General features: G+C 60.6%; 54 protein-coding genes and 1 pseudogene (1 of these 55 cut by a window edge). 32 read left to right on the forward strand and 23 right to left on the reverse strand.

All coding sequences use genetic code 11. The annotated features are described in order from the left end of the window. Positions 1 to 133 precede the first annotated feature (133 nt). Entirely contained in the window at positions 134 to 1,354 is a 1,221-nt protein-coding gene (locus tag CIB54_RS20735; protein ID WP_101220810.1) for a CaiB/BaiF CoA transferase family protein, read from the reverse strand. 13 nt (positions 1,355 to 1,367) lie between these two features. After that, complete coding sequence (locus CIB54_RS20740) at positions 1,368 to 2,549, reverse strand: acyl-CoA dehydrogenase (RefSeq protein ID WP_065953426.1); 1,182 nt, start codon at positions 2,547 to 2,549, stop codon at positions 1,368 to 1,370. 158 nt (positions 2,550 to 2,707) lie between these two features. On the opposite strand from CIB54_RS20740, the gene CIB54_RS20745 reads away from it, so the two are divergent. The 19 genes from CIB54_RS20745 to CIB54_RS20835 all read left to right on the forward strand — a co-directional run bounded on the left by CIB54_RS20745 (position 2,708) and on the right by CIB54_RS20835 (position 22,944). Then, positions 2,708 to 3,607 carry a LysR family transcriptional regulator gene (locus CIB54_RS20745; RefSeq protein WP_065953435.1) on the forward strand — a complete coding sequence of 300 codons (900 nt, stop codon included), beginning with the start codon at positions 2,708 to 2,710 and terminating at the stop codon, positions 3,605 to 3,607. A gap of 451 nt (positions 3,608 to 4,058) precedes the next feature. Further along, a complete protein-coding gene (locus CIB54_RS20750; protein ID WP_101220812.1) occupies positions 4,059 to 5,180 on the forward strand; it encodes a Re/Si-specific NAD(P)(+) transhydrogenase subunit alpha in 1,122 nt (373 codons plus the stop codon). Positions 5,181 to 5,195: 15 nt separating this feature from the next. Beyond that, a complete protein-coding gene (locus CIB54_RS20755) occupies positions 5,196 to 5,516 on the forward strand; it encodes an NAD(P) transhydrogenase subunit alpha part 2 (RefSeq protein ID WP_003187417.1) in 321 nt (106 codons plus the stop codon). After that, entirely contained in the window at positions 5,516 to 6,952 is a 1,437-nt protein-coding gene (locus CIB54_RS20760; protein ID WP_065953424.1) for an NAD(P)(+) transhydrogenase (Re/Si-specific) subunit beta, read from the forward strand. Before CIB54_RS20755 ends, CIB54_RS20760 begins: the two co-directional genes overlap by 1 nt. A gap of 178 nt (positions 6,953 to 7,130) precedes the next feature. Further along, positions 7,131 to 8,624 carry an acetyl-CoA hydrolase/transferase family protein gene (locus tag CIB54_RS20765; protein ID WP_065953423.1) on the forward strand — a complete coding sequence of 498 codons (1,494 nt, stop codon included), beginning with the start codon at positions 7,131 to 7,133 and terminating at the stop codon, positions 8,622 to 8,624. Between the two features lie 318 nt (positions 8,625 to 8,942). Next, complete coding sequence (locus CIB54_RS20770; protein WP_003187413.1) at positions 8,943 to 9,158, forward strand: DUF1127 domain-containing protein; 216 nt, start codon at positions 8,943 to 8,945, stop codon at positions 9,156 to 9,158. 332 nt (positions 9,159 to 9,490) lie between these two features. Next, a complete protein-coding gene (locus CIB54_RS20775) occupies positions 9,491 to 9,811 on the forward strand; it encodes a DUF2388 domain-containing protein (protein WP_065953422.1) in 321 nt (106 codons plus the stop codon). A gap of 92 nt (positions 9,812 to 9,903) precedes the next feature. Continuing rightward, the gene (locus CIB54_RS20780) at positions 9,904 to 10,212 is read left to right on the forward strand and encodes a DUF2388 domain-containing protein (RefSeq protein ID WP_101220813.1); all 309 of its coding nucleotides are present in this window, start codon (positions 9,904 to 9,906) and stop codon (positions 10,210 to 10,212) included. Between the two features lie 38 nt (positions 10,213 to 10,250). Continuing rightward, positions 10,251 to 10,571, forward strand: a complete 321-nt coding sequence (locus tag CIB54_RS20785; RefSeq protein WP_065953420.1) for a DUF2388 domain-containing protein — start codon at positions 10,251 to 10,253, stop codon at positions 10,569 to 10,571. Next, positions 10,568 to 12,529 carry a DUF7844 domain-containing protein gene (locus CIB54_RS20790; RefSeq protein ID WP_101220814.1) on the forward strand — a complete coding sequence of 654 codons (1,962 nt, stop codon included), beginning with the start codon at positions 10,568 to 10,570 and terminating at the stop codon, positions 12,527 to 12,529. Before CIB54_RS20785 ends, CIB54_RS20790 begins: the two co-directional genes overlap by 4 nt. A 306-nt stretch (positions 12,530 to 12,835) precedes the next feature. Then, complete coding sequence (locus CIB54_RS20795) at positions 12,836 to 14,143, forward strand: CitMHS family transporter (RefSeq protein ID WP_017530601.1); 1,308 nt, start codon at positions 12,836 to 12,838, stop codon at positions 14,141 to 14,143. Between the two features lie 68 nt (positions 14,144 to 14,211). Next, a complete protein-coding gene (locus CIB54_RS20800) occupies positions 14,212 to 14,979 on the forward strand; it encodes a TerC family protein (protein WP_065953418.1) in 768 nt (255 codons plus the stop codon). 212 nt (positions 14,980 to 15,191) lie between these two features. After that, positions 15,192 to 16,850: a Na/Pi cotransporter family protein gene (locus CIB54_RS20805; RefSeq protein ID WP_101220815.1), complete on the forward strand. Its 1,659-nt coding sequence runs from the start codon at positions 15,192 to 15,194 to the stop codon at positions 16,848 to 16,850. 58 nt (positions 16,851 to 16,908) lie between these two features. Continuing rightward, complete coding sequence (locus tag CIB54_RS20810; protein WP_101220816.1) at positions 16,909 to 18,291, forward strand: M16 family metallopeptidase; 1,383 nt, start codon at positions 16,909 to 16,911, stop codon at positions 18,289 to 18,291. A gap of 70 nt (positions 18,292 to 18,361) precedes the next feature. Further along, complete coding sequence (locus tag CIB54_RS20815) at positions 18,362 to 19,393, forward strand: DUF5924 family protein (RefSeq protein ID WP_065953415.1); 1,032 nt, start codon at positions 18,362 to 18,364, stop codon at positions 19,391 to 19,393. A gap of 54 nt (positions 19,394 to 19,447) precedes the next feature. Further along, complete coding sequence (locus CIB54_RS20820) at positions 19,448 to 20,596, forward strand: ABC transporter permease (protein WP_065953414.1); 1,149 nt, start codon at positions 19,448 to 19,450, stop codon at positions 20,594 to 20,596. Next, positions 20,593 to 21,396 carry an ABC transporter ATP-binding protein gene (locus CIB54_RS20825; protein ID WP_065953413.1) on the forward strand — a complete coding sequence of 268 codons (804 nt, stop codon included), beginning with the start codon at positions 20,593 to 20,595 and terminating at the stop codon, positions 21,394 to 21,396. The genes CIB54_RS20820 and CIB54_RS20825 overlap by 4 nt, the downstream gene beginning before the upstream one ends. 1 nt (position 21,397) lies before the next feature. Continuing rightward, the gene (locus CIB54_RS20830; RefSeq protein WP_101220817.1) at positions 21,398 to 22,336 is read left to right on the forward strand and encodes an MlaD family protein; all 939 of its coding nucleotides are present in this window, start codon (positions 21,398 to 21,400) and stop codon (positions 22,334 to 22,336) included. Further along, complete coding sequence (locus tag CIB54_RS20835) at positions 22,333 to 22,944, forward strand: ABC-type transport auxiliary lipoprotein family protein (protein WP_101220818.1); 612 nt, start codon at positions 22,333 to 22,335, stop codon at positions 22,942 to 22,944. The genes CIB54_RS20830 and CIB54_RS20835 overlap by 4 nt, the downstream gene beginning before the upstream one ends. Before the next feature lie 93 nt (positions 22,945 to 23,037). Here CIB54_RS20835 and CIB54_RS20840 read toward each other — a convergent pair whose 3' ends face one another. The 5 genes from CIB54_RS20840 to CIB54_RS20860 form a co-directional block, all read right to left on the reverse strand. Then, positions 23,038 to 24,267 carry a nucleoside recognition domain-containing protein gene (locus CIB54_RS20840; RefSeq protein WP_048721443.1) on the reverse strand — a complete coding sequence of 410 codons (1,230 nt, stop codon included), beginning with the start codon at positions 24,265 to 24,267 and terminating at the stop codon, positions 23,038 to 23,040. A gap of 98 nt (positions 24,268 to 24,365) precedes the next feature. Next, positions 24,366 to 25,697: a glutamate/aspartate:proton symporter GltP gene (gene gltP, locus CIB54_RS20845; RefSeq protein ID WP_057725679.1), complete on the reverse strand. Its 1,332-nt coding sequence runs from the start codon at positions 25,695 to 25,697 to the stop codon at positions 24,366 to 24,368. Between the two features lie 713 nt (positions 25,698 to 26,410). Continuing rightward, positions 26,411 to 26,878: an inhibitor of vertebrate lysozyme family protein gene (locus CIB54_RS20850; protein WP_101220819.1), complete on the reverse strand. Its 468-nt coding sequence runs from the start codon at positions 26,876 to 26,878 to the stop codon at positions 26,411 to 26,413. 2 nt (positions 26,879 to 26,880) lie between these two features. Next, positions 26,881 to 27,045 (reverse strand): DUF1328 domain-containing protein, encoded by a 165-nt coding sequence (locus tag CIB54_RS20855; RefSeq protein WP_003187386.1) that lies wholly within the window; start codon positions 27,043 to 27,045, stop codon positions 26,881 to 26,883. Positions 27,046 to 27,123: 78 nt separating this feature from the next. Further along, positions 27,124 to 27,408, reverse strand: a complete 285-nt coding sequence (locus CIB54_RS20860; RefSeq protein ID WP_101220820.1) for a hypothetical protein — start codon at positions 27,406 to 27,408, stop codon at positions 27,124 to 27,126. A gap of 401 nt (positions 27,409 to 27,809) precedes the next feature. On the opposite strand from CIB54_RS20860, the gene algB reads away from it, so the two are divergent. Both algB and CIB54_RS20870 read left to right on the forward strand, forming a co-directional pair. Beyond that, positions 27,810 to 29,156, forward strand: a complete 1,347-nt coding sequence (gene algB, locus CIB54_RS20865; protein ID WP_057725682.1) for a sigma-54-dependent response regulator transcription factor AlgB — start codon at positions 27,810 to 27,812, stop codon at positions 29,154 to 29,156. Positions 29,157 to 29,166: 10 nt separating this feature from the next. Continuing rightward, entirely contained in the window at positions 29,167 to 30,954 is a 1,788-nt protein-coding gene (locus tag CIB54_RS20870) for an ATP-binding protein (RefSeq protein ID WP_101220821.1), read from the forward strand. 36 nt (positions 30,955 to 30,990) lie between these two features. Here CIB54_RS20870 and CIB54_RS20875 read toward each other — a convergent pair whose 3' ends face one another. The 6 genes and pseudogenes from CIB54_RS20875 to CIB54_RS27705 all read right to left on the reverse strand — a co-directional run bounded on the left by CIB54_RS20875 (position 30,991) and on the right by CIB54_RS27705 (position 36,474). Continuing rightward, positions 30,991 to 31,767, reverse strand: coding sequence for an N-acetylmuramoyl-L-alanine amidase (locus CIB54_RS20875; RefSeq protein WP_101220822.1), 777 nt, complete (start codon positions 31,765 to 31,767; stop codon positions 30,991 to 30,993). Between the two features lie 89 nt (positions 31,768 to 31,856). Then, positions 31,857 to 33,914, reverse strand: coding sequence for a GGDEF domain-containing protein (locus tag CIB54_RS20880; RefSeq protein ID WP_101220823.1), 2,058 nt, complete (start codon positions 33,912 to 33,914; stop codon positions 31,857 to 31,859). Then, positions 33,911 to 34,789 carry an endonuclease/exonuclease/phosphatase family protein gene (locus CIB54_RS20885; RefSeq protein WP_065953404.1) on the reverse strand — a complete coding sequence of 293 codons (879 nt, stop codon included), beginning with the start codon at positions 34,787 to 34,789 and terminating at the stop codon, positions 33,911 to 33,913. Before CIB54_RS20885 ends, CIB54_RS20880 begins: the two co-directional genes overlap by 4 nt. Before the next feature lie 10 nt (positions 34,790 to 34,799). Next, positions 34,800 to 35,435, reverse strand: a complete 636-nt coding sequence (gene dsbA, locus CIB54_RS20890; RefSeq protein WP_065953403.1) for a thiol:disulfide interchange protein DsbA — start codon at positions 35,433 to 35,435, stop codon at positions 34,800 to 34,802. Between the two features lie 168 nt (positions 35,436 to 35,603). Beyond that, a complete protein-coding gene (locus tag CIB54_RS20895; protein ID WP_065953402.1) occupies positions 35,604 to 36,215 on the reverse strand; it encodes a c-type cytochrome in 612 nt (203 codons plus the stop codon). A gap of 33 nt (positions 36,216 to 36,248) precedes the next feature. Further along, a pseudogene (locus CIB54_RS27705) lies at positions 36,249 to 36,474 on the reverse strand (cytochrome). Between the two features lie 189 nt (positions 36,475 to 36,663). Between CIB54_RS27705 and yihA the strand changes: the two are divergent. After that, on the forward strand, positions 36,664 to 37,305 hold the full coding sequence (gene yihA / locus CIB54_RS20905; protein ID WP_042943980.1) for a ribosome biogenesis GTP-binding protein YihA/YsxC: 642 nt from the start codon (positions 36,664 to 36,666) through the stop codon (positions 37,303 to 37,305). Positions 37,306 to 37,574: 269 nt separating this feature from the next. Here the strand turns inward: yihA and polA are convergent, their stop codons facing one another. Next, positions 37,575 to 40,370: a DNA polymerase I gene (polA, locus tag CIB54_RS20910; protein ID WP_101220824.1), complete on the reverse strand. Its 2,796-nt coding sequence runs from the start codon at positions 40,368 to 40,370 to the stop codon at positions 37,575 to 37,577. A 74-nt stretch (positions 40,371 to 40,444) separates the two neighbouring features. Between polA and CIB54_RS20915 the strand changes: the two genes are divergently transcribed. Together CIB54_RS20915 and CIB54_RS20920 are read left to right on the forward strand one after the other, a co-directional pair. After that, on the forward strand, positions 40,445 to 40,735 hold the full coding sequence (locus tag CIB54_RS20915; RefSeq protein ID WP_057725690.1) for a DUF2782 domain-containing protein: 291 nt from the start codon (positions 40,445 to 40,447) through the stop codon (positions 40,733 to 40,735). Positions 40,736 to 40,791: 56 nt separating this feature from the next. Beyond that, a complete protein-coding gene (locus CIB54_RS20920) occupies positions 40,792 to 41,745 on the forward strand; it encodes a homoserine kinase (protein ID WP_101220825.1) in 954 nt (317 codons plus the stop codon). A 113-nt stretch (positions 41,746 to 41,858) separates the two neighbouring features. Here CIB54_RS20920 and CIB54_RS20925 read toward each other — a convergent pair whose 3' ends face one another. Then, positions 41,859 to 42,788, reverse strand: a complete 930-nt coding sequence (locus CIB54_RS20925) for a zinc ABC transporter substrate-binding protein (RefSeq protein ID WP_101220826.1) — start codon at positions 42,786 to 42,788, stop codon at positions 41,859 to 41,861. Between the two features lie 58 nt (positions 42,789 to 42,846). Here CIB54_RS20925 and CIB54_RS20930 point away from each other — a divergent pair, with 58 nt between their 5' ends. Genes CIB54_RS20930 through CIB54_RS20945 form a run of 4 tightly spaced genes read left to right on the forward strand, consistent with a single transcriptional unit; the run spans position 42,847 to position 45,646 of the window. Further along, a complete protein-coding gene (locus tag CIB54_RS20930) occupies positions 42,847 to 43,329 on the forward strand; it encodes a Fur family transcriptional regulator (RefSeq protein ID WP_101220827.1) in 483 nt (160 codons plus the stop codon). After that, positions 43,329 to 44,108 carry a zinc ABC transporter ATP-binding protein ZnuC gene (gene znuC, locus CIB54_RS20935; RefSeq protein WP_065953397.1) on the forward strand — a complete coding sequence of 260 codons (780 nt, stop codon included), beginning with the start codon at positions 43,329 to 43,331 and terminating at the stop codon, positions 44,106 to 44,108. The genes CIB54_RS20930 and znuC overlap by 1 nt, the downstream gene beginning before the upstream one ends. Beyond that, positions 44,101 to 44,889 carry a zinc ABC transporter permease subunit ZnuB gene (gene znuB / locus CIB54_RS20940; RefSeq protein WP_065953396.1) on the forward strand — a complete coding sequence of 263 codons (789 nt, stop codon included), beginning with the start codon at positions 44,101 to 44,103 and terminating at the stop codon, positions 44,887 to 44,889. The genes znuC and znuB overlap by 8 nt, the downstream gene beginning before the upstream one ends. 37 nt (positions 44,890 to 44,926) lie before the next feature. Further along, entirely contained in the window at positions 44,927 to 45,646 is a 720-nt protein-coding gene (locus tag CIB54_RS20945) for a PA5502 family lipoprotein (protein WP_065953395.1), read from the forward strand. 100 nt (positions 45,647 to 45,746) lie between these two features. Here CIB54_RS20945 and katE read toward each other — a convergent pair whose 3' ends face one another. Beyond that, complete coding sequence (gene katE, locus CIB54_RS20950) at positions 45,747 to 47,888, reverse strand: catalase HPII (RefSeq protein ID WP_101220828.1); 2,142 nt, start codon at positions 47,886 to 47,888, stop codon at positions 45,747 to 45,749. A gap of 265 nt (positions 47,889 to 48,153) precedes the next feature. Between katE and CIB54_RS20955 the strand changes: the two genes are divergently transcribed. From CIB54_RS20955 to CIB54_RS20965, 3 genes are read left to right on the forward strand one after another with little or no spacing between them, the layout of a single operon-like run. Continuing rightward, positions 48,154 to 49,161 carry a methionine ABC transporter ATP-binding protein gene (locus CIB54_RS20955; RefSeq protein WP_101220829.1) on the forward strand — a complete coding sequence of 336 codons (1,008 nt, stop codon included), beginning with the start codon at positions 48,154 to 48,156 and terminating at the stop codon, positions 49,159 to 49,161. Then, complete coding sequence (locus tag CIB54_RS20960; RefSeq protein ID WP_038851116.1) at positions 49,161 to 49,853, forward strand: methionine ABC transporter permease; 693 nt, start codon at positions 49,161 to 49,163, stop codon at positions 49,851 to 49,853. The genes CIB54_RS20955 and CIB54_RS20960 overlap by 1 nt, the downstream gene beginning before the upstream one ends. A gap of 51 nt (positions 49,854 to 49,904) precedes the next feature. Then, on the forward strand, positions 49,905 to 50,675 hold the full coding sequence (locus CIB54_RS20965; RefSeq protein ID WP_065895277.1) for a MetQ/NlpA family ABC transporter substrate-binding protein: 771 nt from the start codon (positions 49,905 to 49,907) through the stop codon (positions 50,673 to 50,675). A 161-nt stretch (positions 50,676 to 50,836) separates the two neighbouring features. Here CIB54_RS20965 and CIB54_RS20970 read toward each other — a convergent pair whose 3' ends face one another. From CIB54_RS20970 to CIB54_RS20990, 5 genes are read right to left on the reverse strand one after another with little or no spacing between them, the layout of a single operon-like run. Then, positions 50,837 to 51,472: an SCO family protein gene (locus CIB54_RS20970; RefSeq protein WP_065953392.1), complete on the reverse strand. Its 636-nt coding sequence runs from the start codon at positions 51,470 to 51,472 to the stop codon at positions 50,837 to 50,839. After that, positions 51,469 to 52,368: a heme o synthase gene (gene cyoE / locus CIB54_RS20975; protein ID WP_101220830.1), complete on the reverse strand. Its 900-nt coding sequence runs from the start codon at positions 52,366 to 52,368 to the stop codon at positions 51,469 to 51,471. Before cyoE ends, CIB54_RS20970 begins: the two co-directional genes overlap by 4 nt. Further along, positions 52,356 to 53,435, reverse strand: a complete 1,080-nt coding sequence (locus tag CIB54_RS20980) for a COX15/CtaA family protein (protein ID WP_101220831.1) — start codon at positions 53,433 to 53,435, stop codon at positions 52,356 to 52,358. The genes cyoE and CIB54_RS20980 overlap by 13 nt, the downstream gene beginning before the upstream one ends. 10 nt (positions 53,436 to 53,445) lie before the next feature. Beyond that, entirely contained in the window at positions 53,446 to 54,030 is a 585-nt protein-coding gene (locus CIB54_RS20985) for a hypothetical protein (protein ID WP_101220832.1), read from the reverse strand. Beyond that, the gene (locus CIB54_RS20990) at positions 53,996 to 54,760 is read right to left on the reverse strand and encodes an SURF1 family protein (protein WP_065953389.1); all 765 of its coding nucleotides are present in this window, start codon (positions 54,758 to 54,760) and stop codon (positions 53,996 to 53,998) included. Before CIB54_RS20990 ends, CIB54_RS20985 begins: the two co-directional genes overlap by 35 nt. A 32-nt stretch (positions 54,761 to 54,792) precedes the next feature. Between CIB54_RS20990 and CIB54_RS20995 the strand changes: the two genes are divergently transcribed. Then, positions 54,793 to 54,996 carry a twin transmembrane helix small protein gene (locus CIB54_RS20995; RefSeq protein ID WP_057725706.1) on the forward strand — a complete coding sequence of 68 codons (204 nt, stop codon included), beginning with the start codon at positions 54,793 to 54,795 and terminating at the stop codon, positions 54,994 to 54,996. A gap of 6 nt (positions 54,997 to 55,002) precedes the next feature. On the opposite strand, the gene CIB54_RS21000 is transcribed toward CIB54_RS20995, so the two are convergent. Continuing rightward, positions 55,003 to 55,890 (reverse strand): cytochrome c oxidase subunit 3, encoded by an 888-nt coding sequence (locus CIB54_RS21000; RefSeq protein ID WP_065953388.1) that lies wholly within the window; start codon positions 55,888 to 55,890, stop codon positions 55,003 to 55,005. Positions 55,891 to 55,925: 35 nt separating this feature from the next. Next, positions 55,926 to 56,380: the 3' portion of a cytochrome c oxidase assembly protein gene (locus CIB54_RS21005; RefSeq protein ID WP_101220833.1), read on the reverse strand. 97 nt of this gene lie beyond the right edge of the window; the window shows 455 of its 552 coding nt (coding positions 98–552); the start codon falls outside the window, past its right edge; it ends in the stop codon at positions 55,926 to 55,928.

Here is a 56,380-nt window from a genome sequence, read left to right on the forward strand (position 1 = left end):
GTTTCGACTGCGCCGGAAGTGGGGCGAATTATAGGCGCACAGAATCTGCCGTCAACGTCTAATTTCGTTTTCTTATCAAATAGTTAGAATTGATCAGAAAACGACCGAAGCTCCTCTATATAGAAGAGAGGTTTCAGATAACTCCAGCCTCTCTTAAAGCAGCCACGCTCGACGGCGCCAGCCCCAGCACACTTTGCAGCACTTGAATCGTATGCTCACCCAACAACGGGGGCGCACTGCGATACTCCACTGGAGTCTTGGAAAGACGAATTGGACTGGCAACCTGAGGCACCATCCCCGCCAAGGCATGAGGCAGCTCTATGGCCAACCCACGCGCCTTGACCTGCGGATCAGCAAACATCTGTGCCAGGTCATTGATCGGCCCACAAGGCACACCTACTTTCTCCAGCTGCGATACCCACTCCGCCGTAGTCTTGAAGACAGTCGCCTGGCGAATCAGCGGAACCAGCGCCGCACGATTGGCAACTCGCATCTTATTGGTAGAGAACCGCAGATCATCCGCCCACTGGGGCTGCCCGGCCACCTCGGCGAACTTGCGAAACTGCCCGTCATTCCCCACGGTCAGAATGAAATCACCATCAGCCGTGGGAAAGTCCTGATAAGGCACGATGTTCGGATGCGCATTGCCCAGGCGTTTTGGCGAAACGCCGGTGGTCAGGTAGTTCATCGCCTGGTTAGCCAGACAAGCTACCTGCACATCCAGCAGCGCCATATCAATATGCTGTCCACCGCCGTCGTGATCCCGGTGAGCCAGCGCCGCCAGGATCGCTACGGTCGAATAGAGCCCGGTGAGAATATCGGTCAATGCCACCCCAACCTTCACCGGCCCCGCACCCTCATCACCCTCAGGCCGACCGGTGAGGCTCATCAACCCACCCAGCCCTTGAATCATGAAGTCATAGCCGGCACGGGTTGCATAAGGGCCGGTCTGGCCAAAGCCGGTGATCGAGCAATAGATCAGCTCCGGATTAATCTCCTTGAGCGACTCGTAATCCAAGCCATAAGCCGCCAAGCCACCCACTTTAAAGTTTTCGATCAGAATGTCCGACTTGGCAGCCAGATCACGCACCAGCTTCTGCCCCTCTGGCTTGGTGAAGTCGATGGTCACCGACTCCTTGTTCCGGTTGGCGGACAGGTAGTAAGCCGCCTCACTGGTGTTCTCACCATAAGCATCCTTGAGAAAAGGCGGCCCCCAGGCGCGCGTGTCGTCACCATTGCCCGGCCTTTCGACCTTGATCACCTCGGCCCCGAGGTCCGCAAGTATCTGCCCGGACCAAGGGCCCGCCAGTACTCGCGATAAATCCAGTACCCGCAGATGCGAAAGCGCGCCCATGTCCGTGCTCCTATTAATAGAAGGCCTGAAGACCGGTTTGTGCGCGCCCCAGGATCAAGGCATGCACGTCATGCGTGCCTTCATAGGTGTTGACCACCTCCAGGTTGACCAGATGACGCGCCACCCCAAACTCGTCGGAGATGCCATTGCCACCCAGCATGTCCCGAGCCATGCGCGCGATATCCAGGGACTTGCCGCAAGAGTTGCGCTTCATGATCGAAGTAATCTCAACCGCCGCCGTGCCTTCATCCTTCATTCGGCCCAGGCGCAGACAACCTTGCAGCGCCAACGTGATCTCGGTCTGCATGTCGGCCAGCTTCTTCTGGATCAACTGCGTGGCCGCCAACGGGCGACCAAACTGCTGACGATCAAGGGTGTACTGGCGCGCGGTGTGCCAGCAGAACTCCGCAGCCCCCAGCGCGCCCCAGGAGATGCCGTACCGTGCCGAATTCAGGCAAGTAAAAGGACCTTTCAAGCCACGCACGTCCGGAAAGATGTTCTCTTCGGGAACAAACACGTTGTCCATGACAATTTCGCCGGTAATGGACGCTCGCAGGCCGACCTTGCCGTGAATCGCCGGAGCACTCAGGCCTTTCCAGCCCTTCTCCAATACAAAACCGCGAATGTCGCCGGCGTCGTCCTTGCCCCACACCACAAAAACGTCGGCAATCGGGCTGTTGGTAATCCACATCTTCGCGCCGGTCAGGCTGTAGCCGCCATCCACTTTGCGCGCACGGGTAATCATCGCACCCGGGTCAGAACCATGGTCGGGCTCGGTGAGACCGAAGCAGCCGATCCATTCGCCGGACGCCAATTTCGGCAGGTACTTTTGCTTTTGCGCTTCGGTACCGAATTCATTGATCGGCACCATGACCAATGAGGACTGCACACTCATCATCGAGCGATAACCGGAATCGACACGCTCGACTTCACGGGCAATCAACCCATAGCTGACGTAGTTCAAGCCACTGCCACCGTATTGCTCGGGAATCATGGCGCCCAGCAAACCGGTTTCGCCCATCTCGCGGAAGATCGCGGGGTCGGTCTTTTCATGACGGAAAGCTTCAAGCACACGGGGAGCCAACTTGTCCCGAGCAAATTGCTCGGCACTGTCACGCACCATGCGCTCTTCTTCGGTGAGCTGTTGATCCAGCAACAGCGGATCGATCCAGTTGAAGCTTGCCTTGCCAGCCATGAATAAGTCCTCACGAAAAGAATCAAAACGTCGTGCAGGCAGACTAGGCCGGGGCGACGCAGAGGGCAAACGAGGTTTCTGCATGAGCTTGTGCTAATTTCTCACTTCGTGATGCCTTGAGAGGCCAAAAACGCGCCTTATCTGTGAGAACAATGTATATGCGCAGGAAAATCCCCAGCACCACCGCACTTGTCAGCTTTGAAGCAGCGGCCCGCCATGAGAGCTTCACCAAGGCGGCGCAGGAGCTTTCCATCACTCAAGGCGCTATCTGCCGACAGATCGCCAGCCTTGAAGAGTTTTTGAGTGTCGAGCTGTTTCGACGCTCGCGGCGCGGGGTAAAACTGACCGAGGCTGGGCTGTCCTATAGCCGCAGGGTGGCTACGCAACTGGATGCAGTCGAACGCGACACGCTGTCAGTCATGGGTCAACAGGGCGCGAATGTCATCGAACTCGCCGTGGTACCGACTTTCGGCACCCAATGGCTGATCCCGCGCCTGAAAGACTTTCAACAGCGGCACCCGGAAGTAACGGTCAACCTGACCAACCGCACGCGCCCCTTTCTTTTTGCCGACACCGAGTTCGACGCTGCGATCTATTTCGGCGATGCCGACTGGTCCGGCACCGAATCCCACAGGCTCATGGGTGAAAACCCTGCTCCCGTGTGCAGCCCACGCTTGCTCGGCGACCGCACACACTTGACCCCTCAGGAAATTGCCGACCAGCCTCTGCTGCAGCAGACAACGCGCCCTTATGCCTGGCGTCAGTGGTTCAACGCCCAACAGATGAGCGTTCCCCGCGACATGACAGGCCCGCGTTACGAGCTATTCTCGATGCTGTCCCAGGCGGCAATGCATGACATGGGCATTGCATTGATCCCGCCCTTCCTGATCCAGCGAGAGTTGAAAGAGCAACACCTGGTGATCGCGAGCCATCAAACCCTGCGCAGCGACAAGGCGTATTACCTGATGATTCCGGAACGAAAGGTCGAATCCGCGTCCTTGCAAGCGTTCCGCGATTGGCTCATCGAGCAATCTCGGCGCTACGACCCCGATATTTAAGGCTAATCCACATTAGTTGACCCTGTAGTCAATTAAATAAAAGCACTACAGATATACGTGGATGTCGCATTTAAACAGACTGTACCTGCTGAACAAAAAAGGGGCGCAAAGCCATGAACGATACGGCTTGTAGCGACTATCACGGTTCAATAACCGACTATTCACATTGACGATGGAAAAACCGAGCATTACTTCATACAAGCCCTTAAATACCTGTATTTAAAGAGGTTATTTCGGCGCATTGCGACAATCAGTCACAGGGTGACTTGTAGTTAATTTTTCGTCACCCGTCATAATCCCTTGAAGGCCGTAAAGTTCGCCTGCAAAATGCCGCGCCCCGCTGTCATTTCAGCGGGATCGTGCTGATCGGCCGCCCCAGCTGCGCCACTCACGGCGCACTGGCCTTTTTACAAAAAGATCAAAAGCAAAAAGATCATGCAGGAGATTTGACGTGCACATTGGTGTTCCTCTCGAAACCCAGACCGGTGAAACGCGGGTGGCTGCCACCCCGGAAACCATCAAGAAGCTGATCGGCCAGGGCCATAAGGTCACTGTACAAAGCGGCGCAGGCATCAAAGCCAGCATCGTCGACAGTGCCTATGAAACAGCAGGCGCAACCATTGGCAGTGCCAACGATGCGTTTGGCGCCGAACTGATCCTCAAGGTGGTTGCTCCCAGCGACAGCGAACTGGCGCTGCTCAAAAGCGGCACCGTATTGGTGGGCATGCTCAACCCGTTCAGCAACGAAACCATTGCCAAGCTCGCAGAGCGCGGCATCACGGCCTTCGCTCTCGAAGCTGCGCCACGTACCTCGCGGGCCCAGAGCCTGGATGTGCTGTCCTCCCAAGCCAACATCGCCGGCTATAAAGCGGTGTTGCTGGCGGCTCATCACTACCCGCGCTTCATGCCGATGTTGATGACCGCCGCAGGCACAGTTAAAGCGGCCCGCGTGCTGATCCTTGGCGCGGGCGTCGCAGGTTTGCAGGCCATCGCCACGGCGAAACGCCTGGGTGCGGTGATCGAAGCCTCTGATGTGCGCCCGGCGGTGAAGGAACAGATCGAATCCCTCGGCGCCAAGTTCGTTGACGTGCCTTACGAAACCGATGAGGAACGTGAATGCGCGGTCGGCGTTGGCGGATACGCGCGCCCGATGCCAAGCAGTTGGATGCAGCGCCAGGCCCTGGCTGTGCATGAGCGCGCCAAACAGGCCGACATCGTCATCACCACCGCCCTGATCCCGGGCCGCAAGGCGCCGACCTTGCTCAGCGCCGACACTGTCGCGCAGATGAAGCCCGGCTCGGTGGTCATCGACCTCGCCGCCGCGCAAGGCGGCAACTGCCCGCTGACCGTCGCCAACCAGGTGGTGGTGGAAAACGGCGTAATCATTTGCGGCCCCACCAACCTGGCCGGCGCCGTGGCAGCCGATGCGTCGGCCTTGTATGCGCGCAACCTGCTGGACTTCCTGAAGCTGGTCTTCACCAAGGAAGGGCAGTTTGAAATCAACCTCGAAGACGACATCGTCGCCGCGTGCCTGATGTGCCGCGACGGCCAAGTCATCCGCAAAAACGCCTAAGCAGGGATTCAGACGATGGAAGAGCTTATCTCCCCCGGTATCTACAACCTGATCATCTTTGTGCTGGCGATTTATGTCGGTTACCACGTGGTCTGGAACGTGACGCCCGCGCTGCACACGCCTTTGATGGCCGTGACCAACGCCATTTCGGCCATCGTGATCGTCGGCGCCATGCTCGCCGCCGCCCTCACAGTTACACCGCTGGGCAAGACCATGGGCACCCTGGCCGTGGCCCTGGCGGCGGTCAACGTATTTGGTGGTTTCCTGGTCACCCGGCGAATGCTTGAGATGTTCAAGAAAAAAGCCCCGAAAGTAAAAGAAGAGGCGCCCAAGTAATGAGCATGAACCTCGTCACGACGCTCTACCTGATTGCGTCGATCTGTTTCATCCAAGCCCTCAAAGGCCTCTCGCACCCGACCACTTCGCGGCGCGGCAACCTGTTCGGCATGCTCGGCATGGCGCTGGCGGTACTCACCACCGTTGGCCTCATCTATAAGCTCGGCGCTGAGCTGGCGACGGCCGGTATCGGCTATGTGATCGTCGGCCTGCTGATCGGTGGCACCGCCGGTTCGGTCATGGCCAAGCGCGTCGAAATGACCAAGATGCCGGAACTGGTGGCGTTCATGCACAGCATGATCGGCCTGGCCGCGGTGTTTATCGCCATCGCGGCTGTCGTCGAGCCGCAATCGCTGGGTATCGTCAAGCACCTGGGCGACGCTATTCCTGCGGGCAACCGCCTGGAACTGTTCCTCGGTGCCGCCATCGGTGCAATCACCTTCTCCGGTTCGGTGATCGCCTTCGGCAAGCTGTCTGGCAAATACAAATTCCGCCTGTTCCAGGGCGCACCGGTGCAGTTCGGTGGCCAGCACAAGCTCAACCTGGTGCTGGGACTGCTGACGCTCGGCCTGGGCCTGGCCTTCATGTTCAGCGGCAACCTCACGGCCTTCGCAGTGATGCTGGCCCTGGCCTTTGTACTGGGCGTGCTGATCATCATTCCAATCGGCGGCGCCGACATGCCAGTCGTTGTGTCGATGCTCAACAGCTACTCCGGCTGGGCAGCGGCGGGGATTGGCTTCTCGCTGAACAACTCGATGCTGATCATCGCCGGCTCCCTGGTGGGCTCCAGCGGCGCGATTCTGTCGTACATCATGTGCAAGGCGATGAACCGCTCTTTCTTTAACGTGCTGCTCGGCGGCTTCGGCAATGCGCCGGACGCCGGCGCTGCGGCAGGCTCCAAGGAAGCACGCCCGGTGAAATCAGGCTCGGCCGACGATGCCACTTTCTTGCTGACCAACGCCGACACCGTGATCATCGTGCCGGGCTACGGTCTGGCCGTGGCCCGGGCGCAGCACGCGCTCAAGGAACTGACCGAAAAGCTGACTCATCGCGGAGTGACGGTAAAGTACGCGATCCACCCTGTGGCGGGCCGCATGCCAGGGCACATGAACGTACTGCTGGCCGAGGCCGAAGTGCCGTACGACCAGGTGTTCGAGATGGAAGACATCAACTCCGAGTTCGGCCAGGCCGACGTGGTACTGGTGCTGGGCGCCAACGACGTGGTCAACCCGGCCGCCAAGAACGATCCGAACTCACCGATTGCCGGCATGCCGATCCTTGAAGCGTTCAAGGCCAAGACCATCATCGTCAACAAGCGCTCGATGGCCAGCGGCTACGCAGGCCTGGACAACGAGTTGTTCTACCTGGACAAGACCATGATGGTCTTCGGTGATGCCAAGAAAGTCATCGAAGACATGGTCAAAGCTGTCGAATAACACTGCGCCAGCGCAATACCCGAAACCCTGGCCTCCGATAGGCTGGGGTTTTTTATGAACGGATGAAACCGACCAAAGGCTCTAAATCGCCACTCGGCATTCGACCATGGTAGCGGGCCGAAACTTTTTGAAATCACTACACTGCCCAACTTGCTTCCGCAGCCTGAGATAACCATTCATGTACCGTGATCGTATCCGCTTGCCTTCGTTGTTGAACAAGGTCATGAGCGCGGCAGATGCCGCTGCACTGATCGAGGACGGCATGACCGTCGGCATGAGCGGCTTCACCCGCGCCGGTGAAGCCAAGGCCGTTCCCCACGCCCTGGCCGAGCGCGCCAAGACGTCACCACTGAAAATCACCCTGATGACCGGCGCCAGCCTGGGCAACGACCTGGACAAGCAATTGACCGAAGCCGGCGTGCTGTCACGTCGTATGCCGTTCCAGGTTGATAGCACCTTGCGCAAGGCAATCAACGCCGGCGAAGTGATGTTTATCGACCAGCACTTATCGGAAACCGTCGAGCAACTGCGCAACAACCAGCTCAAGTTGCCGGACATCGCCGTGATCGAAGCCGTTGCAATCACCGAACAAGGCCATATCGTGCCCACCACCTCGGTGGGCAACTCCGCCAGCTTCGCGATTTTTGCCAAACAAGTAATCGTCGAGATCAATCTGGCGCACAACCCGAACCTTGAGGGGCTGCACGACATTTATATCCCTTCCTACCGGCCAACCCGCACGCCGATTCCGCTGGTCAAGGTCGACGATCGTATTGGCAGCCCGGCGATTCCCATCCCGCCCGAGAAAATCGTCGCCATCGTGATCACCAACCAGGCCGACTCTGCCTCCACCGTGACGCCACCCGACAGCGACACCCAGGGCATCGCCAACCACCTGATCAACTTTCTGAAACAGGAAGTAGAGGCCGGGCGCATGACCAACAAGCTCGGCCCGCTGCAGGCCGGTATCGGCAACATCGCTAACGCAGTGATGTGCGGCTTGATTGACTCGCCGTTCGAAGACTTGACCATGTATTCGGAAGTGCTGCAGGACTCCACATTCGACCTGATCGACGCGGGCAAGCTGAGCTTCGCCTCCGGCAGCTCGATTACCCTGTCGGAACGACGCAATGCCGATGTGTTCGGCAATCTTGCGCACTACAAGGACAAGCTGGTGCTGCGCCCGCAGGAAATCTCCAACCATCCTGAAGTGGTGCGCCGCCTGGGCATCATCGGCATCAATACAGCGCTGGAATTCGATATCTACGGCAACGTGAATTCCACCCATGTCTGCGGCACGCGGATGATGAACGGCATTGGCGGCTCCGGGGACTTTGCGCGCAATGCGCACCTGGCGATCTTCGTCACCAAGTCGATTGCCAAAGGCGGCGCGATTTCCAGCGTAGTGCCGATGGTCAGCCATGTGGACCACACCGAGCATGACGTCGACATCCTGGTGACCGAAGTGGGCCTGGCGGACCTGCGTGGCCTGGCGCCACGCGAGCGGGCCCGAGTGATCATCGACAACTGCGTGCACCCAGCGTATCGCGACGCGCTTAACGGTTACTTCGTTGCCGCCTGCGCTATCGGCGGGCATACCCCGCATATCCTGCGCGACGCACTGAGCTGGCACATTAACCTGGAAGAAACCGGGCACATGCTCAAGGCTTGATGGATACACGACCGGGTCGATACCTATACAGTTGTATCGACCCGGTGCTTTGATCGGCAGATCTATCAAAAACTGTACTGCTGTACCGGTCATTTCCTACGGAAATATCCCACAACCCCCATCAAAAAAGCCTAATTCGCACCGTTTAAGTGCGCACAGGTACAGTTGCCCCAATTTCGTACCGTACAGCCTCTATAAACAGTTAACTGGCCCCTCACAATACAGGTGAACTGTATCTAGAGACTCTTGCGTGCGAAGAGGATCATTGGCATCAGTTAAACCACTACCTAATCCCGCCACAAGCGGAAGGATGTCATCATGGAACGTACACTCAGTTCCGAACTGTTCTTCGAAGAAAAAGCTGTTAACACCCAGGCCTCCCTGCCTCTGCGCGTTCTCGCCAACCTGATGTTGTGGCAGCGCCGCATCTCCAGCCGCCACCAGTTGGCTCGCCTGGATTCGCGTCTGCTGGCTGACGCCGGTATCAGCGAAGCTCAACGCTACGAAGAGCTGAGCAAGCCGTTCTGGCGCTGATTGGCGCTCGCTGGCCCTGACCCGCCGGGTCCACCGCCAGCACTCTGATTTGTCAAAGCAAAGCCCGCCCCGGGTAACCGGAGGCGGGCTTTGTTGTATCTGGATAAATGAAACTGAAAACGGCAGCCTTCTGCCGGACAGGTACAGTTTTTACATTTCAAAATATAACCATAACAGTTAACCACAGGCTTCCGAATGAGCAAGCGGTGACCTAATATCCAGTCACCACGTGGCGAACCTTGTAGAACGGGCGTCAGATGCCCAATTGCCCAACGTCCGTTTCACTGTGGCCGTTCTGTGCCACCTTATTTGCTCATCTACAGGAGTTACCCATGTCCCGTCTTCGCCTGCTGTGCACCGCCGCCCTGTTGGCCGTTGCTGCCAACGCCAACGCGAGCAGCTTTATCGTCACCACCGATTCGATCGTTGGCGCACTGAAAGCCACCTCCGACGCCACTTCCGATGCCACGTCTTCCCTGCGCGACAACAAGGTGGTGCGAGCCGCCCGTGACGACGCGGCCAGCTTTGTTGCCAGCGAAGGCGCCATCCGTGGCGTGAAACTGGAAAGCGCCCTGGCGCAGATCCGCCAACAGGCGCCGCAATTGACCACCGCCACTGACGCTCAATTGGCCCAGGCCATCCTGGCGATCTAACGCCAGGGGCAAGCAGGGAGAGCCAGTCAGCGCACTGGCTCTCACCCGGTCATTGCGCTAGCCTTGGCGCTCGTTTTCGGTTGTCGAGTGCCATGGCTTTTTCATACCGCCTGTTGATTGTTCCCGTAATGTTCTGTGCCTGCTGGGCACCGTTGGCTTCGGCCTTGGATGTCTCCGTTCAGAGCACCGTTGTCAGCGCGTACGCCACCAGCAAGGTGACTTCCGCGCCGTTTGATAACAAGTTGGTTCGGGTTGCCAAGGATGATGCTGCTGCTTTCATTGCCACTGACGGCCAACGGCGGGGCGCACGCCTGGAGTCCGCGCTGGATTACCTGCGCCGCACCCAGCCAAAACTTCATGCAAGCGACCTTGAACTGGCGCAGGCAATTCTCGTCCAATAATCATCTTTGTATGTCCATCTTTGTCTTGGAGTCACCCCATGCGTAGCCCGTTGATCGTCGCCGCCCTCGGCCTGCTGTTTCTGGCTGATATCGCCCAGGCGCAAACCCTGAAGGCCACCAGTAACATCGTGGTTCGCGCTTCGGCGCGCACCATCGATTTCACCTCCGACACCACCACCTCCATCCGCGATTCCAAGATCGTGCGCCAAGCCCACGATGATGCCGCCAGTTTCGTCGCCACCCATGGCGAGATCCGTGGCGCGCAACTCGAAGCGGCCTTCGACACCCTGCGCACCCGCGTACCGCAAGCCCGTGATGCCAGCGACCAGACGCTTGCCGAAGCTATCCTCGCTCTGTGAGGCGAGTCAAAGCCTGGCTCCTGGCCGGGGCTGTGCTGCTGTGTGCCGGTGCAGCCCAGGCCAGCCTGCAACTGCAGCTCAAGGCCGATGGCCTGAGCCCGGCTGAACAGCAGGCCAGCCAGGCATTGCTCGATGAAGCGATGGGCGCCCTGCCGCCGCGCTTCATCGAGCAACTGGACCGCCGCATCGAGGTCGGCTGGACCGACAAGATGCCTGAAAACGCCTACGGCCAGGCCTCCCTGGTGTCCGAACTGGACCTGAACCGAAACCTGCTGGCCAGCCTGACCGACGGCAGCGCCGCCACCCGGAAAACCAACCGCCCCCACGGCACCGTGCGCCGGGAAATGCTCGCCACTGTGCTGCATGAACTGACCCACCTCTATGACCGTGCGCGCCTGTGGTCCAAAGACGAGCGCGCCCTGATTCAACGCTGCAGCCGCCAGAACAACATCACCGGCCTGATTGGCCTGCCCGATCAATGCCGTGGGCAGAACGACCGTCGCTTCACCCTGAGTGACGACCCTCGCCTGCTGGACCTAGCCGGCTGGCCGCAATACGTCGGTCGTCGCGGCGAACGCGAGCAGCACAACAACCAAGTGGTTCGCAGCCCGGATATCTACGAAACCACCAGCCCGCTGGAATTCGTCGCGGTCAACATGGAGTACTTCCTTCTCGACCCCAGCTACGCCTGTCGCCGTCCCGCGCTGGCGCGCTATTACAAGGAACACTTCGGCTGGGCGCCGCCCGGGCAGGATAAGTGCGGCAATACCTACGCTTTTCTGAACGCCGGCAACGATTTCGCCAAGACACCGCTGGGTCAGATTGACCCGGAACGCGTGTACGAAATCGACTACCTCCTCGCCGAAGCCAACCAGAACCTGGTGAGCCGCTGGGGCCATAGCATGCTGCGCCTGGTGATCTGTGCGCCCGGTCGTCCCCGCGGGCCGGATTGCCGCCTGGACCTGGATCAGCACCTGGTGTTGTCCTACCGCGCCTTCGTCGGTGACGTACAGCTGTCGAGCTGGGATGGTCTGGTGGGCAAATACCCGTCGCGACTGTTCGTGCTGCCGCTGGCCCAAGTCATCGACGAATACACCAAGACCGAACTGCGTGGCCTGGCGTCAGTGCCGCTCAAGCTCAATCGTCAGGAAATCAACGACACGGTCGAACATGCCGCCGAGATGCACTGGAGCTACGACGGCAATTACTTCTTCATTTCCAACAACTGTGCAGTGGAAAGCTTGAAGCTGTTGCGCAGTGGCAGCGCGAATCCACAATTGACCGGCCTGGACAACATCACCCCCAACGGCTTGCTGGAGGTGCTCAACGCACGCGGGCTGGCCGACACCAGCGTGCTGGATGACAAGCGCGAAGCGTTGCGCCTGGGCTATCACTTTGACTCGTTCCGCGAGCGCTACCAGGCGATGTTCGATGTCTTGCGCAAGCGTCTGCCGATCAAGCAGACCCAGGTCGAAGACTGGCTGTCGCTGAATGCGCAGGAGCGCCGACAATGGTTCAGCCAGGCCGACTTGCGAACCAGCGCCGCGTTGCTGTTGCTGGAACAGGCCAGCTTTCGCAAACAATTGATGCTCGCCCAGGACGAAGTCAAACAACGCTACCTCAATGCCCGTGAGCTGAAAAACGGTGGCATGGAAAAAGCCAACAACACATTGCAGCAAATCCTCGCCAACAGCGGCTTCCTCAGTCGCCCCGCCGAGTTGCTCGACAGTGGCGGCTACGGCCTGCCGCAGCCTTCGGAGGCCAAGCGGCTGGAATCGGAAAGTGCCGAGCGCCAGAAGCAACTGCAATCGCTGACCGGTGAACTGGATAAAGAAGTAAGGGCGCTGCTCGATCCTTCCCGCGCTGCCGAGATTGCCGCTTGCGAGGCCAATCTCAAGCAAATGGGTGAGCATCTGCGAGCGTTGCATAAAGCGGCCGGCGGCCTCGAACTGCCGTAGATACTCAGCTAATCAAGTGATCCCAATGTGGGAGGGGCTTGCCCCCTCCCACACTTTTTATCTGCATAAGCCTCACGACCGAGTGTCACCTGTTTTCCCAGCGAAAGCTGGCTGAAAGCTTACCCGTCTAGGATCGCCCCCACTGTCGGCAATAGACCGACTGTTAACAACAACAATGGTGATTCCCGATGTCCGCCCGTACCCGTCTGTTTATCCCAACTCCCCCCGTACGCCTCGTGCCTTTCGTTCTGCGCTGACCCCACCCGGTTCGCCATTCCCTAGCCGCGCTACGCCTGGAGTATTCCTATGCTGACTTTCCTTGGCTTTGCCATGGTCATCACGTTCATGTTCCTGATCATGACCAAGCGCCTGTCTGCGCTGATCGCCTTGATCATCGTGCCTATCCTGTTCGCGCTGTTCGGCGGCTTCGCGCCGAAGATCGGCCCGATGATGCTCGAAGGCATCACCAAGCTTGCGCCGACCGGCGTGATGCTGATGTTCGCCATCCTCTATTTTGCCTTGATGATCGACTCCGGCCTGTTCGACCCGGCCGTGCGCAAGATCCTCAAGATGGTCAAGGGCGACCCGCTGAAAGTCTCGGTCGGCACCGCCGTGCTGGCCCTGGTGGTGTCCCTCGACGGTGACGGCGCCACCACGTACATGATCTGCGTCGCTGCGATGCTGCCGCTGTACCAGCGCATCGGCATGAGCCCGCGCATCATGGCCGGCTTGATCATTCTTGCCGGTGGCGTGATGAACATGACCCCTTGGGGTGGCCCGACCGCCCGCGCCGCCAGTGCGCTGCATGTGGACCCCTCGGATATTTTCGTGCCGATGATCCCGGCCATGGCCGCTGGCGTGGTCGCGATCCTGGTGATCGCCTACATGTATGGCAAGCGCGAACGTGCGCGCCTGGGTGAGCTGCATCTGCAAGGCGACGAGATCGACCACAGTGAAATCAGCGTGTCGCAATTCCCGGATGCCCGCCGTCCCAAGCTGATCTGGTTCAACGGCGCGCTGACCCTGGCGCTGATGTGCACCCTGATCGCCGGCCTGTTGCCACTGCCGGTGCTGTTCATGGTGGCGTTCAGTATCGCAATGATCGTCAACTACCCGTGCCTGCAACAGCAGAAAGACCGCGTCGCCGCCCACGCCGGCAGCGTCTTGGCAGTGGTGGGGCTGATCTTCGCCGCCGGCATCTTCACCGGCATCCTGTCGGGCACCGGCATGGTCGATGCGATGTCCAAGAGCCTGCTGGCGGTTATCCCTGAAGCCTTGGGGCCGTACCTTGCGGTCATCACGGCGCTGGTGAGCATGCCGTTTACCTTCTTCATGTCCAACGATGCGTTCTACTATGGCGTGCTACCAGTGCTGGCCGAAGCCGCCAGCCACTACGGCATCACCGCTGTGGAGATGGCGCGTGCGTCGATCGTCGGGCAACCGGTGCATCTGCTCAGCCCACTGGTACCCTCCACCTACTTGCTGGTCGCCCTGGCAGGTATCGAGTTTGGCGATCACCAGCGCTTCACCCTCAAGTGGGCAGTACTGGTATGCCTGTGCATAATGTTCGCCGCGTTGCTGATGGGGATTTTTCCGCTGTTCAGCACTCTATAATCGTACCGACTCACTCACCGCGCGGCGCTACAGTTCGCGCGGTCTAACACTTGCTCAAAGGAATACACATGGAATGGCTGACCAATCCGGAAATCTGGATTGCCTTCTTCACCCTGACGGCGCTCGAGATCGTCCTGGGCATCGATAACATCATCATGATTTCGATCCTGGTCAGCCGCATGCCCAAGCACATGCAGGCGCGCACCCGGATCTTCGGCCTCGCCCTGGCGATGGTCACGCGCATCCTGTTGCTGCTGTCGATCACCTGGGTCATGCAACTGACCGCCGACCTGTTTGTGGTTTTCGGCCAGGGCATCTCCGGTCGCGACCTGATCCTGTTCTTCGGTGGTTTGTTCCTGCTGTGGAAAAGCTCCCAGGAGATGTACCACGCCCTGGAAGGTGAAGACGAAACCCACGACGAGCCCAAAGGCGCCGGCGGCAAGTTCATCTACACCATCATCCAGATTGCGATCATCGACATCGTATTCTCCCTGGACTCGGTCATCACCGCCGTCGGCATGGTTTCCCATGTGCCGGTCATGGTCGCCGCGATCGTGGTTGCCGTACTGGTGATGATGCTGGCCGCCGGCACCATCAGCGAATTCATCGACAAGCACCCGTCGCTGAAAATGCTGGCGCTGTCGTTCCTGCTGGTGGTGGGGACCGTGCTGATCGCCGAATCCTTCGGTGTCCATGTACCAAAAGGCTACGTCTACTTCGCCATGGCGTTCTCGCTGGCGGTGGAAGCGGTGAACATCAAGATGCGCACCGCCATCGCGAAAAAGAAGAAGCAGCAGGATCCGGTGAAACTGCGCAAGGATATTCCGGGTCAATAAACCCGAGCCACACAAAAAACGGGGCGTTGATGCCCCGTTTTTTTCATCTGCAAAAAGCTGATTTCATGACAGTTTTGTTTCAATCCCGCGATCAGCTATGCGATGCTGGCGCAGAGCCCATTCGCCAACTACAGCTTAACTACAAGACGTAGAACGGCACGCGGCAACTTTCCTTCGCTCCTGCTGGAGCGCACCTATACGGGGGGCCGAGCATGCTGACCTTGCTCAATCTGCTTTCCGCCGTGACCCTGCTGATCTGGGGCACGCACATCGTCCGTACCGGCATCCTGCGGGTCTACGGCTCCAACTTGCGCCAGGTCATCGGGCAGAATATGTCCAAACGCTGGCTGGCGTTTGTCGCCGGTATCCTGGTGACCGCCATGGTGCAGAGCAGCAATGCCACGGCGATGCTGGTGACGTCCTTTGTCGGCCAGGGCTTGATGAGCCTGACGCCCGCCCTGGCCACCATGCTCGGCGCCGACGTCGGTACCGCGTTGATGGCGCGAGTGCTGACCTTCGACCTGTCCTGGTTGTCACCGCTGCTGATCTTCCTCGGGGTGATTTTTTTCCTGTCGCGCAAACAGACGCGGGCCGGGCAGTTGGGCCGGGTCGGGATCGGCCTCGGGCTGATCATTCTGGCCCTGCAATTGATCGTCGAAGCTGCCGGGCCGATTACCCATGCCCAAGGCGTCAAAGTCATCTTCGCTTCGCTGACCGGCGATATCTTGCTCGACGCCCTGGTCGGCGCGCTGTTCGCGATGATTTCATACTCCAGCCTCGCCGCAGTGCTGCTCACGGCAACCCTGGCCGGCGCCGGCGTGATCGGTTTGCACGTGGCCATCGGCCTGGTGATCGGCGCCAACATCGGCAGTGGCATACTGGCCTTTCTCAGCACCAGCATGCAGAACACCGCCGGGCGGCAAGTCGCCCTGGGCAGTCTGTTGTACAAATTGATCGGTCTGCTGTTGATCATTCCGGTGCTCGACCCGCTCGTACGCTGGATGGACGGCCTGGACTACAGCACCCAGGGCATGGTCATCACCTTTCACCTGCTCTACAACGTCAGCCGCTGCCTGATTCTGCTGCCCACTATCGGCCCGATGGCGCGGCTGTGCGAATGGCTGCTGCCGGAGCGTCCCGAGACCAACGGCAAGGCCAAGCCGCGCCATCTGGACCTGGCCGCGCTGAACACGCCGAGCCTGGCGCTGGCCAACGCCGCCCGCGAAACCCTGCGCCTCGGCGACCTGATCGACAACATGCTCACCTCGATGCAGGAAGTGCTGCGCGGCAACCAAACCGCCATTACCCAGCAAATGCGCAGCCTCAGCGATGACGTCGAGGCGCTTTACAGCGCGATCAAACTTTACCTGGCACAAATGCCCCGTGAAGACCTGGGTGAGCAGGACAATCGACGCTGGGCAGAGATCATCGAGCTGTCGATCAACCTGAAGCTGGCAGGCGACCTGATCGAGCGCATGCTGCGCAAAGTCCAGCAGCAGAAGACTTCGCAACGTCGGCAATTTTCCGAAGTCGGCCTGGAAGAACTCAGCGGCCTGCACAGCCAGCTGATCGCCAATCTACGCCTGGGCCTGTCGGTGTTCCTCAGCGGCGACCCGGAAAGCGCCCGCCAATTACTGCGTGAGAAACGCCGTTTTCGTGCGCAGGAACGTCGCCTGGCCCACGCCCACGTCAGCCGCTTGCAGCGTAAAATCGTGCAGAGCCTGGAAACCAGTTCCCTACACCTGGAGCTGATCGCCGACATGAAGCGCTTGAACTCGTTATTTTGCAGCAGCGCTTATGTCGTGTTGGAAACTTCCGACACTGGCGCACTCTCTGCTGAAGATATTGCCGACATCACCCATTCGCCCTGAACGTACGCCAGCGAGCGAAGTCAGTTAACAACGGACCTCACTCGCCAGGAAGCTTGTTATGCGTCGCCTGTTACTCGCCTGCCTGCTCATGGGCTCGGCACACACCTTTGCCTTTGACCGCCTGCAAGTCGAAGGCTATACCTTGCCTAATGGCCTGCAACTGCTGCTCAAACCGGGCACCGAGCGCGGGCATGTGGCCATCCGCCTGGTCGTCGGCGTGGGCCTGGACGATTTCAGCTGCGACCAGAAAGAACTGCCGCATTTGTTCGAGCACCTGTTGTTCAGCGGCATCGACGGCGGTAACGAAGGCGACCTCGAAGACCGCATGCAAGCCCTGGGCGGCGAATGGAACGCCTACACCAGCAACGCCGACACCACATTTGTCATCGAGGCGCCCGCGCAGAACCAGCGCAAGGTCCTGGACCTGCTGCTGGCAATCATCACCCGCACCCAACTGACCGACGCCAATATCAACGCCGCCAAGCAGGTGGTCGAGCGCGAGGACGGTGGCCATTACTCCCACTTGCAACGCCTGCTGGAACGCCAGGATCTCGGGCACAACGCCAGCAATCAGCTGGCCGTCGAGTTGGGCCTCAAGTGCGCCGAACGCGCCGAGGTCAACCCTCTGACCCGCGACCAGTTGGAGGCGCTGCGCAAAAACTGGTATGCACCGAACAACATGACCCTGATCGTCGTCGGCGATCTGGACAAACTGCTGCCTGCCTACCTGGAACGCACCTATGGCCAACTCGACCCGGTAGAGCCGAGCGAACATCGGCCATTGCCGCAAATCCAGCAAGCCGCCGCCAGCCATCGTGACCTGATCCACGGCTGGGTAGGCGACAATGCCAAACTGCATTGGCTGTTCCCGGAACCGTTGCTGGACGACCAGCATGATGAAACCTACGACCTGCTCAAGGACTACCTCGACTGGGCCTTGTACCGCCAATTGCGACTCAGGCACGGCCTGTCCTACGGGCCGTGGAGCGAGCGAGAAGTGCTCGGCGGCGTCGGCTTCCTGAGCCTGAACGCCGACCTCGAACGGGAAAATCTCGAGGAAGCCGAGCAGGTGCTGGAAGACCTCAAGGCAGGGCTGCTCAAGGATGGCGTCGAACCGGCGGTGTTCGCGCGCCTGCAGCAAGCGGCCATCGCACGCCAGGCCTGGGCCGTACAGGGCAACAGCGCGCTGGCCGACTATTACTGGAGCGCCGCCGGCGACTATACCGATGGGCGCTTCAGCGACCCGGCCAAACGTATCAGGGCCGTGAGCCTGGCCCAGACCAATCAGGCCATGCGGCAGGTACTGGAGCAGCCTGGCTACTGGCGCATCGAAAAACCGCTGTTGAGCTACAACGCCCTGAGCTGGATAGGCGCGGGCGTGCTCGGATTGATCGCTGTTGCGTGGGTCGCCCTACGGTTTTATCGCAAACGGATCGCGTAATGAGGCACCGAACAGCGGACCAAGACGTTATTCTGTCTGAGATTTCTCCCACACACTTTGTGAACCGCCCATGCCGAACCTGCCGCCCCTTATCCAGCGCGTCATAGAACTGATCAAGCGCTACCCGGGGGTGATCGCACTCGGCGGCTTCATCTCGGGTGTGGGCAGCTTCATCCTGGTGGACCGCCAGCAGGGCATGGCCAGCTGGATCGCCGTGATCCTGTTGGTGAGCTGGTTGTGGCTGATGCTGGAAAACAGCTTCACGCAACTGTTCACCAGGCTGTTCAACCGCGAGATACCGGAACCGCTGCTGCGCTATGCCACGCAGATGATCCACCAGGAAAGTCTGTTTTTCGTGTTGCCGTTCTTTTTCGTCACCACGGCCTGGAACAGCGGCCAATCGGTGTTCACCGGCCTGCTCGGCGCGGCGGCGTTGGTCTCGATCATCGACCCACTGTATTACAGGTGGCTGGCGCCCAAGCGCTCGCTGTTCCTCGCCTTGCATACGCTGACATTATTCGCCGCGCTGCTGACCGCGCTGCCGATCATCCTGCACTTGACCACCGCCGAGAGTTACAAGCTGGCACTGGGCGTCGCCATGGCACTGTCGATTCCGAGCCTGGCCGCCAGCCTGCCGCTGCGCAGCGTCAAAGGCTGGGTAATGCTGCTGGGAGTAACGGCCGCGATCGGCTGCGCCGGCTGGCTGCTGCGTAGCTGGGTGCCACCTGCCACCCTGTGGATGACCGAAGTGGCCATCAGCACCCAGCTGCAAGACCGCACACCGGGCGACGACCTCAAGCAAGTCACCGCCGCCCAACTGCGCAGCGGCGGGCTGTACGCCTATACCGCAATCAACGCGCCGCGCGGCCTCGATGAGCGGATCTACCATGTGTGGAAATTCAACGGCCAGGAAGTCGACCGCATTGCCCTGGATATCCACGGCGGCCGCAAGGAAGGCTACCGCGCCTGGACGCACAAGCAGAATTTCCCGGCGGATGCGGTAGGCCGCTGGCAGGTGCGGGTGCTCACCGAAGACGGGCAAGTCATTGGCGTGCTGCGCTTTAACGTCATCGACTCAGCACAAACGGACAACCCGGAGTAGGCCCGATCGTGCTATTACGTAGCAATTATGGATAGCCAGACACGCTCGGAGCTTATGACCACTCCCACGACAGCCGGCGCGGCCCAACTCGATACGTCCAGCACACCGCCGTTGCTGCGCATTACCGGTGACTGGACGCTTGCCCACTATGCAAACCTGAAGAAGCTGTCGAACACCCTCGACGGCCAATACGACGCCGGCGCGCGCATCGACCTTAACGGCCTCGGCGCCCTGGATACCGCCGGCGCGTCGCTGCTGGTGGAGTTGCTCGGCCCCGACCGTATCGAACGCTCCGCCGAGCAGACCGATTGCAGCCTGTCCGCCGCCGACCGGGCATTGCTCAAGACGGTCTACCGCTCGCTGAATGATTTTTGCGTCCCGCTCAAAGAGCCGGAAGAGGGCGCCGGCATCCAACTGTTGGCGCGCATCGGCCGCGCCGTGGACACCGTCTGGCAAGACGGGATGAAACTGTTGGGCTTCATCGGCCTGATCCTCGAAACCTTCGTGCGCGGCATCCTGCGGCCCAAGCGCTGGCGCCTGACGCCGGTGGTCGCGCATATCGAACAGACCGGCCTCGACGCCGCGCCTATCGTCGCGCTGCTGACCTTTCTGGTCGGCGCTGTCGTGGCGTTCCTCGGCGCCACCGTGCTCAAGAGCTTCGGCGCGACGATCTTCACCGTGGACCTGGTGGCGTTCTCATTCCTGCGCGAATTCGGCGTGTTGCTCACCGCCATTCTGATCGCCGGCCGTACGGCCAGCGCCTTTACCGCACAAATCGGCTCGATGAAGGCCAACGAAGAAATCGACGCGATCCGCACCCTGGGCCTGGACCCGATGGAGCTGCTGGTGCTGCCGCGGGTCCTGGCGTTGCTGGTGGCGCTGCCGATGCTGACATTCCTGGCGATGCTCTCGGGGATTGTCGGCGGCGGCGTGGTGTGTGCGGTGGCCCTGGATATTTCGCCGGCGATGTTTCTGTCGCTGCTGCAATCGGACATCGGCGTGCAGCATTTTCTGGTAGGCATGGTGAAAGCGCCGATCTTCGCGTTCCTGATCGCCGCGATCGGTTGCCTGGAAGGCTTCAAGGTCAGCGGCAGTGCCGAGTCGGTCGGCGCGCACACCACCTCCAGCGTGGTGCAGTCGATTTTCGTGGTGATCGTGCTGGACGCGGTCGCGGCAATGTTTTTCATGGAGATGGGCTGGTGAATCGCGTGCATCGAGCGCCCACTGAGGCGGTGATTGAGGTTCGCGGCCTGTGCAACCGCTTTGGCAGCCAGAGCGTGCACGAGCACCTCGACCTGGATTTGTACAAGGGCGAGATTCTGGCGGTGGTCGGCGGCTCCGGCAGCGGCAAGTCGGTGTTGCTGCGCAGCATCGTCGGCCTGCGGCGGCCCAGCGAGGGGCAAGTGCGAGTGTTCGGCAAGAACCTGCCGAGTCTGTCCGAGCATGAGCGCTCACTGGTGGAACGACGCTTCGGCGTACTGTTCCAGAAGGGCGCCTTGTTTTCCTCGCTGACCGTCACCGAGAACGTCGCTTTGCCGTTGATCGAGCACGCCGGGCTCAGCCGCGCCGACGCCGAGCATCTGGCGGCGGTCAAACTGGCCCTGGCCGGGCTGCCGTTGTCGGCGGCCGACAAGTACCCGGCGTCGCTGTCCGGCGGCATGATCAAGCGCGCCGCCCTGGCGCGCGCGCTGGCCCTGGACCCGGACATCCTGTTTCTCGACGAACCCACCGCCGGCCTTGACCCGATTGGCGCGGCGCAATTCGACCAACTGATCCTGACCCTGCGCGATGCGCTGGGCTTGAGTGTGTTCCTGGTCACCCACGACCTCGACACGCTGTACACCATCACCGACCGCGTGGCGGTGCTGGCACAGAAGAAAGTCCTGGTGGCGGACGCCATCGATGTCGTCTCGGAAACCGACGACGCCTGGATCCACGAATATTTCCACGGCCCCCGAGGCCGCGCGGCATTGGATGCCGCTCAATCGCTCAACGAGGTATGACATGGAAACCCGAGCCCATCATGTGATGATCGGACTGTTCAGCGTAATAGTGGTGGTTGGCGCGATGCTGTTCGGCCTGTGGCTGGCCAAGTCCAGCGTCGACAGCGCCTTTAGGGACTATGAGGTGGTGTTCAACGAAGCGGTCAGCGGCCTGTCCCAGGGCAGTTCGGTGCAGTACAGCGGGATCAAGGTGGGCGATGTCACCAGCCTGCGCCTGGACCCCAAGGACCCGCGCCGCGTGCTGGCGCGCATCCGCCTGGCCGGGCAAACGCCGATCAAGGAAGACACCCAGGCCAAACTGGCACTGACCGGTATCACCGGCACTTCGATCATCCAACTCAGCGGCGGCACCCCGCAAAGCCCGGAACTCAAGGGCAAGGATGGCAACCTGCCGGAAATCATCGCGTCGCCGTCGCCCATCGCACGCCTGCTCAATAACAGCAACGACCTGATGACCAGCATCAACCTGCTGCTGCATAACGCCAACCAGCTGTTCTCGCGGGAAAACGTCGAACGCTTGAGCACCACCCTGGACAATCTGCAGCAAACCACCGGCGCCATCGCAGAACAGCGCGGCGACATCAAAGTGGTGATGCAGCAATTGATGCAAGTGAGCAAGCAGGCCGGCGGCGCGCTGGAACAGACCACCGTATTGATGCGCAACGCCAACGGCTTGCTCAACGACCAAGGCAAGCAAGCCTTTGGCAGTGCGGAGCAGGCGATGAAATCCCTTGAGCAAAGTACCGCCACCCTCAATACGTTGCTGGCCAACAACAAGGACTCGGTGAACAGCGGCCTGCAGGGCCTCAATGAACTGGTGCCGGCCGTGCGCGAACTGCGCGAAACCCTCGGATCCCTGCGCGCTATCTCCCGCCGCCTGGAAGCCAACCCCAGCGGTTACCTGCTGGGCAGTGACAAGAACAAGGAGTTCACGCCATGAAGCGTGCTTACCGAATGATCGCCCCCTTGGCTTTTGCATTGATGAGCGCGTGCTCGATCCTGCCCAAGCCGGACCCGTCCGACGTGTACCGCCTGGCCTCCACCCAGCCCGTCAGTCAAGGCGCGCCGGTGAGCTGGTCATTGCGTGTGACCAAGCCACAGACCAGCGAATTTCTCGACAGCCCACGCATCGCGGTGGTGCCCAATGGCGATTTGATCAGCAGCTATGCCAACGCGCGCTGGAGCGATCCGGCGCCGGTGCTGTTGCGCAACCGTCTGCTGGATGGCTTCCAGCGTGACGGCCGGGTGACGCTGCTGAGTACCGACGAGACCAACCTGCAGGCGGACTATGAGCTGGGTGGCCAGTTGCAGGCGTTTCAGAGCGAATACCACGGCACGGCAGTGGAGGTGGTGATTCGGCTGGATGCTCGGCTGGTGCGCGGCAGCGATCAAAGGATCATTGCCAGTCGGCGGTTTGAGGTGAGGCAGCCGGTGGGGGATACCAAGGTGCCTTCGGTGGTGGCGGCTTTTGGGCAAGCCGGGGATCAGCTGAATAAGCAGGTAGTGGGTTGGGTCGTGGCGCAAGGCAACACTACACCTAAAGGTTGAGGGCCTCATCGGGGGCAAGCCCCCTCCCACAATTTGAATGCATTCACAGATCAACATGTGGGAGGGGGCTTGCCCCCGATAGCAATCCAAGCCTCAACCAAAGAACCAGTAGCACACCGCAATAGCCGCCACGACCCCCGCGAACTCCGCCAACAACGCACACCCCACCGCATGCCGCGCCCGCTGGATGCCCACCGACCCGAAGTACACCGCCAACACATAAAACGTGGTCTCGGTACTGCCCTGGATCGTCGCCGCCACCAACGCCGGGAAACTGTCCACACCCTGGGTCTGCATGGTCTCGATCAACATCGCCCGGGCCGCGCTGCCGGAGAACGGCTTGACCATCGCGGTGGGCAGCGCGTCGACAAACCGCGTGTCCATGCCGGTCCAGGCCACCAGGTGGCGAATCCCTTCCAGGCCGAAGTCCAGGGCGCCGGAGGCACGCAACACGCCCACCGCACAGAGCATCGCCACCAGATAGGGCAGCAGGTTCTTGGCAACGTCGAAGCCTTCCTTGGCGCCTTCGACAAAGGCCTCATACACCTTGACCTTGCGCAAGGCGCCGATCACCAGGAACAGCATGATCAAGCCAAACAACGTGAGGTTGCCAAGGATCGAAGACAACCCGGCCAGCGCCGTGGCGGACAGGGTCGCCAGCAACGCCATGAAGCCCCCCAGCACCAACGCGCCGGGAATCAGGTAGGCGAGCACGACCGGGTCCCACAAGCGCAGGCGCTGCATCACCGCTACCGACAGCAGGCCCACCAGCGTCGAGGCGCTGGTGGCCAACAGGATCGGCAGGAACACCAGCGTCGGGTCGGCAGCGCCTTGCTGGGCGCGGTACATGAAGATGGTCACCGGCAACAGCGTCAGCGAGGACGCATTGAGCACCAGGAACAGGATCTGTGCGTTGCTGGCCGTATTGGGGATGGGGTTGAGTTCCTGCAGCGCTTTCATGGCCTTGAGGCCGATGGGCGTGGCGGCGTTGTCCAGGCCCAGGCCGTTGGCGGCGAAGTTGAGGGTGATCAAGCCGATGGCTGGGTGACCGGCGGGCACTTCCGGCATCAGGCGACGAAACAGCGGGCCCAGGGCCTTGGCCAGCCAGTCGACGATCCCGGCTTTTTCGGCGATACGCAGAAAGCCCAGCCACAGTGTCAGGGTGCCGAACAAGAGCACCATGACCTCCACCGACAATTTGGCCATGGCGAAAATGCTTTCCACCATCGCCGCAAAAATCCCGGCGTTACCGCCCACCAGCCATTGCGCCAGTGCTGACACCATTGCCACCACAAAGAAGCCAAGCCACAGGCCATTGAGCATCAGTTAAATCCCCCGAAAGATGGGGCGAATGATAGCGGGGCTGGCAGAAACGACAAACCCCGGAATTATCCGGGGTTTGTGTCAGCGCAATCGAGCGATCAGCCGCGAGTGATCTCGCCGGCCGGCAGCGCCTCTTTGCTGCGCCAGTGCGGCAGCGAATTCCAATAGCGCTCGCCCTTGGCATCGTCGTACATGCCTTCCCAGCGAGAGATAACCAGCACCGCCAGGGCGTTGCCGATCACGTTCAGCGCGGTACGCGCCATGTCCATCACACGGTCGACACCTGCGATAAACGCCAGGCCTTCCAATGGAATGCCCACGCTGCCCAGGGTAGCCAGCAGCACCACGAAGGACACACCCGGAACGCCGGCGATGCCTTTGGAGGTGACCATCAGGGTCAGCACCAGCATCAGTTGTTGGCCGATCGACAGGTCGATGCCGTACAGCTGGGCAATGAAGATCGCGGCGATGCTCTGGTACAGGGTCGAACCATCGAGATTGAACGAATAACCCGTCGGCACCACGAAGCTGCAGATCGCCTTTGGCGCGCCATAGGCTTCCATCTTCTCGATCACACGCGGCAGCACGGTTTCGGAACTGGCGGTGGAGTAGGCAAGCACCAGCTCATCTTTGAAGATGCGCATCAGCTTGAGGATCGAGAAACCAAACAGGCGGGCGATAAGGCCCAGCACCGCAAACGCGAAGAACAGAATCGCGACGTAAACCAGGATCACCAGCTTGGCCAATGGCAGCAGCGAGGCGAAGCCGAAGTTGGCGACCGTCACCGCGATCAGCGCAAATACACCGATAGGGGCGTACTTCATGATCATGTGAGTGACTTTGAACATGCTCTCGGACACGCCCTGGAACATGGTCACCAAAGGCTCGCGCAGTTCCGGCTTGAGGCTCGACAAGCCCAGGCCGAACAGCACGGAGAAGAAGATGATCGGCAGCATCTCGCCACGGGCGACGGCCGCGAAGATGTTCGACGGGATCAGGTTGAGAATGGTCTCGATGAACGCGTGCTCATGCTGCACTTCGGCGGCGGTGGCCTGGTATTTGGAGATATCGACGGTGCCCAGGGTACTCATGTCGATGCCCGCGCCCGGATGGAACAGGTTGGCCAGCAACAGGCCGACCACGATGGCGATGGTGGTGACGACTTCAAAGTAGAGGATGGTCTTGACGCCGATGCGGCCCAGCTTTTTCGCGTCACCCACACCGGCAATGCCGACGATCAGCGAGGAAATCACGATTGGGATGACGATCATCTTGATCAGGCGGATAAAGATATCGCCTGCCGGCTGCAGCACGTTGCTGATCCACCAGGCCTTTTCAGCACTGAAATGGTTGAGCACTGCACCGATCGCGATCCCCAGCACCAAACCGATGAGGATCTGCCAGGCGAGGCTTAGCTTTGCCTTCTTCATGTCATTACCCTTACTTCAAGTGAACTTAAGGCAAATGCGCCAGCTGGACCGCTCGAAAGCGAAAAAGTGTGAGCATCTGCCTCCATGGAAGGTCACCGCAGCGTGGCCGAAATGGCTTACTGGCAGGCGAAAAAAGGCGCAACTATTCCCATGCAAGGCAGCGACGTCTAATGCCGTAAACGCCTACCCTATGCCGAATCGGCATGGCTTTTTTTGAAAATAATTGTCTGAACGGTCAGTTCGAATCCGCCATTGAAGCGGGTGAAACGGCCGTGAAGCTGCCAATTCCGGCTTGCGTAGAGGTAGCTGAGAACTCGGGGTGTTGGGCAGAAATGCCTGGAATATCCGCGGCCTGGCGTAAGAAATAGCCTGTAGCGCTCGGAAAAAATTCTCGATGGATGGTCGCGTCGACACACTACGTAATGATTAGCGAGAGGCAAAACGAAGAATGCCAGCTATGAGCGGCATGACGTGAGCAATGAGAGTCATAAGCCCGCCGCAAGTTCAGCAAGCTTGAGGACTTGTGAACTTGCGTCGCAGCTTTTCACCTGACCCGGCCCTTGCGCAGGCACTCCCTGTACCCGTAGATCGCGCCGATCCTGATCGATCAGAGCAACCCGACCCCCTGGTCATGCATCGCGCGTGGTGCGCGATGCAAACAGAAAGAAGCGAACTGGCTTCTTTCTATGGACGCCGGCTCCGTAAGACGGAACCTAGTACCAATTCGGATCTTTCTTCAGCTGCTCCATCAGCAGCTTCTGCATGCCTTCATCCGGCTTACCGATAAAACGGTAATCGGCGTGCCGCGTCGGGGATTTGTCCGCCGGCAGGCCGGCCGGGACTTCCACCAACATGGCGTAGGCATCTTCCTTATCAAAGCTGAAGGCGACGATCAGGCGCTTGTTCAGGCAGGTATCTGCCGTTTCACACAGCGGCCCTACCAGATACTTGTCGCCATCCTCTTCGACAGCGTTCATCTGCTCGGCCGTACCCGACAGGTTCATTACCCATTCGGGCAGGCGCTCTTCTTTCTTCACCACGCCTTGCCAGGTTTCACGGTACTGTGGGTCCGCGCTGAGCAATTCATTGGCCCGGGATTGGCCGTCGTTGGCGGCCATCACCAGGCCGCTGCCGCCTAACAGCAGGGCGGCGGCAATGGCTTTAAAAGGCAGAGTGATCATATTCAGCCTCGGCCTTTACGACCAAAGAAGAACGAAGCGATAAACATCACCAGGAAGACCACAAAGAGAATCTTGGCGATACCCGTAGCCGTACCGGCGATACCACCGAAGCCCAGGACTGCAGCCACAATGGCGATGATCAGAAACGTGATTGCCCAACTCAACATGGTGATTCTCCTTAAGCTTTCATAGAAGTAACAGCGGTGATGCCGTGCGGTCGCTCGGCGCGAGCGACGTTGTGTTGCTTAGAACACCCAGCGTTCTTGAACCGGCAGGTCGCTCAGGGTGGACTCCTGGTCTGCCAATCTCAGTCGCGGGGCGGTTACATCGGCAGCCGTGCTACCAACGGAACGAAAGTGGGTCTGGGTCATGACAGGCCGTTCAAACTGCGGGGCTTGCTGCTGACTCTGCTGCCAATGCTGCATCTGCTGGCCGGCAATCAGCGTGACCATCAAGGCCAGGCTGGCGAACAGACCTTGCTGCACGTACAGCGGCGATACACGCAATTGGCTGAGGCTTTGGCGAGTCATACTGCTTTCTCCCGCATTCTGATTATTCGTTCATGACGCTCTATGCACTACCTATTGCAGAGCGCATGCCAGGTTTTTTACAAAATAAAACCCAATGAAATCAGATAGTTATGAAATACACACAGGTGCGCGTCACAGCATCCTGCACGATACCCTCACAACAGCCGTGCGAAATGCACGATGGCCAGTGGTCGGGTCAAGGGATCGAAAGCGCCTGAGTGATTGCCGAAGCGCCGAGAAGATATGAAAACGCCACTAGATCGGGCCTTTTACCGGCGCGTGTAGGAAGATGTGCAGATAGCTACGCCACGTTGCCTTTTATCAATCAGAATAAACCATGCAACTTGCCCGATTATTCCGGGACTAAACACCAACATTCACAGTTAAGGAGCGCGGGACAGATGGAATCAGCCAAGGAACTTCAAGGCCGCATTCTTTTAGTGGATGACGAGTCCGCGATCCTCCGTACCTTCCGCTATTGCCTGGAAGATGAAGGCTATACCGTTGCCACCGCCAACAGCGCAGCCCAGGCCGATGCCTTGATGCAACGCCAAGTGTTCGACCTGTGCTTCCTCGACTTGCGCCTGGGCGAGGACAACGGCCTGGATGTATTGGCTCATATGCGTATTCAAGCGCCATGGATGCGTGTCGTGATCGTGACCGCCCATTCGGCGGTGGACACCGCGGTGGATGCCATCCAGGCCGGCGCCGCCGACTATCTGGTCAAGCCCTGCAGCCCGGACCAGTTGCGCCTGGCCACCGCCAAGCAACTGGAAGTGCGCCAGCTCTCGGCGCGGCTGGAAGCCCTGGAAGGTGCGGTGCGCCAGCCCAAGGACGGCCTCGATTCCCACAGCCCGGCCATGATGGTGGTACTGGAAACCGCACGGCAGGTAGCGGGCACCGATGCCAATATCTTGATCCTCGGCGAGTCGGGCACCGGTAAGGGCGAGCTGGCGCGGGCCATTCACGGCTGGAGCAAACGCTCGAAGAAATCCTGCGTGACCATCAACTGCCCATCGTTGACCGCAGAACTGATGGAGAGCGAACTGTTCGGTCACAGTCGCGGCGCATTTACCGGCGCCAGCGAAAGCACATTGGGCCGCGTCAACCAGGCAGACGGCGGCACGCTGTTTCTCGACGAGATCGGCGACTTTCCGCTCACTCTGCAACCCAAGCTGCTGCGATTCATTCAGGATAAGGAATACGAGCGGGTGGGCGACCCGGTTACCCGCCGCGCAGATGTGCGCATTCTTGCCGCCACCAACCTGAACCTGGAAGACATGGTGCGCGACGGCCGCTTCCGTGAAGATTTGCTGTATCGCCTCAACGTCATCACGTTGCACCTGCCGCCGCTGCGCGAACGCAGTGAAGACATCCTGACCCTGGCCGACCGCTTCCTGGCACGTTTCGTCAAGGAATATGCCCGCCCGGCGCGCGGCTTCAGCGATCAGGCGCGCGAAGCGCTGCTCAACTATCGCTGGCCCGGCAACATCCGGGAGCTGCGCAACGTGGTGGAACGCGCCAGCATCATCTGCCCTCAGGAGAAGGTCGAGATCAGTCACCTCGGCATGGCCGAGCAACCGACCAACAACGCACCGCGCATTGGTGCGGCGCTGAGCCTGGACGAGCTGGAAAAGGCCCATATCGGCGCCGTTCTCGCCACCAGCGATACCTTGGACCAGGCTGCTCGCACCCTCGGCATCGATGCGTCGACCCTGTATCGCAAACGCAAACAGTACAACTTATGAGCTGTACCTCATGAAGCTCGCGATGAAACTGCGCACCCGGTTATTCCTGAGCATCTCGGCGCTGATCACCGTGGCCCTGCTGGGGCTGATTCTGGGCCTGGTCAGCGTCATGCAGATGGCCAAGACCCAGGAGTCGTTGATTCGCAGCAATTTCGTCACCCTCGACCTGGGCGTGAAATTGCGCCAGAGCCTGGGCGATCAACTGATCATGATGCTCGAAAAGCGCCCTGATCCGGCCGCCCTGCAAGCCTCCAAACAGCGCTATTTCGACCTGTTGGACCAGGGCATAGCCCATGAACAGCGTGACGGTCACGCCCACGGTTTCGATCAGGCACGCAAGGACTACCAGAACCTGCTGCAGGCATTTGACGAATCCCAGCAAAACCCGTCTCTGCCGGCCAGCAGGGAAAAGCTTACTGAAACCTTCAATACCCTGCGCAACGGGCTGATCGTCCACCACAAGCTGGCGCTGGAAAATATCAGCACAAGCGAGCATAAATCCCGTGAACGGGCGCTATTGATCGCCAGCTTGATGGGGCTGGTTGGCCTCGCGGTGCTGATCATCGGCTTTGTGACCGCCCATGGCATAGCCCGGCGATTCGGCGCGCCAATCGAAGCGCTGGCCAAGGCTGCCGATAAAATCGGGCAAGGCGATTTCGAAGTGACATTGCCGATATCGACGGCGGCGGAAATGAACCAATTGACCCGTCGCTTCGGCATCATGGCCGAGGCATTGCGCCAACATCAGGCCACCAATGTCGATGAGTTGCTCGCCGGTCAGCAGCGGTTGCAGGCGGTGCTCGACAGCATCGACGATGGCCTGCTGATGATTGACCGCCAAGGCCACCTTGAACACCTCAATCCCGTCGCGCAACGCCAGCTGGGCTGGGACGAAGAGCGCCTCGGCCAGGGCCTGGGCGAAGCGCTGGGCCGCCCGGAAATGGATGAACAACTGCAGCTGGTGCTGCGCGGCGGCAACCTGGAGCGGGCGCCGGAAGATCTGGAAGTGGAAGTCGAAGGTGAGCTGCGCCTGCTGACGTACAGCCTGACCCCGGTCAGTCACACCCAGGGGCATATTCTGGGCGCGGTGATGGTGCTGCATGACGTCACCGAGCAACGTGCCTTTGAGCGAGTGCGCAGCGAGTTCGTGTTGCGCGCCTCCCACGAGTTGCGAACGCCGGTAACCGGCATGCACATGGCCTTCGGGCTCTTCCGCGAGCGAGCCAAGTTCCCGGCTGAATCACGCGAAGCGGACCTGCTGGATACGGTCAACGAAGAAATGCAGCGGTTGATGCAGTTGATCAACGATTTGCTCAACTTCTCGCGCTATCAGAACGGCCTGCAGAAACTCACGCTGGGGCCGTGCGATGTCACCGACCTGCTGGAACATGCCCGGGCTCGGTTCGCCGAGCCGGCGAACGCGCAACGTATCGAACTGGTGGTGGAAGCCCATCCCGACCTGCCACGCCTGTATGCCGACCAGGCGCAACTGGAGCGTGTGCTCGACAACTTGCTGGGTAACGCCCTGCGGCACACTGCCGAGGATGGGCAGATTCGCTTGCAGGCGCGACGTCATGGCGAACGGGTGATTATCAGCGTCGAGGACAACGGTGAAGGCATTGCCTACGGCCAGCAAGGGCGCATCTTCGAGCCTTTCGTGCAGGTAGGGCGCAAGAAAGGCGGCGCCGGCCTGGGGCTGGCGCTGTGCAAGGAGATCGTGCAATTGCACGGCGGCCGCATGGGTGTGTATTCGCGGCCGGGGCAGGGAACGCAGTTCTATATGGCCTTGCCTTTGTAAGAACAGGCGCCCTCGCTACCAAAGGCTCGTTATCCTTCAGCGCTGGTTCAAGGCGCGCAGGATCGCCGCACTTTGCGCATCGGGAGTGCCGTCGAACAACGATGGGCGGAAACGCATCTGGAACGCTGCGATGACGTGACGCGTGGCCACATCCAGCTCACCGGTTTGCGGTGTGGGGTAGCCTAGGCGCGCCAGTTCTTCCTGGAACCAGGTGATGCTCGGCAGTTGCGCGGCGTACTGCTGCTGGAATCGAGCCACTGCCTGGGCATCCGGCCAGACCCCCAAGCCCTCATCGGCCAGACGCTTCCATGGGAACAACGGGCCCGGGTCCAATTTGCGCAGCGGCGCGATGTCGCTATGCCCGATGATGTTTTTGGGCTCGATACCGTTACGCTTGCTGATGTCCTTGAGCAACACCACCAGCGACTTCACCTGCGCTTCGGAGTACGGGTACCACACCCGGCCGGTCGGGGTATCGCTATAGCCAGGGTTGACGATCTCGATGCCGATGGAGCTGGAGTTGAGCCAGGTACGCCCCATCCACTCGCTTTCCCCCGCATGCCAGGCGCGCTGGCTTTCATCAACCAGCTTGTAGATCGTGCCTGATGCGTCATCGCCGATCAGGTAATGGCTGCTGACCTGGCCGTGGGTCAGCAGCGCCAGGGAGCGCTCGAGGTTGGCCGAGGTGTAATGCACCACCACAAATTGCACACGATTGTCGTGATTCACAGAGGGATGGCTGGTATTGAGGCGCGGACCGCTGGAGCAGCCGGCAAGCAGAACCACGGCAACGGCGATGAAGAAAGATTTCATAGGAGAAGGCATTACACAAAGGACGATAATGCAACAGTGTAACGTAACGCTGACGGGCAAGCGGTCAAATTACAAATTCAGAACATCTTTTACGCCGCCTGCACCCGATTACGCCCCGCCGCCTTGGCCCTGTAAAGCGCTTCATCGGCGCGCTTGAGTGCCAAGTCACTGCGCTCGCCCGGTTGGAACTGCGCGATCCCCATGGATACCGTGATGGTCACGGGCTCGCCCTTGAAGTGGAACGGGCAAGCCTCAATGGCCAGTCGCAACACTTCGCCCACAGCCAGGGCATCCGCCAAGGCCGAGTCGGGCATCAGCAACACAAACTCTTCGCCGCCGAAGCGCGCAATGAAATCGGTCGGGCGCAGGTGCTTGCGCAGCACATTGGCGATGATCTTCAGGACCTTATCGCCGGCCAAATGGCCGTAGCCGTCGTTGATGCGTTTGAAGTGGTCGAGGTCCAGCATGGCCAGTGACAGGCTGTTGCCACGCTGGTGCCAGGCATTGACCTCATGATCCAGGCGCTCACTCCAGGCCGCGCGGTTAGGCAGGCCGGTGAGCGGATCGATCAGCGCCTTCTGGCGCTGTATCTCCAGATGCTCACGATAGCCCTGGGCTTCCTGCTCCATGTTCGCCACTCGCTCAGCCAGGCCCTGGAGGCGCGCAGCCACTTCCTGTTCGCGTTGGTCGCGCTGTTGCCGGTGTTCGTCCATGGTGCCGAGCAAGCCTTCAAGGTGGCTCTCCAGCACCTGCTTGAGGCTGTCCAGATCGGCGGCTTCCTGCACGCTGCTTTGCAGGCCGTCTACCTGTTCGCGAATTTGCGTGTCCAGCTCCCGAGCGGCGGAGCGGCTGTCGGCATGCTCGTCGCTGGCGAACTGCAAATGGCCCTGGAATGCCTCAAGACGCTCGTTGAGCTGTTTAAGGTAAGCCTCGAACTCATGCTGGCCGCTGTCGGTCACCGCCAGCATCAGCACCGCCAGGTCATCGAGGATCGGCAGCAGCTCGTACCAGTTCAAGCCATGGGCCAGGCGCTCGCGCATGGCTTCGGCTTGGGGCCGGTGGTGCTCGGGCAGGGACAGGTCTTCGAGCAGGCCGAGCAAGGTGTCTTCAATATGCTTGGCCACCGAGCTGTAGGAAGGCTCGGGCGAATCGGGCAGGGCGTAGAGACCGTCCGGTTGCAGGGCGTCGGGGTCGGGCTCTGCGGTCTCCAATACGGGCGGGAGCGAAAGGCTGCCGATCAGCGTTTCCTCAGGCGTATCGACGGGGTCTTGCGGCGCATCTATAAAAGCCGCGAGCGCGCTTTCGGGCGCATCGTCCTCGGCGGGCGCTTCAGGCGACTCAGGCACCTCGGGTTCGTCAGGCGTGGGCGCGGGTGACGCTTGAACAGGCGCTTCGAACTCAAACGTTACACTGGCCGGCGCCTCTTCCTTGACGGGCGCCGCCGGTTCAGGCAAGGAGGCGGCCGTAGCTGGCGGCAATGGCGCAAAAGCCCGCAATGCCTGGGCCAGCTCCTCCGATTGCGCGGGCTCTGGAGACTCAGGCGCAGCAGGTGGGGCTGCGACAGGTTTTGGCGCAGGAGGTGTCTCAAGCTCGGGCGCTGGCGCTTCGTTCGAAAGCTCCTTGGCACCGAACAAGCGCTGCAATAGCCCAGGCCCGGAGCGCGGCGTTTCGCCATCCGGCCCCAGGTTATGCAGCGCCTGTTCCTGCAGGCTGCTCAACTCGCTGAGCAGCAGCGGGATTTCCCGTGCCTGCCCGACTCGACCGTCAAGCTGCTTGGCGAAGGTCTTCAGCGGGCGCGCCACCTCACGGGGCAGCGGCAGTTTCTGCAATTGCGCGACCAGGGCGGTGAGGGCGGTACTGATCTGGTCGACCCGGGTTTCACGGCGTTGCTCGGAATCCAGTACGGCCTTTTCCAGACGCGGCAGCAGGGCGGCCAGGGCAGCGTCCATGTCATCAGTGCGCACGACATCGCGCATTTCCTTCATGCATTGATCGACAGCGCGGTCAGTACCTTCCGCCGCCAGCGTGCTGCGCACCAGCCCTCGGCGCAGCAGGTCGAGGCGGGCGGCCCAGCGGCGTTCGAGCTTGTCTTGTTGCTCGACACTTTTAAGGTATTTTTCTTTCCAGCGCTGGGCGTCGTCGCTCATGCAAGAGGACCGCCGGTACCGGGGCTCAACGCGGGAAATGCATCAGCCGTCAGCGAACCCGGCAGACGAATCTCCACCGCGACCGGCAAATGATCGGAAATGGGCTGCGCCAGTACCTGCACACTTTCAAGTGTGAGGCTCGGGCTGAGCAGTATATGGTCCAGACAGCGCTGCGGGCGCCAACTGGGAAACGTGGCTTCGACTTGTGGCGCCAGCAAGCCCAGGTCACGCAGCGGAGAGTTCTGCAGCAGGTCGTTGGCGTGGGTGTTCATGTCCCCCATCAACACTTGGTGCTTGTAGTTGCCAATCAAGTCGCGCACATAGGCCAACTGAAGGTTGCGCGTACGCCCGCCGAGCGCCAGGTGCATCATCACCACCACCAGGGCTTCCGGGCCTTCGCCGAAACGCACCAGGATCGCACCACGCCCCTTGGGACCCGGCAACGGGTGATCCTCGATGACCGTCGGCTTCAAGCGACTGAGCACGCCATTGCTGTGCTGCGCCAGGCGCCCGAGGTTGCGATTGAGTTGCTGGTACCAGTAGGGGAAGGCACCGAGCTGGGCAAGGTGTTCCACCTGGTTGATGTAGCCGGAGCGCAGGCTGCCGCCGTCGGCTTCCTGCAGAGCGACCAGGTCGAAGTCGCTGAGCAGGTCGCCGATTTTCTGCAGGTTGCTGGTACGCCCCTTGTGCGGCAGCAAGTGCTGCCAGCCACGCGTGAGGTAGTGCCGATATTTCTCGGTACTGTTACCCACCTGAATATTGAAGCTGAGCAGGCGCAAGCGGCTGTCTGCCGGCAGGCCTGTGGACTCCAGGTGATGTTCGTTGACCTGCGGGTCATGCCGGCCAACGACACGTTCGGTACCCCAGCGACGCATGGCGAGCCCCTTACTTGGCTGCGCGCTCTTTGGCGATCAGCTGGTCGGCGACATTGAGGGTTTGTTCAGGGCCACCGGTACTGCCCAGGTCGAAACGGTACTTGCCGTTGACGATCAGGGTCGGTACGCCTTGCACGCCATACTTCTGCGCGAGTTCCTTGGCCTGTTTGATCTGGCCCTGGATGGCAAAGGAATTGAAGGTGGCCAGGAACTTGTCTTTGTCGACGCCCTGGGTGGCGACGAAGTCAGCCATTTCGTCTGGCTTGGTCAGGCGCTTGCCTTCTTTCTGGATCGCGTTGAATACCGCGTTGTGGACCTTATGCTCCACACCCATGGCTTCCAGGGTCAGGAACAGCTGGCCGTGAGCATCCCATGGGCCGCCGAACATGGCCGGAATGCGCTTGAAGTTCACGTCCGTCGGCAGCTTTTCGGCCCAGGGGTTGATGGTCGGCTCAAAGGCATAGCAATGCGGGCAGCCGTACCAGAACAGCTCCACCACCTCGATTTTGCCGGGCACCGACACCGGGACCGGGTTAGTCAATTCAACGTAGGTTTTACCGGCTTCAAGCGGCACGTCGGCGGCTTGCGCGGTCATGCCGAAGAGACTGGCAGTGACGAGAGCGGCGCTGAGGATCAGATTACGCATGCTTTACTCCTGGACAAATAAAGTCGCCTCACGCGACCTTTAGGTGTGACAGGTCTACGCGGACATGAGTTCGTTAGTGTAACGGCAGCGGCCACAAAAAAGGGCGGCCTTGGCCACCCTTTTTATGCTTGCATCGATGGATTAATCGAGCGTTAACGTTGCAGGCTGTCAGTGCAAGCCCTGGATGTAACTGGAGATTGCTGCAATGTCTTCATCACTCAATTTGCGGGCGATGGTGCGCATGGTCATTGCGTCGCCATCATTGGCCCGGCCGGCTTCTTCCTTGCGGAAATCGGTCAGCTGTTTGGCGATGTAGGCAGCGTGCTGGCCGCTCAAGTGCGGGAAGCCGGCGGCGGCGTTGCCTGCGCCATCGGGCGAATGGCAGCCAGTGCAGGCGGGCAGGCCCTTGTCCAGGTCACCGCCACGGAACAGTTTCTCGCCACGAGCGACCAGTTTCGGATCAGCAGCTCCCACACTGCCTTTCTGGCTGGCAAAATACGCCGCGATGTCAGCGATGTCCTGATCACTGGAGTTGGCCAGCAAGCCGGTCATTTCCAGCACCACGCGCTTGCCATCCTTGATGTCGTGCATCTGCTTGGCCAGGTAACGTTCACCCTGGCCTGCCAGTTTGGGAAAGTTCGGCGCCGGGCTGTTACCGTCCGGTCCATGGCAAGCACCACACACGGCGGCTTTCGCCTGCCCCGCGGTAGCGTCGCCTGCAGCATGGGCAACACCGGTGATGCCCAAGGTCAACAGCAGACTCACGATCAGTTTGTTCATCAGCTAATCCAACTACGGCTAAGGGTTTAAGAGTTATCTACCGGGTTTACTCACCATCAACTCATTGATGGCCTGGTAATCCTCAGTACTGCAGTCCATGCACAAACCACGCGGCGGCATTGCCTTGAAACCCCGGGTCACGCGTTGCATCAGCGTAACCACGCAAACTCGGTTGTACAGCGCTTCCGGTTCCTGTGTAGCCTGAGCGTCTTACAGGCGCGATCAGGACACCGAAGCGAGTCACCATCAGGTCATACATCGACCTTTTCAGGGTTTGAGAGCGTTTTGCGTTCTAATGCGCAATAAAGGTCTTTTCGCTCCCGTGAACTTCATCCTTCGCTGGGACAAAGCACACACAAAATCTGCGGCATTATATACTGGCGCTACTGAAACGGAAACGACACCGCTTGCCGCACCCTTTTTCGGCACCGCTCACATCGGAAAACTCATGCAACTCAAGAATCCCATCCTTGGCCTGTGCCAACAGTCCACCTTCATGCTCAGCGCCGCCAAAGTGGACCAATGCCCCGATGACGAAGGCTTTGAAGTCGCCTTTGCCGGCCGTTCCAACGCCGGCAAGTCCAGCGCACTGAACACGCTCACCCATGCCAGCCTGGCGCGTACCTCGAAAACCCCGGGTCGCACGCAGTTACTCAATTTCTTCAAGCTAGACGATGATCGGCGTCTGGTCGACCTGCCGGGCTACGGTTATGCAAAAGTCCCTATCCCGCTGAAGCTGCACTGGCAGCGTCACCTGGAGGCTTACCTGGGTGGCCGGGAGAGTTTGAAGGGTCTGATCCTGATGATGGACATCCGTCATCCAATGACCGATTTCGACCTGTTGATGCTCGATTGGGCAGTCGCCAGCGGCATGCCGATGCATATCCTGCTGACCAAGGCCGACAAGCTGACCTACGGCGCGGCCAAGAACACCCTGCTCAAAGTGCAGTCTGAAATCCGCAAGGGTTGGGGCGATGCGATCACCATCCAATTGTTCTCCGCGCCAAAGCGCATGGGCCTGGAAGACGCCTACACCGTACTGGCCGGCTGGATGGAATTGGCGGACAAGGGCGCGGAAATCGCCGAATAACTTTTCTGCAGGCAAAAAAAACCCCGGACTTCGTATGGGGAGGGGAAGTTCGGGGTCCAAGTTCCGGACCGCTAGGGCGGGGCCCGGATATCTGCCAACACTTAACACAACATAGGAGCATTGAAGGGCTTCACCACCCATTCAGTAACTCTGAGTGTCAGTTCACAGGTTAAGTTCCGGCAAGCTCGAAAAACACTTGGAAATAACTGACGGCGGCTTCCGATCCAAAGCGCTTCGCCATCACCCGTTGCGATGGCGAAGCCGCAGGATCAATGGGCCTCGTCCCAGTTATCGCCAACGCCCACGTCCACCACCAGGGGTACGTCCAGCTGAGCCGCAGCGCTCATGTGCTCGCGAATTCTCTCGCTGACCTCGGCGACCAGATCCTCACGGACTTCCAGTACCAGTTCGTCGTGCACCTGGAGGATGACCTTGGCATCCAGGCTCGACTCGGTCAGCCAGTTGTCCACCTTCACCATGGCTTTCTTGATGATGTCCGCTGCCGTGCCCTGCATCGGCGCGTTGATCGCGGTGCGTTCTGCCGCTGCGCGCTCCTGGGGCTTGTTGGAGTTGATGTCCGGCAAGTACAGGCGCCGCCCGAAGAAGGTTTCCACATAGCCCTGGTCCGCTGCCTGGGCACGGGTGCGCTCCATGTACTCGCGCACCCCGGGGTAGCGGGCGAAGTACACATCGATGTAGGCCTTGGCGGTCTTGGTGTCGACGCCAATGTCCTTGCCGAGCTTCTGGGCGCCCATGCCATAGATCAGGCCGAAGTTGATCGCCTTGGCGCTGCGGCGCTGGTTGGAGGTGACCTCGGTCAATTCAACCTTGAAAACCTCGGCAGCCGTGGCGGTGTGCACGTCCAGGTCGTTGCGAAAGGCATTCATCAAGCCTTCGTCCTTCGACAGGTGCGCCATGATCCGCAGTTCGATTTGCGAGTAGTCCGCCGCCAGCAGCTTGTAACCCTTGGGCGCGATAAACGCCTGGCGAATGCGTCGCCCCTCGGCCGTGCGCACCGGGATGTTCTGCAGGTTTGGATCGCTGGAAGACAGACGCCCGGTCGCCGCCACCGCCTGGTGGTAGGACGTATGAATACGCCCGGTACGCGGGTTGATCTGTTCCGGCAGGCGGTCGGTGTAGGTGCTTTTGAGCTTGCTCATGCTGCGGTACTGCATGAGTACCTTGGGCAACGGAAAATCATCCTCGGCCAGTTTGGCCAGCACTTCTTCGGCGGTGGATGCCTGCCCCTTGCCGGTCTTTTTCAGTACCGGCATGCCGAGTTTCTCGTAGAGAATCGCTCCAAGCTGCTTGGGCGAACCCAGGTTGAATTCCTCGCCGGCGATTTCAAAGGCCTGGCGCTCCAACTCGACCATCTTGTTGCCCAGCTCGATGCTCTGGATGCCCAGCAGCTCCTTGTCCACCAGGGCGCCCTGGCGCTCGATACGCGCCAGCACCGGCACCAGCGGTATTTCAATATCCGTCAGCACACTGGCCAGGCTCGGGATCGCGGTCAACTTCGCGTGCAGTTCCTGATGCAGGCGCAAGGTCACGTCGGCATCTTCGGCCGCGTAGGGCCCGGCTTGCTCCAGGGCGATCTGGTCGAAGGTCAGCTGCTTGGCGCCCCTGCCGGCGATGTCCTGGAAACTGACGGTGGCGTGGTCCAGGTACTTCTTTGCCAGGCTGTCCATGTCATGGCGGGTCGCGGTGGAGTTCAGCACGTAGGATTCGAGCATGGTATCGAAGGCGATGCCGCGCACGGTGATGCCCTGCGCCGGGTCGCCACCGATGGCGCAGTTGGCCAGGATGTTCATGTCGAACTTGGCGTGCTGGCCGACCTTGAGCTTGGCCGGATCTTCCAGCAAGGGCTTCAAGGCCAGCAGTACGGTGTCGCGGTCCAATTGCTCCGGCGCGCCCGTGTAGGCATGCGTCAGCGGGATATAGGCGGCTTCGTGGGCCTGCACCGCAAACGAAAGCCCTACCAATTGGGCCTGTTGGGCGTCGATCCCGGTGGTCTCGGTATCGAAGGCAACCAACGTCGCGTCGTTGAGTTTCTTCAGCCACAGATCGAACGTGGCCTGGTCAAGTATGGTGGTGTACACCGTCTCCATGGGCACTGCGATAACCGCCTCGGCAGGCACCTCGGCGGCAGGTGCAATTTCGTTGGCCGCCTTGAGTTCGACACGCTTGCTATCGCGCTGAATCTCGTCGTACCAGCTCTTGAACTCGAGCAGCGTGTACAACTCCAGCAACTTTTCGCGATCGGGCTCGATCAGGTGCAAGTCGTCCAGGCCGATGTCCAGGGGCACGTCGATTTTGATCGTCGCCAGCCGATAGGACAGGAACGCCATCTCCTTGTGCTCTTCCAACTTGGCCGGCAGCGTCTTGGCGCCACGAATCGGCAGGGTCGGCACAATGTCCAACTGCTCATACAGCTCTTTCAGGCCGCCATTCACCCCCACCAGCAAACCGGAGGCGGTCTTCGGACCAATGCCGGGAACGCCAGGGATGTTGTCGGAGGAGTCGCCCATCAACGCCAGATAATCGATGATCTGCTCCGGAGCGACGCCGAATTTCTCCTTTACGCCCTCGATGTCCATCGAGCTACCGGTCATGGTGTTGACCAAGGTAATGTGCCCGTCCACCAGTTGCGCCATGTCCTTGTCGCCGGTGGAGATCACCACCGGGCGGTCAGCGGCGGCGCTGCTGCGGGCCAGAGTGCCGATCACGTCATCGGCCTCGACGCCTTCGACGCACAGCAACGGGAAGCCCAGGGCGATCACGCTCTGGTGCAGGGGCTCGATCTGCAGGCGCATGTCATCGGGCATGCTCGGGCGATTGGCCTTGTAGTCGGCGAACATTTCATCGCGAAAGGTCCCGCCCTTGGCGTCGAATACCACGGCGAACGGGCTGTCCGGGTATTGCCTGCGCAGGCTCTTGAGCATGTTCAACACGCCCTTGACCGCACCGGTCGGCAGGCCTTTGGAGGTGGTCAGCGGTGGCAGCGCGTGGAAGGCGCGGTACAGATAAGAAGAACCGTCCACCAGGACGAGGGGCGCTTGGCTCATGAGCAGGATCAACCTTTTCGGCGGGTCAGGCGCTAGAATAGCCGGACCAATGAAAACAAAGGGACAAGGTTATCATGCGTACATTCAATCGCCTGCTGTTCACTGGCTTGATTGCACTTGCTCCGATGGCTGCCATGGCGGCAGACGATGCCCCGTCGGGAGATCCGGAAGTGACCATTCGCACGGAGGGCGACAAGACCATCCAGGAGTACCGTCAAAACGGCTTCCTGTACGCCATCAAGGTAACGCCAAAAGGGGCTCCACCGTATTTCCTGGTACGCGCGGATGGAACCGACGCGAACTTCATCCGTTCTGACCAGCCGGATATGCTGATCCCGTCATGGAAGATCTTCGAATGGAAATGATTCCCTAATTTCAACCGGCGCTGCCCTGAGCGGCGCCCGTAATGGCAGTTTTAACCATGTCTGTGTTCACCCCCCTGGCTCGGCCCGAGCTGGAAACCTTTCTTGCCCCTTACGGGCTCGGCCGCCTGCTTGATTTCCAGGGGATTGCCGCCGGTAGCGAAAATACCAATTTCTTTATCAGCCTGGAGCAGGGCGAGTTCGTCCTGACCCTGGTCGAGCGGGGCCCCGTGGCAGAAATGCCGTTCTTCATCGAACTGCTCGACGTGCTTCACAACGCCGACCTGCCGGTGCCGTACGCCCTGCGCACTACCGACGGTAGCGCTTTGCGCGAACTCAAGGGCAAACCTGCCTTGCTGCAACCGCGCCTGGCCGGCAAGCACATCAAGGACGCCAACGCCCAGCATTGCGCCCAGGTCGGCGACCTGCTCGGCCACCTGCACCTGGCAACCCAGGGCGACAAGGTACTGGAACGCAAGACCGATCGCGGGCTGGACTGGATGCTCAGTGAGGGTGCAAAGCTGATTTCGCACCTCAACGACGCACAACAGCGCCTGCTGCGGGACGCATTAAACGAGATAGAAGCCCACAAGGCGCAGATTCTCGCCCTGCCGCGCGCCAACGTTCATGCCGACCTGTTCCGCGACAACGCGATGTTCGAAGGCACGCACCTGACCGGCCTGATCGACTTCTACAACGCCTGCTCGGGGCCGATGCTGTATGACGTCGCCATCGCCTTGAATGACTGGTGTTCGGACGCCCATGGCGTGATTGATGGGCAACGCGCCCGCGCGCTGCTGGGCGCTTATGCGGGGTTGCGGCCGTTTACCGCCAAGGAAGCCGAGCTATGGCCGACCCTGCTGCGCGTGGCGTGCGTGCGGTTCTGGCTGTCGCGCCTGATCGCAGCCGAGTCGTTTGCCGGGCAGGATGTGCTCATCCACGATCCTGCCGAGTTCGAGCTTCGCCTGCTGCAACGCCAAAAGGTCACTGTGCATCTGCCGTTCGCGCTCTAAAAAAATGTGGGAGGGGGCTTGCCCCCCGATGACAGTGGGTCAGTCACTGATGTATTCACTGACACTCCCTCATCGGGGGCAAGCCCCCTCCCACATTTGATTTACGGCGACTGTCAGAGTGATTCAAGGCACCCGGCCAAGTCGTTGCCCAATTTCTCCAGCACCTGCTCATAACCCTGAGCAGTGGCCGGGGTGTAGCCGCCCAGCGCATCCAGCTCTGCCAATTTAACCGGCAACCCGGCAACCAATGTTTCAGCCAATCGTGGCCGCAACGGCGGCTCGCTGAACACGCAAGTCTTGCCCACTTCCTGCAACCGCGTACGCATCGCCGCCACATGCTGGGCCCCGGGCTGCACTTCGGCGGCAACGCTGAACACGCCGGCGTGCTTCAAGCCGTAAGCGTCTTCGAAGTAATCAAAGGCTTCGTGAAAGACAAAGTAAGGCTTGCCTTCAACGCCTGCCAGACGCTTTTTCAGGCGTATATCCAGCGCATCCAGGCGACCCTGGAAGGCTTTGGCGTTACTCTGATAACGCTCGGCGTTGGCCGGGTCGGCCGCACTGAGGTCAGCCGCCATCCGCGCGGCGATGACGCGCGCGTTCACCGTCGACAACCACAAATGCGCATCGACGCTGCCAGGGCGATGATCGTGATCATGCTCGTCGGCTTCGTCGGCATGGGAGTGGCTATCTTCGCCGAAACGGCGCAGTTTCATGCCTGGCAGATCCTGCACGGCCACCGTCGCAGCCGTGCGGCCCTTCAGCACACGCGGCAGGAACGTTTCCATGTCCGGCCCGATCCAGTACAGCAAGTCGACCGACTGCACGCGCCGTACGTCGGATGGGCGCAACGCAAAGTTATGCGGCGACGCACCCGGCGGCAGCAACACCTCTGGAACGGCCACCCCGTCCTGCACAGCCGCGGCGATCAGTTGCAGCGGCTTGATGCTGGTCAGCACCTTGACCTCGGCCTGAGCGGCGCCAGCCACGAACAAACTGGTGACAAATACGACAAAAACGGGAAAAAGTCGGGACACGATGACCACTCAATGGCGTAGGAACAGGTAACATAATAACGTCTCTATCAAATATCTGTCGCCGCTCATGCCTATAACACCGCTTGCCAGCCGTCCCCATGACCATTCCCACTGCGTTCACAGCGCGCTGTCGGAGGCCGACACCCTATGCGCGCAGAAGGGCTTGCGCCTGACCGCGCTGCGTCGACGCGTGCTGGAGCTGGTGTGGCAAAGCCACAAGCCGCTGGGCGCCTACGACATCCTCGGCGTCCTCAGCGAACAGGACGGCCGCCGCGCCGCGCCGCCTACGGTTTACCGTGCGCTGGATTTCCTGCTGGAAAACGGCCTGGTGCACCGCATCGCCTCGCTCAATGCCTTTGTCGGCTGTAACCACCCGGAACACGCGCATCAGGGCCAGTTCCTGATTTGCCGCGAGTGCCACGCCGCCATTGAGCTTGAACAGAAAAGCATCAGTGATGCCATCATCAAAAGCGCCGCCGAAGTCGGCTTCAGCGTCGAAGGGCAAACGGTCGAAGTGGTCGGCCTGTGCTCGGGCTGTCAGGGGGCTTGATGAGCAATGCGTTAATCCGCCTGGAGCAGGTGGGGGTCACGTTCGCCGGGCAACACGTGCTGGACAACATCGCGCTGAGCGTGGAGCCGGGGCAGATCGTTACTCTGATCGGCCCCAATGGCGCCGGCAAAACCACCCTGGTGCGCGCCGTGCTGGGCCTGCTCAAGCCCGATCGCGGCAGCGTGTGGCGCAAGCCCCGGCTGCGCGTGGGCTATATGCCGCAAAAGCTGCACGTGGACCCCACATTGCCGCTGTCGGTATTGCGTTTTCTGCGCCTGGTGCCGGGTGTCGACCGCGCCCGCGCGCAGGCGGCGCTCAAGGAGGTCGGCGCCGAACAGGTGATCGACAGCCCGGTGCAGAGCATCTCCGGCGGCGAAATGCAGCGCGTGCTGCTGGCCCGCGCCCTGTTGCGCGAGCCTGAGTTGCTGGTGCTCGATGAGCCGGTGCAAGGCGTCGACGTCGCCGGTCAAGCCGAGCTGTACAGCCTGATTACCCGTTTGCGCGACCGCCATGGCTGCGGCGTGCTGATGGTCTCCCACGACTTGCACCTGGTGATGAGCACCACCGATCAAGTGGTCTGCCTCAACCGTCACGTGTGCTGCTCCGGCCACCCCGAACAGGTCAGCGGCGATCCGGCGTTCGTCGAGCTGTTCGGTAAGAACGCCCAGAGTCTGGCGATTTATCACCACCATCACGACCACGCCCACGATCTGCATGGCGCCGTTGTCGATGACGCTTCTACCCCCCACGTTCATGGAGATAGCTGCAAGCATGGCTGATTTTCTGCTCTACGCCCTGCTGGCAGGCTTGGCTTTGGCGTTGGTAGCGGGCCCGTTGGGTTCGTTCGTGGTCTGGCGGCGCATGGCGTACTTTGGCGACACGTTGTCCCATGCGGCGTTGCTGGGCGTGGCCATGGGCTTCCTGCTGGACGTGAGCCCGACCATCGCCGTAACCGTCGGCTGCCTGCTGCTGGCGGTGTTACTGGTGACGCTGCAACAGCGCCAGCCGCTGGCGTCCGACACGCTGCTGGGCATCCTGGCGCCGAGTACCTTGTCCCTGGGCCTGGTAGTACTGAGCTTCATGCATGAAGTGCGCATCGACCTGATGGCCTATCTGTTTGGCGATCTGCTGGCGATCAGCCCTACCGACCTGGCATGGATCCTCGGCGGCAGCGCGGCGGTGCTGGTGGTGCTGGTGAGCCTGTGGCGCCCGCTGCTGGCGATCACCGTGCACGAGGAGCTTGCAACGGTCGAAGGGTTGCCCGTGCCGGCCCTGCGCCTGGCGCTGATGCTGTTGATCGCGGTGGTGATCGCTGTTGCGATGAAGATTGTCGGCGTATTGTTGATTACCTCGCTGCTGATCATTCCAGCCGCCGCCGCTCAGCGCCATGCGCGTTCGCCGGAGCAAATGGCCATCGGCGCCAGTCTGCTGGGCATGCTGGCAGTGTGTGGGGGCCTGGCGTTGTCATGGTTCAAGGACACGCCGGCCGGGCCGTCGATTGTGGTGTCGGCGGCCGCCCTGTTTCTGCTGAGTTTTGTCCTGCCCCGTCGAGGGGTGTAGACTTGCTCGCTTTTTGCGCAAATAGAGAGTCGCAGGAATGAAGCCGTTCACTTTCCGTTATCTGCTCCTTGCCGCATTTTCCCTGCTGCTGGGCGCCTGTCAAAGCACGCCGCCCGCCGCTCCCGAAGCGCCGGACCCGCGCGCTGCGGCCATCGCGCAGCTGGAGCAAAACCTGGCCAGCAGCGAATTGGCCACTGCCGAAGACCAACTCGCCACCTTGCAGTCCCAATCGCCCAACGACCCGGCGCTTGAGGCTTACCAGCGGCAATTGGCCGAAGCCTACCTGCAGCGCAGCCAGATCGTGCTGCAAAAGGGTGACGTCAACGCCGCCGCCACTGCGTTAAGCCGTGCCCGCGCGCTGATGCCCAAGGCTCCGGCCCTGACCGGTGGCGTCAACAGCGCCATCAGTCATGCGCGCAAAGCCGAGCTGGATCAGGCCGAGGCCGCCTTGAAAGCGGCCGAAGCCAAGCCCGCCGCCAAGGTCATCGACCCGGCAGCGCCGAGCACCACCGTGGCGCTGAACCTGGCGGATGTCGAAGCCATGCGCCATCAGTTGGATGCCATCGCCACCGACGTGGTGAATTACCAGTGCGACGTCAGCATCCAGGTGCCACGCACCGAGGATTACCCGTGGTTGGCCACATTGCTGACCAAACGGGTGAAGCGGATTGATTCGGGGTATGAGCTGAAGATTCACCGGCAGATTCTGAAGCACATTCCGGCGCAGGTTGTGCTGATTCCGCGTAAGACGGACTAAAAGCATCGGGGGCAAGCCCCCTCCCACATTTGAACTGTGAATACATTCAAGTGTGGGAGGGGGCTTGCCCCCGATGGCGATCTAACAAACCACCAACAAATTAAGCCGGAATCGCCTTGGATTTCGGCTCACGTTCCCACACCCGATGCTGGGCAATCGCCGCAAAGAACGTCTTGAACGCCTTGGCATCCGCGCCCACGATCAACCCCGCATCCGCCTCCAGCTTCAACAGATCGAGCAATGGCTTCACATCGCTGGCGACCGCAATGGCCTTCAGGTGCTTGTACGCTTCCAGCACGTAATGCAGCGCCACGCCGTCGCCGCTCAGGGCCTTGACCGACTCCTTGCCGCCCGGGATAAACACCGCGTCGAACGCAATGGACGGCATGCCTTCCATCGATGCATCCACCGGCAGCGACTTGCCATCGGCCGTGGTCACAGGCGCCGACGTCGGCCCGAGCAGCTTGGCATGCGCACCTTCAGCCTCCAGGGCTGCCTTGAGTGCATCAATCGCCGCACCGTCCACACCGTTCGCCGCCAGGATCGCCACTTTGCGCGTCTTGATGTCGCCCGACAGCAAATTCACCTGGCTCAAGGCTGGCGATGCCTTCAACGACGTTTCACGCACTGGCACCGTGCCTTTGGTCGGCGCCGGCAAGCCCAGGTTCTGCGCAACGCGCTTGGCCAGTTCCAGGTCGATGTTGGCCAGAATCTCATTCACCTGGCGGGCACGAATATGTTCGCGCTCGACCTTGCCCAGCTCGAAGCTGTAGGCGGCGATGATGTGCTCTTTCTCGTGATGGCTCATGCTGTTGAAGAACAGCGTGGCCTGGGAGAAGTGGTCGCCGAACGACTCACTGCGCTCACGCACCTTGTTGGCATCCACGCGTTCGTAGTAGGTCTCGAAGCCACCATCCGTAGGACCGGGAGGTGTTTCCTTCGGCCAGCCGCCATCGATGGAGTTGGGCTCATAAGCCGCACGCCCTTTGTCGATTACCGTGCGATGCTGAGCGTCGCGCTGGCCGTTGTGGAACGGCGCCACTGGGCGGTTGATCGGGATCTCATGGAAGTTTGGCCCGCCGAGACGGCTGATCTGGGTGTCCGTGTAGGAAAACAGACGACCTTGCAGCAGTGGATCGTTGGTGAAGTCGATACCCGGCACGATATGGCCCGGGCAGAACGCAACCTGCTCGACCTCGGCAAAGAAGTTGTCCGGGTTACGGTTGAGCACCATCTTGCCCAGCGGAGTGATCGGTACCAGTTCCTCCGGGATGATCTTGGTCGGGTCGAGCAGGTCGAAGTCGAACTTATGCTCGTCTTCTTCTGCAACGATCTGAACGCCCAGCTCCCACTCAGGGTAATCGCCGCTTTCGATCGACTCCCACAGGTCGCGACGGTGGTAGTCGGTGTCTTTACCGGCCAGCTTTTGCGCTTCGTCCCATACCAGCGAGCAGGTACCGACTTTCGGCCGCCAGTGAAACTTCACAAAGCTCGATTTGCCTTCGGTGTTGATCAAACGGAAGGTATGCACGCCAAAGCCCTGCATGGCACGCAGGCTTTTTGGAATGGCGCGGTCAGACATTGCCCACACCACCATATGCGCCGACTCCGGCACCAGCGAGACAAAATCCCAGAACGTATCGTGCGCCGACCCGCCGGTAGGAATCTCGTTGTGCGGTTCGGGCTTAACGGCATGCACGAAGTCGGGAAACTTGATTGCGTCCTGAATGAAGAACACCGGCATGTTGTTGCCCACCAGATCGAAGTTGCCTTCGTCGGTGAAAAACTTCACGGCGAAACCGCGCACGTCACGCACGGTGTCACCGGAACCACGCGGGCCCTGCACCGTGGAAAAACGCGCGAACACCGGCGTTTTATGCTCTGGCGTCCGTAGGAAACCAGCTTTGGTCAGCGCCGAATGGTCGCCGTAGCTCTGGAAATAGCCATGGGCGCCAGTGCCACGTGCATGCACGATGCGCTCCGGGATACGCTCATGGTCAAAGTGCGTGATCTTTTCACGCATGATGAAATCTTCCAGCAGCGACGGGCCGCGCGCGCCGACCTTCAGGGTGTTCTGGTTGTCGGAGATCTTCACGCCCTGGTTGGTGCGCAGGGCCTGACCGGTCGCATCGGAACGGAATTCTTCCAGCGCCTGCAGTTTGGCGTTGGTATTGCCTCGGTCCAGGGTATCAGTGCCCGCGAGTTCACTCTTCGGCGGGGTGGCTGGCTTCTTGGTACTCATCAGTCAAAACTCCTTAGTCAAAGTGGCCAGAGCGGTCCCCGGCTCGTTTGAGCGAAACCCCGGGCACGGCACCCGGGAGATCGAATTGCCTAAGTAGTGACTGACAGGGTTTTGGGCCGTTCCCTTTTTATGACCTTTGGTCTCGTTATTGCCAAATCGCTGGATGGATACGAAATAAATGCTAAGAAACGCTGGATGGACAGGCTAAAATGCGCGCCCGGCTAACCGCTGATCCCTTTTCCATGCGCCCCACAAGGTTCGCTACGTGATCGAGTTTCAAAACGTCCATAAAACCTACCGCGTCGCCGGTAAGGATATTCCCGCCCTGCACCCCACCAGCCTGCGCGTCGAAAACGGCCAGGTGTTTGGCCTGATTGGCCACTCGGGTGCGGGAAAAAGTACCCTGCTGCGCCTGATTAACCGCCTCGAAGAACCCAGTGGCGGGAAGATCACGGTTGATGGTGAAGAAGTCACCGCGCTGGATGCCAACGGCCTGCGCCGTTTCCGCCAGCAAGTCGGGATGATCTTCCAGCACTTCAACTTGCTGGCGTCCAAGACCGTTGCCGACAACGTGGCGCTGCCGCTGACATTGGCCGGCGAATTGTCGCGCAAGGACATCGACCTGCGTGTGGCTGAACTGCTCGCCCGCGTCGGCCTGTCGGACCACGCCAGGAAATACCCGGCGCAATTGTCCGGCGGCCAGAAACAGCGCGTCGGCATCGCCCGCGCCCTGGCCACCAAACCCAAGATCCTGCTGTGCGACGAGGCCACCAGCGCCCTCGACCCGCAGACCACCGCCTCGGTCCTGCAACTGTTGGCCGAGATCAACCGCGAACTCAAGCTGACCATCGTGTTGATCACCCATGAAATGGATGTGATTCGCCGCGTCTGCGACCAGGTGGCCGTGATGGACGCCGGCGTGATCGTCGAGCAAGGCTCGGTGGCCGACGTGTTCCTGCATCCCAAGCATCCGACCACCAAGCGCTTCGTCCAGGAGGCCGAACAGGTTGACGAAGGCGAGCAACGCGATGACTTCGCCCACGTACCGGGCCGTATAGTGCGCCTGACCTTCCAGGGGGACGCGACCTACGCGCCATTGCTGGGTACCGTCGCCCGGGAAACGGGGGTGGACTACAGCATCCTCGCCGGTCGTATCGACCGCATCAAAGACATTCCCTACGGGCAATTGACCCTCGCCGTCACCGGCGGCGACATGGACGCCGCGTTTGCGCGCTTCACCGCCGCCGACGTTCATATGGAGGTGCTGCGCTAATGGACCTGTTCCTGAATTTCTTCGCCGACATCGATTGGTCCGAAATCTGGCTCGCCACCGGCGATACCATGACCATGCTGTTCGGTTCGCTGTTCTTCACGGTCGTGCTGGGCCTGCCCATAGGTGTGCTGTTGTTCTTGACCAGCCCACGTCAGCTGTTCGAGCAGAAAGGCTTGTACGCCTTTCTGTCGCTGATCGTAAACATCCTGCGTTCGCTGCCGTTCATCATCCTGCTGATCGTGATGATTCCATTAACCAAACTGATCACTGGCATATACATGGACGAGCCCACCTCGCTGGGCGTTGCGGGCGCGATTCCGCCGCTGGTTATCGGCGCCACACCGTTCTTTGCACGCCTAGTGGAAACCGCCCTGCGTGAAGTAGACCGCGGCATCATCGAGGCCACGCAGTCGATGGGTGCCAGCACGCGCCAAATCATCACCAACGCCTTGCTGCCCGAAGCACGCCCCGGCATTTTTGCGGCAATTACCGTAACGGCGATTACACTGGTTTCCTACACGGCGATGGCCGGCGTGGTCGGTGCCGGTGGCCTGGGCGACCTGGCGATCCGTTTCGGTTACCAACGTTTCCAAGACAATGTAATGGTGGTCACCGTGGTGATGCTGGTGATCCTGGTGCAAATTCTGCAAACCGTCGGCGACAAGCTGGTGGTGCACTTTTCTCGAAAATAACGGCCATGGCCGGCCTTGTGCCGGCAGATGCCCGAACAAGGAGCTTGCTGGATGAAAAAACTACTGGTTGCTTTCGCCGCCGTTGCCGCGTTTTCCGCCCATGCCGAGACCCTCAAGGTCGCTGCTTCGCCGGTGCCGCACGCGGAAATCCTCGAATTCGTGAAACCTGCGCTGGCCAAAGAAGGCGTGGACCTGCAGGTCAAAGTCTTCACCGATTATGTGCAGCCGAACGTACAGGTGGCTGAAAAGCGCCTGGACGCCAACTTCTTCCAGCACCAGCCGTACCTGGATGAATTCAACAAGGCCAAGGGCACTCACCTGGTGAGCGTCGGCGGCGTGCACCTGGAACCGCTGGGCGCGTACTCGAGCAAATACAAAAAGCTGGCCGACCTGCCGGACGGCGCCAACGTGGTGATCCCGAACGACGCCACCAACGGCGGCCGCGCCCTGTTGCTGCTGGCCAACAATGGCCTGATCACCCTGAAGGACCCGACCAACATCCTGTCGACCATCAAGGACATCACCGGTAACACCAAGAACCTGAAATTCCGCGAACTGGAAGCCGCCACCCTGCCGCGCGTGCTGACCCAGGTCGACTTGGCGCTGATCAACACCAACTACGCGCTGGAAGCCAAGCTGGACCCGTCCAAGGACGCCTTGGTGATCGAAGGCAGCGACTCGCCTTACGTCAACATCCTGGTGACCCGCGAAGACAACAAGGATTCGGACGCCGTGAAGAAGCTGGTTGCCGCCCTGCACACGCCTGAAGTGAAGCAATTTATCGAAGAGAAGTACAAAGGCGCGATCAAGCCGGCGTTCTGATTCAAAGCGGACGCAGAGCGTGGGAACGATCTCCAACACACTGGAGATCAAAATGTGGGAGGGGGCTTGCCCCCGATAGCGGTAGGTCAGTCAACAGCTTCATCGACTGACACCCTGCTGTCGGGGGCAAGCCCCCTCCCACATTTGTTTTGTGTCGTGAGCTATTTACGCTGCAGCAGCACTGGCAATTGCGCCACCAGCTTCTGGTTGTTCAACGGCGCACGGATAAACCCGCGCTGGGTGCCATCCGGGCCGATCAGCGCCAGGTTGCCGCTGTGGTCGACGGTGTAGTTCGGCTTGCTGGTGTCTGCGGGAATGAAGGGAATGCTCACCGCATTCGAGACCTTCTGCACATCCTGCACATTCATACCGGTCAACCCCTGGAACTGCGGATCGAAATAGCCCAGGTACTGCTTGAGCTGGGCCGGGGTGTCGCGGTTCGGGTCGACGCTGACCAGGATCACCTGCAACTTGTCCACCGCCTCTTTGGGCAGTTCGCTCTTGATCTGGCGCAGCTGGGCGAGGGTGGTGGGGCAGATGTCCGGGCAGAAGGTGTAGCCGAAGAACAGCAGGCTCCATTTGCCTTGCAGCTCATTGACCAGCACCGGCTGGCCGTCCTGGTTGGTCATGCTCACCGCAGGCAACTGGCGGCTTTGCGGCAGCAGGATAATGCCGGCGTCGATCAGCGCGGTCGGATCGCCCTGGCCCTTGCCCGAGAGCACCTTGTTGACGGTCAGGCCCATGATCAATGCCACCAGGGCCACAAGAATGAAGACAGTTTTTTGAGTTCGAGTCATAGGTTCAACAGTAGGTAGTGGTCTACGAGCAGGGCGATAAACAGCAACAGCAGGTACCAGATAGAGTACTTGAAGGTGCTGACCGCCGCGTGCGGCTTGCTGCCACGGTACAGCACCCAGGCCCATTGCAGAAAGCGCCCGCCCAATACCGTCGCACAGGCCAGGTACAACAACCCGCTCATATGGATGACGTAGGGCATCAGGCTCACCGCCAGCAGGGCGAAGGTGTAGAGCAGGATATGCACCTTGGTGTAGTGCTCGCCGTGGGTGACCGGCAGCATCGGAATATCGGCCTTGGCGTACTCCTCCTTGCGATGGATGGCCAGCGCCCAGAAGTGCGGCGGCGTCCAGGCGAAGATGATCAACACCAGCAGCAGGGGCTCGGCGCTGACGTGCCCGGTCACGGCGACCCAGCCCAACAACGGCGGCGCGGCACCGGCCAGGCCACCGATGACAATGTTCTGCGGCGTCGCGCGCTTGAGAAACCCGGTGTAGATCACCGCGTAGCCCAGCAACGAAGCCAGGGTCAGCCAAGCCGCCAAGGGGTTGGTGAACGCCAGTAACAGCGCCAGGCCCGCCACCGCCAAAACCAACGCAAAGACCAGCGCCGCAACGGCCGAGACCCGCCCCTCGGCCAGTGGCCGTTTGTGAGTACGCGCCATCAGCGCATCGATGCGCCGATCCACCACATGGTTGACCGCCGCCGCAGCGCCAGCACACAAGGCAATGCCCAGGTTGCCAAACACCAGCACCGCCCACGGCACGCCGGCGCGGGTGGCGAGGAACATGCCCACCAGCGAAGTGATCAGCATCAGCACCACCACTTTCGGCTTGGTCAGCTCCAGATAGTCACGCCAGACCGCCTGGCCGTGACGCGCGCCGATCAAGGACGCCATGGCATCTCTCCTTTAAGGGTTATCAGGCCCGATGCCGGTTTGCGCGCAATGAACCGCCAGGTGATTGGCCGTGGATGGCGCACCCGAACCAGGCTGGTGCGCGCGTGATAATTGACCAGCACCAGGCTCAGCAAAAGCGCTGCGCCCCCGGCGTTGTGCGCCACCGCCACCGACAGCGGCAAGCCGAACGCCACATTGCTCAGGCCCAGGCTGATTTGCGCCGCCAGGGCGATCAGCAGCAAGCCCGCCAAGCGCGTCATGCCCACCGCGCGCAACTGCCAGGCCAGGCCCAGCAGCACCAGCGTGACCAGCACCGCACCCACGCGGTGGGTGAGATGAATGGCCGTACGCGCATCGCTGTCCAGTTGACCGCCCAGGTAATTAGGGCCGATATGCTGGGTCAGGTGAAAGCCATTGGCAAAGTCCGCCGCCGGCCACCATTGACCGTGACACGTCGGCAAATCGACACAGGCCACCGCTGCATAGTTGGCGCTGACCCAACCGCCCAAGGCAATCTGCCCGATCACCAGCACCAGCCCCGCCGTTGCCCAATATTGCAGGCGCCTGGGTATGATCAATGCAGGCAGCACGCCGGACAGACGCAGGGTCAGCAGGAACAGCAGGCTCAAGGTGGCAAAGCCGCCCAACAAGTGGCCCGTCACCACCTGCGGCCACAGCTTCAGCGTCACCGTCCACATGCCAAAGGCTGCCTGGGCGCACACCACCATCAACGCGAACAGCGGCAATTTCACCGGCTGGCCGGGGTCACGCCGGTGGCTCCACGCCCGCGCCGCCAGCAGCGCGATCAGCAAGGCGAGGGTGCCGGCAAAGTAGCGGTGGGTCATCTCGGCCCAGCCCTTGTCAGCCTCCACTGGCGTATCAGGAAAATGCAGTTCGGCATGGGCCAGTTGGGCTGCGCTTTGCGGCACGCTGATAAAGCCATAGCACCCCGGCCAGTCCGGGCAACCAAGGCCGGCATGGGTCAAGCGGGTATAGGCGCCGAGCAACACAACGATCAGCGCCAGCAAGGTGGCAAACAACGCGAGACGAAATCCAGGCTTGGCCATGACGATGCCCTTATCCGATGTTCGACAGTTTCAGCAGTAAGCGCAGGTCGTTGAGCAAGTCCTTGCCGTTGACCTTGGCGTCGTAGCGCAGCACCAGGTTGCCGTGGGGGTCAACGATCCACAGTTGCGCATCGCCAGGCGCGGCGGCGTTGCGGTTGAAGGTCGAGAGGTCCAGTGAATAGCGCTGCAATTGCGGGTATTGGGCCTTGAGCCGGGCGTCGTAGTCGTTGCCGACCGGCTGCGCACTGGCCAGCGCGTGGCTGGCGCGGGACGCGTCGCGACCCAGGCCGATCTGCAGCTGGCGCGCCAGATACACAAGTTGCCGGCAATCGGCGGCGCAGCTGGCTGGCGCGGTGACCAGCAGCTGCCAGCGCCCTTCATCGGCCTGCACGCCGATATCGGCGCGGGTCTGGCCGTTACCGATCAGCTCACCGTGATAACTGCGACTGTCCGGCACCCAGAATTGCAGTTTGTACATGAAGGTCGCCAGCACCATCGGGCCCACCACCATCAGCAGGATCAGGATCAACTGCCAGCGACCTTTACGCCGGTCAGGCGCTTCAGACACGTTGAGTGGATTCATGGCGGCTCCCATGGTGCTTCTCCTTTGCGTTGTGCCATCCGAGGTAGAGGTAGAGCGCCAGCAGCGCCAGCGACATGGCAAACCACTGCACCGCATACCCCAGGTGTTTTTCCGGCCCCATGGCGACCACAGGCCAGTGGGTGTCGTACGTGCCGGGCCCGGCTTCGGCGCGCAGTTCAAAAGCGAATCCGCTGCGGCCCAACTCGGCCCACAGGGCGACGGGGTGCAACGCGGTCAACAGGCGCGGCCATTGCGCGGTCGCGGGGTCGACATGCAACTGGAAGGTCTCGCCGGGAGCGACATACACCCAGGCCACCAGATTCACCGGCTGATCCGGCGTGGTGAACGCCGGTGGCGTGCGGCGGTCCGGCCAGGGCAGCCAGCCGCGATTGAGCAACACCCAACGACCGCTGGCCTGGTCGTGAAAGGGTTGCAGCAACTCGACACCGGCCTTGCCATCGCGCATACGGTTGTCGAGCAACACACTGTGGTCAGCATCGAAGCTGCCACGCAGATGAACCCGGCGAAAGGCTGGATCAGCGCTTGTCCCAAGCTGCTCGCTGCCAATAGGCTGCGCCGCGCGCCGCTCTGCGTAGGTGTCGACCCACTGCTGTTTTTCCTGACCGCGCGACAGTTGCCAGAACCCCAGGCCAATCATCAACGGCAGCAGCATCAGCACCACCAACGTCGGCGCGATGCCGGGCCTGAAGCGCTGCCGGGCACTGGCTATACTGGATTTCATTGCCCCCTCCCCGTATGGCCCGGAGCCAGACCATGCTCAAAGCACTGATTGCCCTGATGCTCATCGCGACCGTTGCGAGCCTGTTCAGTGGCTTGTTCTTTCTGGTCAAGGACGAAGGTCGTTCCAACCGCCTCGTCACTGCCCTGACCGTACGTGTGGTGTTGGCCGCAATCACCGTGGGGCTGATCGCCTGGGGCTTTTTCAGCGGCCAGTTGGTCTCGCATGCGCCGTGGTAGAACGGCTCACAGCACATACACAAAGAAAAACAGCCCAATCCACACCACATCCACGAAGTGCCAATACCAACTGGCCGCTTCGAAACCGAACTGGTGTTCGGCATTGAAATGCCCCTTCAGGATGCGCATCAGCATCACGAACAGAATGATCGTGCCGATGGTCACGTGGGCGCCGTGAAACCCGGTGAGCATGAAGAAGGTCGCGCCGTACACGCCCGAGCCCAGTGTCAGGCCCAACTCTTTATAGGCGTGGATGTACTCCTCGGCCTGAAACCCGAGAAACGCCAGGCCCAGCAGTACGGTGAGCGCCAGCCAGATCTTCAGCGCGCCGCGATGCCCTTTGCGCAGGGCATGGTGAGCAATGGTGATGGTCACGCTGGAGCTCACCAGCAGGAGGGTGTTGAGCAGCGGCAGGCCCCACGGACTGATGGTGCCTTTGGGCGCCGGGTACAGCGTGGGGTCCGGGTTGTTCAGCAATGGCCAGGCGAACTCGAAATTCGGCCACAACATGTGTGCGATGCCCTTGGGGCCTTCACCCCCCAACCATGGCCCCGACCAGGTGCGCACGTAAAACAGCGCGCCGAAGAACGCGATGAAGAACATCACTTCGGAAAAGATGAACCAGCTCATGCCCCAGCGAAACGAACGGTCCATTTGCGCGCTGTACAAACCGGCGCGACTCTCCTTGATCACTGCGCCGAACCAGCCGAACAGCATGTACGCCAGCAACAGGCCGCCAACGAAAAAGATCCACGGACCGTGGGATTCCGGGCGCAAAGCCTTGAGATCGTTGAACCACACGGCCAGTCCATACACAGTCACCAACAGGCCAATCGTGGCAATTATCGGCCATTTGCTTTGCGCCGGTACGTAGTACGTATCATGAGTCGACATGTATTCGCTCTCCTGATTGAGCGGGCAAACAGTAGCTAGCCGCCGCTGCGGGCCGCCCCGGGCGGCTGGCGCGCGGTGATATCAAACAGCGTGTAGGCCAGGGTCAAATGCTTCACATCCTTGGGCATCGCACGATCGACGATAAAGCGCACCGGCATCTCGATACGTTCGCCTGGCTGCAGCACTTGCTGGGTGAAGCAAAAACACTCGGTCTTGTGGAAGTACATCGCCGCTTCGGCCGGGGAAATGCTGGGCACTGCCTGGGCGGTCATCGGTTTGTCGGTGGGGTTGTAGGCCACAAATAGCATCTCGGTCACAGCGCCCGGATTGACCACGACTTCGTCGGCCTTGGCATGGAAATCCCAGACCATATCGATGGCGTTGGTGGACAAAAACTGCACCCGCACCTGGCGCGACGGGTCGACGACCTGCTCGCCCTCGTATTGCCCGCCAGTCTTGCCATTGATGCCGAACGCCTTGCACATCACGT

It is taken from the genome of Pseudomonas fluorescens (assembly GCF_002837185.1).
In the GTDB taxonomy this organism is placed as follows: Bacteria; Pseudomonadota; Gammaproteobacteria; order Pseudomonadales; family Pseudomonadaceae; genus Aquipseudomonas; species Aquipseudomonas fluorescens_AM.

Excerpts from the sequence above, each read along its gene's own strand:
- CIB54_RS20735 (WP_101220810.1), bottom strand. The coding sequence starts at position 1,354 with ATGGGCGCGCTTTCGCATCTGCGGGTACTGGATTTATCGCGAGTACTG.
- CIB54_RS20740 (WP_065953426.1), bottom strand. The coding sequence starts at position 2,549 with ATGGCTGGCAAGGCAAGCTTCAACTGGATCGATCCGCTGTTGCTGGAT.
- CIB54_RS20745 (WP_065953435.1), top strand. The coding sequence starts at position 2,708 with ATGCGCAGGAAAATCCCCAGCACCACCGCACTTGTCAGCTTTGAAGCA.
- CIB54_RS20755 (WP_003187417.1), top strand. The coding sequence starts at position 5,196 with ATGGAAGAGCTTATCTCCCCCGGTATCTACAACCTGATCATCTTTGTG.
- CIB54_RS20760 (WP_065953424.1), top strand. The coding sequence starts at position 5,516 with ATGAGCATGAACCTCGTCACGACGCTCTACCTGATTGCGTCGATCTGT.
- CIB54_RS20765 (WP_065953423.1), top strand. The coding sequence starts at position 7,131 with ATGTACCGTGATCGTATCCGCTTGCCTTCGTTGTTGAACAAGGTCATG.
- CIB54_RS20770 (WP_003187413.1), top strand. The coding sequence starts at position 8,943 with ATGGAACGTACACTCAGTTCCGAACTGTTCTTCGAAGAAAAAGCTGTT.
- CIB54_RS20775 (WP_065953422.1), top strand. The coding sequence starts at position 9,491 with ATGTCCCGTCTTCGCCTGCTGTGCACCGCCGCCCTGTTGGCCGTTGCT.
- CIB54_RS20780 (WP_101220813.1), top strand. The coding sequence starts at position 9,904 with ATGGCTTTTTCATACCGCCTGTTGATTGTTCCCGTAATGTTCTGTGCC.
- CIB54_RS20785 (WP_065953420.1), top strand. The coding sequence starts at position 10,251 with ATGCGTAGCCCGTTGATCGTCGCCGCCCTCGGCCTGCTGTTTCTGGCT.
- CIB54_RS20795 (WP_017530601.1), top strand. The coding sequence starts at position 12,836 with ATGCTGACTTTCCTTGGCTTTGCCATGGTCATCACGTTCATGTTCCTG.
- CIB54_RS20800 (WP_065953418.1), top strand. The coding sequence starts at position 14,212 with ATGGAATGGCTGACCAATCCGGAAATCTGGATTGCCTTCTTCACCCTG.
- CIB54_RS20805 (WP_101220815.1), top strand. The coding sequence starts at position 15,192 with ATGCTGACCTTGCTCAATCTGCTTTCCGCCGTGACCCTGCTGATCTGG.
- CIB54_RS20810 (WP_101220816.1), top strand. The coding sequence starts at position 16,909 with ATGCGTCGCCTGTTACTCGCCTGCCTGCTCATGGGCTCGGCACACACC.
- CIB54_RS20815 (WP_065953415.1), top strand. The coding sequence starts at position 18,362 with ATGCCGAACCTGCCGCCCCTTATCCAGCGCGTCATAGAACTGATCAAG.
- CIB54_RS20820 (WP_065953414.1), top strand. The coding sequence starts at position 19,448 with ATGACCACTCCCACGACAGCCGGCGCGGCCCAACTCGATACGTCCAGC.
- CIB54_RS20830 (WP_101220817.1), top strand. The coding sequence starts at position 21,398 with ATGGAAACCCGAGCCCATCATGTGATGATCGGACTGTTCAGCGTAATA.
- CIB54_RS20835 (WP_101220818.1), top strand. The coding sequence starts at position 22,333 with ATGAAGCGTGCTTACCGAATGATCGCCCCCTTGGCTTTTGCATTGATG.
- CIB54_RS20840 (WP_048721443.1), bottom strand. The coding sequence starts at position 24,267 with ATGCTCAATGGCCTGTGGCTTGGCTTCTTTGTGGTGGCAATGGTGTCA.
- gltP (WP_057725679.1), bottom strand. The coding sequence starts at position 25,697 with ATGAAGAAGGCAAAGCTAAGCCTCGCCTGGCAGATCCTCATCGGTTTG.
- CIB54_RS20850 (WP_101220819.1), bottom strand. The coding sequence starts at position 26,878 with ATGATCACTCTGCCTTTTAAAGCCATTGCCGCCGCCCTGCTGTTAGGC.
- CIB54_RS20855 (WP_003187386.1), bottom strand. The coding sequence starts at position 27,045 with ATGTTGAGTTGGGCAATCACGTTTCTGATCATCGCCATTGTGGCTGCA.
- CIB54_RS20860 (WP_101220820.1), bottom strand. The coding sequence starts at position 27,408 with ATGACTCGCCAAAGCCTCAGCCAATTGCGTGTATCGCCGCTGTACGTG.
- algB (WP_057725682.1), top strand. The coding sequence starts at position 27,810 with ATGGAATCAGCCAAGGAACTTCAAGGCCGCATTCTTTTAGTGGATGAC.
- CIB54_RS20870 (WP_101220821.1), top strand. The coding sequence starts at position 29,167 with ATGAAGCTCGCGATGAAACTGCGCACCCGGTTATTCCTGAGCATCTCG.
- CIB54_RS20875 (WP_101220822.1), bottom strand. The coding sequence starts at position 31,767 with ATGAAATCTTTCTTCATCGCCGTTGCCGTGGTTCTGCTTGCCGGCTGC.
- CIB54_RS20880 (WP_101220823.1), bottom strand. The coding sequence starts at position 33,914 with ATGAGCGACGACGCCCAGCGCTGGAAAGAAAAATACCTTAAAAGTGTC.
- CIB54_RS20885 (WP_065953404.1), bottom strand. The coding sequence starts at position 34,789 with ATGCGTCGCTGGGGTACCGAACGTGTCGTTGGCCGGCATGACCCGCAG.
- dsbA (WP_065953403.1), bottom strand. The coding sequence starts at position 35,435 with ATGCGTAATCTGATCCTCAGCGCCGCTCTCGTCACTGCCAGTCTCTTC.
- CIB54_RS20895 (WP_065953402.1), bottom strand. The coding sequence starts at position 36,215 with ATGAACAAACTGATCGTGAGTCTGCTGTTGACCTTGGGCATCACCGGT.
- yihA (WP_042943980.1), top strand. The coding sequence starts at position 36,664 with ATGCAACTCAAGAATCCCATCCTTGGCCTGTGCCAACAGTCCACCTTC.
- polA (WP_101220824.1), bottom strand. The coding sequence starts at position 40,370 with ATGAGCCAAGCGCCCCTCGTCCTGGTGGACGGTTCTTCTTATCTGTAC.
- CIB54_RS20915 (WP_057725690.1), top strand. The coding sequence starts at position 40,445 with ATGCGTACATTCAATCGCCTGCTGTTCACTGGCTTGATTGCACTTGCT.
- CIB54_RS20920 (WP_101220825.1), top strand. The coding sequence starts at position 40,792 with ATGTCTGTGTTCACCCCCCTGGCTCGGCCCGAGCTGGAAACCTTTCTT.
- CIB54_RS20930 (WP_101220827.1), top strand. The coding sequence starts at position 42,847 with ATGCCTATAACACCGCTTGCCAGCCGTCCCCATGACCATTCCCACTGC.
- znuC (WP_065953397.1), top strand. The coding sequence starts at position 43,329 with ATGAGCAATGCGTTAATCCGCCTGGAGCAGGTGGGGGTCACGTTCGCC.
- znuB (WP_065953396.1), top strand. The coding sequence starts at position 44,101 with ATGGCTGATTTTCTGCTCTACGCCCTGCTGGCAGGCTTGGCTTTGGCG.
- CIB54_RS20945 (WP_065953395.1), top strand. The coding sequence starts at position 44,927 with ATGAAGCCGTTCACTTTCCGTTATCTGCTCCTTGCCGCATTTTCCCTG.
- katE (WP_101220828.1), bottom strand. The coding sequence starts at position 47,888 with ATGAGTACCAAGAAGCCAGCCACCCCGCCGAAGAGTGAACTCGCGGGC.
- CIB54_RS20960 (WP_038851116.1), top strand. The coding sequence starts at position 49,161 with ATGGACCTGTTCCTGAATTTCTTCGCCGACATCGATTGGTCCGAAATC.
- CIB54_RS20965 (WP_065895277.1), top strand. The coding sequence starts at position 49,905 with ATGAAAAAACTACTGGTTGCTTTCGCCGCCGTTGCCGCGTTTTCCGCC.
- CIB54_RS20970 (WP_065953392.1), bottom strand. The coding sequence starts at position 51,472 with ATGACTCGAACTCAAAAAACTGTCTTCATTCTTGTGGCCCTGGTGGCA.
- cyoE (WP_101220830.1), bottom strand. The coding sequence starts at position 52,368 with ATGGCGTCCTTGATCGGCGCGCGTCACGGCCAGGCGGTCTGGCGTGAC.
- CIB54_RS20980 (WP_101220831.1), bottom strand. The coding sequence starts at position 53,435 with ATGGCCAAGCCTGGATTTCGTCTCGCGTTGTTTGCCACCTTGCTGGCG.
- CIB54_RS20985 (WP_101220832.1), bottom strand. The coding sequence starts at position 54,030 with ATGGGAGCCGCCATGAATCCACTCAACGTGTCTGAAGCGCCTGACCGG.
- CIB54_RS20990 (WP_065953389.1), bottom strand. The coding sequence starts at position 54,760 with ATGAAATCCAGTATAGCCAGTGCCCGGCAGCGCTTCAGGCCCGGCATC.
- CIB54_RS20995 (WP_057725706.1), top strand. The coding sequence starts at position 54,793 with ATGCTCAAAGCACTGATTGCCCTGATGCTCATCGCGACCGTTGCGAGC.
- CIB54_RS21000 (WP_065953388.1), bottom strand. The coding sequence starts at position 55,890 with ATGTCGACTCATGATACGTACTACGTACCGGCGCAAAGCAAATGGCCG.